Here is a 56,343-nt window from a genome sequence, read left to right as displayed (position 1 = left end):
TCGAGTTGAGGTTATTAGCAAAGGGGAAGTCAGAAGCGAGAACAGCACAATAAGCGCTCAACTCGTACTTCCCAATTCCCTTGTTATCCATCCAGTAGCGAAGACAAGAATTACGGATAAAACGAGCAGTCCGAATTGCTTCATCAAGCTTTTCGTATTGCTCGTTACTACCCTTAAGTTTTGCTTCAAATACAAGCATAGTTACGCTGCTATACCTAGCGTAATTATATCATAAATATGAGCAAAAATCACGAAAAAGCCGTGCTAGAAGCACAGGGCTTTAGACCCAATCTTTCAGTAAATCCTGATAGGCGATATCTGCGACAAGCTGCTAAGAGCGTCTACGCAATCTACAAAAACAGAGATTGAATAGTCAGATCCTTCTGGGTAATGGTGAAGTTACGCTGTTCTAATGTGGCAATAAATGAAACGATCGCTTCACACGCCACAGCTACGGTTAACATTACTAAGTTTCGTGCCAGGGGATAATCACAGACATCATCATTAACCTCGGAAGGAACGCGATAAAGGTCATTCCAAATCACTTCTGCATAATCAGCCGATAGCCCAGCATGAAGACAAGGAATGCTTAATTTTTCAGCATGATCTTTCACTGCTTGACGTGCCACGCTATTGTCAAAGACATCGATAATTAGCTGGCTGTCTTTGAGTAGTTGAGTTGTATTTGCTGGTGTCAACTCCTTTGTTTTGGCATCAACTTTAGTACCAATTGCTCGATATAAATTGTTTGCCAAGATTTTTGCCTTAAACGCTCCAACATCAGAACGGTAGTAAGGCTGAGTTGAAAGGTTACGCTCCTCAATGCGATCACGATCTATCACTGTAAGTTTATCAAAACCAGACCGAGCTAAGTTTTCCGCAATGTTAGCTCCTAATGCTCCAGCGCCACAAATTGTTATAGGATAATTTTTTAGCTTTGCCATCACAGCATTGCTGCGGTAAAGCTGTTCGTGAAAAAAGATACTCATAATAATTCGTAATTCGCAATTAATACTCTTGGTGTTCGATTACACCTACTAAGGATTGCAAATCAAAATCGCGATCGCGTCCACTCAGACAAATCCCAGAACTGACAACAGTCAAATCAGTTTTAGCGATCGCACTACTATGGCGAACACCATCAGCAGTTGTCCAATCGACTGTCCAGTAATCATTGCGATCGTGGAATTGATTTAATTCACCGCCACCCATCTGCAATGCCTTTTTCAATCGCTTTTCATCCTGTTGGGGTTGAGTAAATCCCTCAATGCGCTGTGTTGCTAATTCATACACTGTGCGGATTTCTGGAGTAATGCCTTTAAACTGTAGTTCTTCAGCAGGAATGAGTTGCTTAACAGCAGATTGCAGAGTTTCAGAAATCGCCGGATCGGTACGGCGATCTACTTCCTCGAACCAGCAAGACTGTCCATTCCAACGGGCAATAATTTGCTCAAAGGTAACGCCCTCGGTAACTAAGTGGACTGCGATCGGCTTAACTACCTTTAAACGTTGACGCATATCTACTTCATTTACAGGATATGCTAACCAAGTTTGTTTCCGCAGTTGGTGTGCTAACCGCAGTCGTATTTGGGAAAAGTGTTGCAGGTATTCTGCAATTTGGGGTAAGTCTGCTTCTTCTACAATCGTTGCTGTCTTCTCATCCACAGCCTGAAAGATGCCCCAACCTTCAAATTTACTAGGCTTTGGCGTGAATGTGTAGATCATCCCGGCTACCCGTGTGCGAACTCGTCCACCTTTGACACAGGGCGCGAGAAATTGGGTGGTATATAACTGTGCTTCTGCGATCGCAATTTGGTTGATTAGCTTAAATATGTTAGTCATAACTAATACCAATTTTCAAAAAGAAGGCTACCAATGCAACCCTATAAAATCTGACTTTCTTAATTACGAATTACGAATTAATAAAATTCTGCGTGCAAGTTGGTGGAGCATTGCGTGTTCTCAGTTACTAGAGGGACTCCGCTGGTGAGTTGTTACCCACTCTTTCAAGGATGGCTACTTTTAAGCCTACCTCCCAGGTTCTTTGTACTCCCCGTTCACACACGCCCACTGTTTCGTGATAAAAATGGATACCCATTACCTGAAATACACCAAATGTTCAAAAATCTTTAACTAAGCTTTAGAACTTACACATTGTACAAATTTGCCATCATTGTGAATAACAATCTTTCGTCATTTTTTGATGGTGTTACTGTATCAGGATGCGTTAGAAGTAACTATGACGCACCCTGATCTACTCTACTTATCCTCTCTTACAGGCAACGGCATATCCAAAATCTCCATCAGCAAATCCAGACGAGAGGGACGCGTCAAGAGTGGGACGATGTTCGGCAAACTGTAGTAGTCACCCGCGAAAGTGAACGTATCTACAGGTGCTTGCTGCTGCTTCAATTGACTCTCCACCCAGTTGTAATGAGTACCTACACGGACAATCACCACATTGGGCATTATCGCCAACTCCCGGCAGTAGTTCTTGTAAACTTCACCGAAGTAAGGAGCCGCATTTTCGCCCTCGTCCGTCACCAAAATTATCTGGTCAACTACCTGCTTCTTCTTCCGCATTGCTTCCAATGCACAACCGATACTAGTACCACCGCCTGCTTTGATGTGCTGGAAGGCACGCTCCCAGTCGCTCAACTCCTTGCCCTTTGCTGTAACAGCGTAAGGAATGGTGTCGAAGGCATAGACAAACAGTTCTGCCTTAGTGATACCAGAGATTAGGGCAGCGAGTTGCAAACCCGTCGCGATCGCATTTTCCATTGAACCAGACTTGTCTACCAATAAAGCAGTTGGACGAGCGATCGCACCACGCCGTTTCACCTGTTCGTTTGTCACCTTTTCCAGTTGGGCAACGGTGTCTGCGTCAAAATCTTCTGCATCTGTGGCAATCTGTGCTTTGAATGCTGAGACACGCCCACTCTTAGAAGCTGCTTCCAGCTTGGAATCAATCAGCTTTTTCACTTGTGGGTGATCCATTGCACCTCTAGTCTGGAGAGACTTGAGGTTGTTGATCGCTTCTTGTGGAGACATGCTGTTGATTAACGCCACCAAGACAACTGGTGTAAGTTGCTTGATTGCACCAACTGCGATCGTATAGGGAATTTTGAACTCCACAATCAGCCGTGCCTGTTCTGCGGCATTTTCAGCCTTAGCAAGCTGCTTCAGCACATTTGCTAAGGAACCCTCTGGAGGAGTATCGCGGAATAGAATCGCATTTGCCCGCTCATTTGGCTTGATGTGCAGCGAAGCATATAAGTGCTTCATTGCCTTACGACCTCGCAAAGCGGCGCGATCGAACAGAGCCGGATTGCTCTCTCGTGTCTTCAAGTAACGCCGTACCGCAGTGCGAGCGGAACGAGGCAGTTTATTCTGCTGCTGCTTCATGAAGTCCACTACACGAGCTACCTGATAGGGTGGAAACTCTTGCAGCATCATAAATCCAGCATCTCGGTGTTCAGTCAAATTGCTAGTTAACAAATGAGCAATAAACACCTCCTTGTGGTCGCGGACATCACCATGACGCTGATACCAAACTGCTAGGTGTCCGTAGAAGATGGGATCGAGTTCAACAATTAACTGATGAATTTCTGCGACTTGCTCAAGCTTGCGATGAGGAGTTGTGAGCAAACTGTTGAGCATTTCCAAACGCAGGTCACGTTCTGCGGTATTCATTATGAACCTCCTCTAGTTGTGATGGATGAGGAGGCAGATGTTGCACGCGAGGTGATATCACCGCGCAAGTTGTAGAAGCATTGTGTATAACTTGTGCAGAGTTATGTAAGCTTCTGCGATCGGGGCGCGGCAACAACTGCCAATTAGAAATTTGATGTAAAGTATCGAAATCGTTGGTACTACTCCCTAAAAGTAGTAGCTGCGTAAGCTGCCATCATATCTGCCGCTATTGCGACAGCAGTTTTTGAAAGCAGCGACCAGAACCACAAAGACAAAGGTCATTGTTACCCAGCTTTTCTTCTAGTTCCTTGTCGCCATGAACAAGGCGATCGCCACGTTTAACAGCTTTTTCAGATGGGTAGCCACGACGACGTTTGCTCGATGGTTCAAAAGCAGAATTCGTCAATTTCTTTAAAATAAATCTTCAGGCTCGATGTTGAAATAATTAATCTTCTTCATCGTTCTCACCTCCATATTCAAATGAAATAAGATCACCTCGTGCAAGTCGAAAAAGCTGTTGATTCACACACGGGATTTGAACCCGTAATCGCTTGAGCTTCAGTCAAGTGCCTGTACCATTCGGCTAGTATGTAAGCTTATCCAGTTAGGGCACGAAGTGAACATTTTAGATTTTAGAAAGTTGATTTAAAATAAATCGAATTTCTTTCTTTTTACACTGTTGTTTCCTAACAGCGTAAATTATTCGACCTCTATACACTGCGGCAGAACGATGAATTATACCTTTGACAACATCCGTCACATAATGAGTTGGTGGCGGTGGAAAATCTTCAAAGGTAATTAAATACCAAATCTCGTTTAGCTTCTGATATTGATGATAATTATCAATGATGACAATATCAGTTTGTTCCTGCTTTTGCTTCTGCTTTCGAGGTATTTTCTCGGCTGCACAAAGAATTCCAGTTTCAGGATGGATATAGAAGCGATCGCGATGGTTTGCATCTAGCTGAATTCGATGTCCTTGATAAGGCTTGCTATAGAAACCACCATCAATTATTTCCACATGCCGTTCAACGTAGTCCCACACATGATCGATAACATGCTGTCCTGCCATTGTGCTGGGATCTAGTCGTTGACAAAGTTGGCTGTAAACGTCATTCCAAGGCTGTCCAACTTGCGATGCCTGCGGCGGGCTACGCCTACGCAAAAACCGACGCAATGGGCCGAGATGATCTGAAAGATACTTAGATTTATTTATTGGTTTAATCAGGTAGGGATTCAACAATCCATCCTGAATTGCATCCTGGGTGATTTTGTATAATTGCTTCTTAAAGCCAGTCACCTTTTTGAGGCTAATTCTCCTCCCACCGCGAGGACGCTCAATCACAATCTCGCTCAAACGATGTTCGCTCATATCTCACGTTGTTTAAATGCAGTTGTACTAATTGAGTTGTTATTAAACATGAGTTAGCTAACATCATTGAACTCACCTCTGTATTGAGTAAAGGTTATAGATAAATACGATTTAAATAATTGAAATCCCGCACAAGTTAGTAAAGCAGTTTTCACAATTGCCTATCCCAATTTGGCTCCGCTCCCATAAAAGGGAGCGACAGGAATCGTTCGCATAGCGTTCCCGCAGGGTACCTGCGATCCGTTGCCGAATAGTGTGTGTAGGCTTCACAAGTTAGGGAGCGGAATAAAACTATACATTTAGTAGAAATGAAGTAAAGGTTTAGGTTTATGTTTTACACTTTCTTACCTTCTCCTTGGAAAGTGCTAAGTTATAAGTTCAGGGTAAATAATTAAAAGTGATGAGTCAAAGAAACTAATTTATTCAAAACTCCTAACTCCTAACTCCCAACTCCTATCTAACCATAGACAGCTTCAGGGCGGATGATCAAATCACCACTAGGACGGCGATCAATTACATAGGCCGAGAGGCGATCGCTATTCACATCTAAATGCCGAGCAACGCGCTCCTTCACCGCTACATCATTCATCCCTGCTGCAATTCCCAATTGTGTTTTTGGGACATCAACAGAACGTCCTTCAAATCGAATATGAACCATTGCAATCACCTCTTGTTTTAATTACGAATTACGAATTACGAATTCGTATTAGTGGATCTGATCGGGATTGAACCGATACCCTCCCTGTGAGAGTTACACTCACACCTCATGCAAGTCGAAAAAGCTGTGGTAACACCGCAGGAATTGAACCTACACTTATCGTTTTAGAGACGATCGCTCTACCATTGAGCAAGTATGTAAGCTTTTTCTGTCAGGGCACAAGTGATATCCGGGATCTCTACCATTAGAGCTACAGACCCAAGCCTCTACACAACTTCAACCGCAGTCAAGTCTAGTGGAGCCGTCGGGAATCGTAGGCTTTGCCTTCCCGTAGGGTACCCGAATCCTGCAACCGTCCGTTTGTTGGTTTCGGAGCAGTCGAACCCCAATCGCGGCCCCAAACAGTTGCATCTATGCAATTGTCAAGCTTCTGAGAGCTTTTAGTTTTGCCTTTGAGGAGGCTTTTCTTTTCATAATACAAATGTAATACAAGCTCTACATAATGTCAAGGGGATACTACAAATTTTGTAGTCCAATGCGTGTTATTTAGATTCTCTCTTCTAAAAGGCTTACTCCCCTTCCTTTGTAGGGAAGGGGCTGGGGGTTAGAGGTTGTTTGAAAAGTAGTTGGCTGTAATTTTAGGCACTTATTGATCCCCCCTAACCTCCCTTAAAAAGGGGGGAACCGGAATCAAAGTCCCCCTTAAAAAGGGGGATTTAGGAGGATCTAGAACGTTTTGTTACCATGAAGAGGACTTTTCAAACATCCTCTTAGGTCTTTTTTAATAGTCTCTCAACTGAAAATCGCTGTATTGCGAAATTAACTACGGTTATCTATCTGAGCGCGTTGCAAACTTCCAGAGAAGTCAACATAAACACTTTTCCATTCTGTGAAAACATCCAAAGCAGTAGTTCCAGCTTCGCGGTGTCCGTTACCTGTTTGTTTTACACCACCAAATGGCAAGTGTACCTCTGCGCCGATAGTGGGGCCGTTAATATAGGTGATACCTGCTTCGATGTCGCGCATGGCAGTAAAAGCCCGGTTGATATCGCGGGTGTAAACTGAAGAAGAAAGACCGTAATTGCTATCGTTGAGAATTGCGATCGCTTCCTCAAAGGATCTAACCTCAATCAATGCCACTACTGGCCCAAATATCTCTTCACGGGCAACTCGCATATCAGAAGTTACATCATCCAAAATAGTTGGTTGAAAGAAGTAACCGTTTTTCAGTGAGCCTTCACTGGCAATTTCTCCACCAATTAAAACCTTTGCTCCTTCTTCACGGGCGATATCCAAATACTGGCTTACTTGTTGGAGTTGTTTTTCATTGACAATCGGCCCAATATCTGTATTAGGTTCAGTGCCAGCACCCAAGCGTAATTTGCTGGTACGCTCATAAAGCATGGCAGTAAATTTTTCTTTAATATCACGATGCAAAATCAGGCGACTAGTAGCCGTACACCGTTGACCGGTTGTCCCAAATGCTCCCCACACTGCACCATCTAAGGCAAGTTCTAAATCGGCATCTTCCATCACCACTTGAGCATTTTTACCACCCATTTCCAGACAGACACGTTTATGAGTGCGTCCGCAAGTAGCGCCGACAAAAGCGCCTGTTTCTGAAGAACCAGTAAAGGATACCAAATCTATATTGGGATGCTCAACTAAAGCTTTCCCCGCCTCCTCTCCCACACCATGCACCAAGTTGATTACTCCTGGTGGTAAACCTGCTTGTTGGAAAATTTCAATCAATTTAGTCGCACAGGCGGAGGTATCTTCGGCAGGTTTGAGAATAACTGTATTGCCACACACCAAGGCTGGCATAGCTTTCCAGCAAGGAATTGCCACTGGGAAATTCCAGGGAGTGATTAAGGCACAAACTCCTATGGGCATTCGCATAGTCATGGCGAATTTATTGGACATTTCCGACGGTGTGGTTTGCCCGAATAGTCGCCGTCCTTCGCCAGCAGTGTAAAAGGCGCAATCAATACCTTCTTGCACATCTCCTCTGGCTTCTGTCAGGGGTTTACCCATTTCCCGACTGATTAACTGGGCAAGTTCTTCTTTATGCTGGAGTAATATTTCCCCGACGCGAAAGATGTATTCTGCCCTAGCTGGGGCCGGGACTGTGCGCCAACTGTGGTAGGCTTTGCGGGCGGCGGCTACTGCTGTATCTACATCATTAACCTGGGAACGGGGGAATGTGGCTACGACTTCGGTTTTGTCAGCAGGGTTGCGGCTTTCTAAAGTTGCTTCCCCTATAGCACTCAACCATTGACCGTCTATATAATTGCGGCAAGATAGCGGAGTTGTCATCTTGAAAATCTCCGGCTGATGATCCACTGGAACTTGTGTATTAAGTTTGCTTGCTTTCTAGGTTATCCTCAACTTTAAGAAATTGGCGTGAGAACCAAATATCGATATAAAAATTAAGGCACTAAAGCCAATACACCCACAGGAGAACCAGAACCACCACGCAATCTCAGAACTGCGATCGCTAGAGTAGTACCTTTAGGTGGCAACTGATCCAAATTGGTGAGATTTTCTAAAACAATACGCGGTTTTTCCAATACTAGGCGATTAGTAGCAAAACTATTATCCTGTCCGGGGTCTACACCGTGAGTATCAATTCCTACCCCAGCAATTTGCCGTTCATTCAGTAAAAACTGAGTTGCATCGCTGCCAAAACCTGGAAAGTGGGCAATTCCTTGAGAATCCTGATTTAGGAACGCACTTTTATCAAACCACTTTTTTTGCCAACCAGTATTCAGTATAACTACGCAGCCAGGAGAAATCTCACCGTATTGGTCTTCCCAAGCCACAACATCAGCGATCGTCAGCGCATAATCAGAATTAACAGCTGTGGCTTGGCGAATATCTATGACTACCGCAGGTACAACCAGAGATTGGGCGGGGTATTGGTCAATTCCCATACTATAGCTATGAAAGCTGTTAGGGGCGTTAATATGGGTAGCGCTATGTTCCCCCAAGGAGAAACGCCGCAGGTAATAGCCATCATTATTTAGTTCAGCCACAGTTTCAAATTCTACTGGAGGGTCGCCAGACCATTGGGGAATATCTATGTCAATTACATGACTTAGGTGGATAACGCGTGTGTAGGTGATACTATTTTGACTTTGGGGTTGTATCATCCCAGCCTTCTACTTGATTATTTGTACTCAAAGATTTTTTCAAAGGTGCCGCAGCTACAACCGTGGTAGACATCGCCTAGGTTGGGCTACGCCTACGCAAGGATAGTAATACCATTACAACGTTTTTCAATCAATTGAACTGCAACATTCCTACTCCTAATTCCCTATGATAGAAGAAATAATCCCCCCAATTCCCTTAAATTTCAGGTTGTTGGGGGGAATTCAAATGTTGCAGCAAAAAGTGAATTAATCTTTAGTTAACAACCAATAGGTTAACCTTTGATTAAGCTTAGATTAAGGTTATGTGATGTCTACGTTGAAGGTTGCTCGTGTAGTGGAATCATAATCACAAACTCGGCACCTTCTCCTGGTACTGAAATACATTGGATTTGCCCGCCGTGTTTTTTGACAACAATTTGGTAGCTAATTGATAAACCCATGCCCGTGCCTTTACCAACGGGTTTCGTAGTAAAGAAGGGGTCAAATAGGCGTTTGCGTACTTCCTCAGTCATACCTGGGCCATTGTCGGCAATGCTAATGATTACACGGTCTTCTTGGATAAGGGTGCGAATGCGGATCTGGGGAGAAGTCATTTGTTTAGAGTTGTTTACTAATGGCATAGGCGCTTCACCTTCCCGCAAGGTATGACTAATGACAAATGACTCTTCAATTGCATCGATCGCATTTGTCAAAAGATTCATAAACACCTGATTCATCTGTCCAGCGTGACATACTACTGGTGGTAGGTTGCCGTAGTCTCGGATTACTTGGATTTCGGAATGTCCTGATTTGGCTTTCAGGCGATTTTGCAACAGCAGCAAGGTGCTATCAATACCTTCATGAATATCTACTGCCTTTGTGCCGTCTTCATCAAGGCGAGAGAAATTGCGTAAAGATAAAACAATCTGCCGAATGCGTTCGGCTCCCATGTTCATAGAATCCAGGATTTTGGGCAAATCTTGCTTGAGAAAGTCTAAATCAATGGCGTAGATTTGTTGGTGAATCTCTGGTGTTGGTGGACAGTAGCTTTGTTGATAAAGGTCTACCAAGTGCAGCAAATCCTTGGTATATTCACGGGCATGGCTAATATTGCCGTAAATAAAATTGACGGGATTATTGATTTCGTGGGCAATACCTGCAACTAATTGTCCCAAACTGGACATTTTTTCAGTTTGAATCAGTTGTGCTTGGGTTTGTTGAAGTTCTAGCAATGCTGCTTCTAGCTGTTGGGCTTTGTCTTGGGCAGTTTGGGCGGCGATACGACTTTGGGTGTAAAGTTTGGCTTGGTCAATGGCGATCGCTAGTTGAACTGTAACTGCTTGTAGTAATTCTACTTCGTTGTCCAACCAAGGACGGAAGCCACTACAAGAACCACAGCTAAATGTGCCTATTTCGCCAGATTGGGTGTGTACGGGTAGCGACATAAAGGCAGTGAAACCGAAATTCTGCAAAAACAACTGTCCTATGGAATCGCCCACAGTCTCTACATCATTAATGCGGATGATTTCTCTATTTAAGGTTTTGGCTGCGATTAGTTCGATTTCTGCATTAATTGCTTCTTGGTGGTTAAGGAGACAGGGTAAAAAGGAACTTTTCGCCTCATATACTTTATCCCAGTAGGGAACCTCAGCGTCTTGCCGATACCAAAAGAAGGCGCAGCGATCGATTTGAAATAAGTTACGGATCTCCTGCACTGCGGTTTCCACAATGTAATTGAGATCCAAAGAAGCTCGAATCTGGTTAGAAAGACGATTGAGTAGGGCTTCCCGTTGGGCGCTTTCTCTGAGTGCAACTTCTGTTTGTTTGCGCTTGATACCAATGGCAATTTCCTGGGCGGCAAATTCCAGTGCTGTGAAAGTTGATTCTGTCACTGTTTGGCGGGTAAACATGGCTATCACCCCTACAGTTTCATCTTCAACAATCAGAGGATAGCCAGCGAAGGCGACCATACCCTCTTGCTGTGCCCACTCTTTGTTACCCACGCGGGGATCTGTCTGCACAGAGTTAGTTAGGTGGGGTTTGCCCTCTTCGGCAATTAAACCAATTTTGAATTGACCAACTGGCACACGTTTATGGGGCCCATTAATGTGGGTGTACATCCCAGAACTGACTTGCAACTCCAATACGTTGTCTTTTTTGTTCAGCGTCCAGATGCGAGCAAAGGCTGCATCAAGATGTTCAACTAAAGCGTCAGTGCAGCGGCGCATCATGTTTTCTAAGCTGTCACTCTGGGTAAGGGCCGCGTCTATATCGGCACGAAAATGTGCTAAACGCGCTCGTTCTGCTAAAGCTTCCTCTGCTTGTTTGCGGTCAGTAGTGTCATAGCAAATACCAACGAAGTTTAAAACATTACCATTGCCGTCTCTAATAGCAGATGAGTTGCTTGTATGCCATCGCCAACTACCATTTTTGTGTTTGACTCGATATTCAATTGCGTCTTGTTTATCGTTTGTCGTCAAAATTCTTTGAAAATAATCTGCACAGATATGCACATCATCGGGATGTACAAAGGGAATAAAGGATTTGCCTTCAACCTCCGCAATCTCATGCCCAAAAATTTCAGTCCAGTTAGGAGAAACGTAGGAAAATATCCCCTCAAGTGTCAGCGCAAAAATAATGTTATTGGCGTTTTCGACAATGCTGCGAAACTTGGTATCGCTTTCTATGAATGCTGCTTGTCCTTTGTGGCTGGTGTCACTGACAAGAACTATGATTTGCTGTTCTGGTAATGGTAATAACCTAGCTTCAAAATTATTCTTTCCTTCTGGGAGCGGTAAGGTATATTCAAAACTGACTTCATATTGAGTTTCAAGTACTTGAGTTATTGCTTGCTGGAAGCGATCGCTTATAGCAGTCGGTAGGCATTCTCGCAAACTCTTGCCCTGACAATCTCCTGGTAGAATATACAGGTTATCTATCTTTCCTGGCTTGTAATCCAGAATATTCCCATCAATATTAATACGTAAGTATAAATCAGGAAGCAGTTGCAAAATGGCTGCAAATTCTGATGTTTTGTGGTGTAACTGTGCTTCAACTGCTTGGCGTTTTGTAGTTTCAGCTTGTAGTTGCTTTAGTGCTTTTGCTAATTCTGCCGCCTGTTTTTGTTCTGTAATTTCATGCAGACAACAAGAGGAATTTGTCGATGTCAAGCAGCTTTCTCTCAGGGGAGGTCGAACTTCTGTTATGTCCACACAATAACCGATGTAACCAACAAAGTTACCATCTGCCGAGAATCTTGGCGCTGCTGTATCTAAAATCCAGCGATATTTTCCATCAGCCCGACGCAGACGATATTGCCTCTGGAATGATTCATGTGCCACGAATGCTCTCAGGTATATATCTTCACATCGCTGCCTATCTTCTGGATGGACGCTGCAAGTCCAGATATTGCCTATCTCTTCTCCTAGCGCAGATGCAGACGCGCCTGTTGTTAAATATGTTCCAGTAAATTCCAGCCAATTTGAATTTAAGTAACAGTAAAGTGCATTGCATCCAGCCATCCAAATCATCAGAGGAGCAGTATCCGCCTGCTGACAAAATACTTTTTCATCCTGTTGTATTTCTTCCTCTTCGACCATGATTTGGTTAATGTAGCTCTGCACCTTTTTAGAAAACACTTTTGCCTGCCTGCTCTGCCTAATTTATTAAGGGAATAGTCTGAAAATAAAATTTGTTAATAAATGTATATAATTTCATGTCAACTTGCTATTGATCTTAATACTTTATTTATTTTTATATGTATAAAACTTCCTGTTTTACTGTAAATAAATTGAAAAAATGCTGAAGTTATGATTAAGATTAACTTCAGCATTTTTGGTGGAATTTAAACTCTCCATATCTCTGGGAAGTTTTTTGACTTTGTTTCTTCTTAAATTCGCTTATAAATGCATCTTAGCTATGTAATTGCATTGCTCAAAAACCTGATTTAGCTTTACGGAAATTATATGATTTCCTGTAAAGCACTTACATCTTTATAATAAATTCACAATAATCAAGAATTTCATATCAAATCAATATTGATTTTTTATCAAGAAGAATTCAGCATGAATTAGAGTCCTGGCAACTATAAGTCGCACGCCAGTTGCTTCTCCTGTTCGGAGACGCTACGCGTAGCTTGCTTCCCCGAAGGATTACAAGTCGGGCATTGGCTATACAGACAAAACCCACCTCTGTGGGTTCGAAATTTTTAATTTTTCATGTTTTCCGCGTAGGCAGACTTTGCTTGTATAGTAGCGAATTATATTCACCTAATACTTTTCGGACATCCTCTTAAAATAATGGGTACAAAATGGTTTAATACCAACATTTGTACTAAGCAGTCTCCAGACCATTTGTGGTATAAAACTCTACTATATTGATTCTTACTCCTGTTAGCAGTAGCGGGGCGTTTAGCCCATTCTGACTTCTGAATTCTTCTTCAATTTTCCCCGCCAAACCAGATTTTTCAAAATTGTCTTAACCGTTCAAAACGCCTCATACCAAAATCGCAAATTAAATGAGAGAAATGCTAAATGTAATATCAACACGTTGCAACAATGGCTGGCGATCGCGTTTTATATGTTATAAAGCTCACAGAAATTAATGTTAGGCGGAAACTACTTTATGGAACCAGATAAACTGGGCCGTTTTAAGGAGTACGGCGAATTCATCCTCCGAAAGATAGATTCTGTGCCCCAGCACCCTTCAAAACAAGAAGATTGGGTTCCAGCTAGTCTTGACGACTGTCTCTTGCGTCTGCGGTCAGCTGCCCAGAAAACTGTAGACCTTGCAACTTCACCCGTGAAAATTGGGGTGATGGGGGAATTCAGTAGTGGGAAAACTTTACTTTTAGGCAGTCTAATTGGATATGCAGATGCTTTGCCAGTCAGTGAGAATCCCACTACAGGTAATGTTACCGCCATACATATCATACCGCAAGACGAATTTGCAACTACACAGTTAAGTAATTTTACTGTAGATTATCTTTCTCATGAAGGAGTCCATGAGTGTCTACGCTTCATGCTAGGCGAAGCCAATAAACGGACAGCAGCAGCTGGACTTCCTCCGATACCAGTATCGAAACTCAACTCTGGCAAAGATATTATTGGCTGGTGTGAAGAAGCATGGAATAGCAGTAACAATTTAGAGCTACGTTATTTACTCCGGGAGTTGGTATTATTCCTGCGGGCTTATCAAGCCTATGGAGAAGTTATGTGTGGTGGGCGCTACCAGATTGATGCTACCACCGCCCGCGAAGGGCTACAGCTGGTCGAACAGCCAATGGCAATCCAAACTATGAAATTTGAGGATTTACCACCAGCGCACATCCGATTACCGAGTCCACCCCAGAGGCTACCAACAAAGTTATTGCAAAACAGTTTCCCACTCATCCGCCGCGTAGATATCGATGTGAAAATATCACGGGAAATTTGGGATTTTGCAGGTGCAGCTAAATTTATTCTCATCGACTTCCCGGGATTAGGGGCTGCTAATTCGGGGGCTAGGGATACCTTTTTGTCACTGCGAGAATTGGCAGAAGTACAGACAATTTTGGTACTGCTAAATGGTAAATCTCCAGGGAGCGATCGCGCCAATAAAATCTTTACGATGATGCAGCAGCAGCGACCGGGACAAGACCTGAAAGATTTAATTCTCGTAGGTGTGGGTCGCTTTGATCAACTACCCCTAGACAGCGAGGGTGGCGAAAGAGAACTTGACCAACTAATTGAAGATAGACATTTACAAGAGGAAACCGTTTTCCAAAAACTCAAAGTTCTGCAAACTACCATTGACGGTGCAGAAGCATTTACAACCCAAAAAGACCGCATCGTTTTACTGTCGCCACTGTTGGGACTAGCTGAATTGGCAAAACGTTCTAGTACAGTCAAAGCAGGCTCAACAGAGTTTTTGGCTAACTTAGACTATCCTGATTACCTAGATCGGTCTAAACGGCTACAAGATAAATGGGGGCGCTTAAGTGAACGGCTACTAGATGCTGATACCCGTAGTTCTTTGGGCAAACAGGTAGGTTACTTTAGTCAAGATGGGGGCCTTAGTAAGCTGCGGGAATTGATTCAAAACCACGTAGCTACTCATGGTCTGAAGCAACTGTATGAAGATACTCGCAGAGCGGCTGATGTGGTGAGTCAGCAACAAGATCACTTGAAAGACATCATAGATGAAATTCACGAGCAAGGCATCCCCACAGGAGACAGTCCCGCCTTTATCGAATTGCGCTTTGTGGTCGAAAGCTTGGATAAAATCTATCGGAATTTTCAAAAAGATTTAGGGACAGAACCACTCAAAGATCGGCGCGGTGTTGTCGTCAGCGATGTAGTTAAAGACGAACTCACTTTTAGAATCCTCAATTGGAACCAGTGGACTTTACTCTTCAACAAAGCCAACAATGGAGCGATCGCTCTAGCGGAATCTAAAGGTGCAGCTGGGAAATTATTTGATCGGGGAAATCGCGTAAATACTTCCCTTCCGACTAAAAGCGATGATTTTTATCCAGTATTTGAGAAAACCGTTAAAGAAGTAGAAGATTTTGCCCGCGATCGCATCCATCAAGCAGTGGTAGATTTGTTGAATCAATTGTCAAATTATGTAGCTCCAGAACGTGAACAATTGCAGGCATTTTTCCATCCAGAAATGGAGCAAGAAATCGAAGAAAAATTTGGTTTTGAAGATGCCGATCTCTTTTACAAATTATTACTAGGATGCGATCCTAACGAATGGAAGGAAGCAATCATCTCGGAAATCAGTAGTAAAGACAAAACCGTTGCACCCGAAATCATCTTTCCCTTAGCGCGTCAAGACGAGAAACACAATGTTGGTCAAATCTTTGACTGGGCACCAGAAAAAAGCCAAGGTTTACCTAGATCGAGCAACCACCAACTTTTAGTACTGCGGCTACGAGATGAAATCACCGCTAGCGCTAGCCTTCATCTCGTGCAGTATGTTAGCGAAGTTAATCAGCAAATTAATTCGGAAATAGAAGGCATTTTGGATCAAATTATTCCTAGTTTGCAAAACCTCTCAAAAAAAGAAACTTTGCTGAGATATTTGGCAGCTGGTGACTTGCCATCTGAGACAGAAATTCCTACTTGGTTGCAGATTATTTCAGAACTGGCTGCTGTTTCTTACTTAGATGATTTGAGATAAGCTAACTCAGAATATGACTGATTGCGATCGGCTACGGTTATGAGGATGTATTTGTGAGACGTGATGCGATTTTTTATACAATTTTCAAGCGTGTCCCAGGATTGTTTTTCGAGTTAGTAGAACAACCACCAGCCGAAGCTAGTAGCTATCGCTTTGAATCAGTTGAAGTTAAAGAACCAACATTTCGGATTGATGGGGTATTTTTACCGTCACCTGATGCAGCATCTCAGATGATCTTTTTTGCTGAGGTACAATTCCAAAGAGATGAGTTACTGTACCATCGGTTTTTCTCAGAATCCATGCTGTATATGTATCGTAACCCATCGCTTTACGATGACTGGTACGGGGTAATTATTTTACAGTCTCGCAGCTTGGAACCGGAAAACACCACTATTCACAGATCGTTACTGAACAGTTCCCAAGTACAACGGATTTATTTAGATGAGTTAGGTAGCCCTGATGAGCAAAAAGTAGGTATCAGTTTGATGCAGTTAACTATTGCTTCAGACAATCAAATGGTGCAAGAAGCTAAACGTTTAATAGAGCGGGTGCAACAAGAACAGATAACTGTTTTAGCTAAGAAGGAGATAATAGATGTAATCACAACTATCGCTGTTTATAAATTTGCCAACTTAAGTCGTGAAGAGGTAGAGGCAATGTTAGGAGTTAAGTTAGAAGAAACTAGAGTTTATCAAGAAGCTAAACAAGAGGGACTAGAACAAGGATTAGAACTAGGACGAGAACAAGGACGAGAACTAGCAAAACTTGAACTTGTACCTCGGTTCTTAGCTCGTGGTATGTCGATGGAAGAGGTTGCCCAATTACTTAATTTAACCATCGAACAAGTAAGACTTACAACTGAGCAAGAATCTTCAACATCAACTTAATAACTGCTGCAATTCTCATAGCGATCGCCTAGTTTGGGCTACGCCTATGCCCTTTCATATAAAAGCGTAGCCCAACGTAGATATCGCGCCAAATAAAAAAGCCAGTGCTAAAGAGAATCAATGGTACAAGACCAAAAATTCTCTAAATTTGTAATTTTATGATCAAACATTACAGTTTTTAGCCAGCTATAAAACAAACAACAGAAAGTGATACTATAATGAACCCTTTTCAACTCAACAAATATAGCGATCAAGAACCAAGCGAGAAACAACAAAAAAGATTTCCGGGATGGTTTGCTTTAGATTTTGGTACATCGAATTCCACAGTTACACTCTTCGATCCAATTGAAGTACCGATCGCAGAAATTCTACCAAAAGAACAAGAGATGCGGTTGCGCGATCGCTTATCACAATGGCTGAGTTCTCCCGCCTCAGTAGCTTTACCAGATGTCAGCGCTGATGATTGGGAAAAGTTTATCGGAGAAATTAGCAAAAACCTGGAGATAGAACCCAGTCGATTGAGCGAAGTCTTTGAAAGTGACAATAAAGAGCGATTTTTGGAAGCAATTCGCCAAATTGAACTTTCTTTAGGAAACAGCGAGAGGTTCCGCCGTGCTGTCAGCAAAAAACTTTACCAAATTTATCATGAGGTGTTCCGCGTCCCTACCCTAGAGTCGCAAAATCTGATCCCAGTTGTACTGGATATCGATCGCCGCGATACGGAAATTCCCAGCGAGTCGGAAATTTCGCACTTAGGAGACTTAAAACTGCGAATGGGTAGGGAAGCTAGAGATAACCGAAAAAAAGCGATCGCTCAAGGTACAAGCGGTTCTTTAAAGGAAATTATCAGCAGATTTCACCATTCACCCAAACGCTATTTTGGTCAGGATCGGTTGTTTCCAGTTATTTTGGATGGTGAAGAAGAATTAATTACCGCTAACCAACTGATCCAATCTGCTTGGGCGCATTTAATCGAGTTAACTGAAGATTACCGCCAACGCGCCCAACGCCGATTTTCAGAAGGAGATTTTTTAACAGCAGTTGTCACCTACCCCACTGTCGCCCCACCAGTTGTTCGCAAGGAAGTTAAGGAATTAGTTGAGCAGTTGGGGATCGATGATGTGCAAACTGCTTATGATGAAGCCGTTTCTGTGGCGATATTCTTTTTATGGCGAGAATTTGGTGGTAATCTCAACATTGGGATTGAGTCATTCAAAACTCGTTGTCGCCAAGCAGGAAACAAATGGTCACAAAATGTTCTCGTCTTGGATATTGGCGGGGGAACCACAGACTTAGCTTTAATTGAACTGACTTTAGAAGATAAAACTCCTAGTTTTGCCGATTATGAAGACCGAGGTTTAGGAGGACGTTACTATAAACTTACCCCCAAACTATTAGGTTCATCTGGTCATTTACAGTTAGGCGGCGAGTTAATTACACTGCGAATTTTTAGATTATTAAAAGTTGCGATCGCAGACTTTTTATTGACAGCAGTAACAACAGGTGATATTGAAAGTGAAAGGCTAGAAGATTTAATTAGCTCTGAGTTAAACGAACGCTTTCTAGAACAAGGAAAATTCAAAAGTGGCAGTATTTTAAAATGTCTAGATAAAGAGAATCCAGAAGGCGATATTGCTTACAAAGATGCCCTAGATACTGCCGAGAAAGTATTACCTACCCGTTGGCAACAAGCACCCCAACGCCTGCAATCATTTTATATTCTTTGGGATTATGCGGAAGCTGCTAAACTTAAACTTGGGCAAAAAGCACCAGTAGATAATTCTCTATTAACCTTCACACTTACTGAACAACAAATTTCTGAACTGCTCACCCAAAGCGCCGTTAAATTGGAAGTCAAAGATCCAAATAGCATCTGCGTCACCCTAGATAACCAGCAATTTGAACGAGCCGCCGTTTCAGGAATTAAAGAAGCGATCGGTATTGCTAAAGGTTTGATGGAAAGTCGCTTGCGTCCCGATGATATCACCAAAGATTCTTGGAATTCCCAAAAAGTTGATTGGTTAATTCTATCTGGAAAAACTTGTAATTTAGACATAGTACAGCGGCAAATCTATCAAGAATTTAGTAAATCTCCATATTTTGTCTGGAATCCAGAACGAATTACCTTTGTGTTGGAATTTACCAAATTAGCCACCTCCGCCGGTGCTTGCTATGCCGAGAAGCTGCGAAGATTAAGGTTCGATCCAGAAGAGTCTAAAAGCTTGCTGCGTAAGGGAGCCAACCAGCTAGAAATTGATGTCAAAAATCTGTTTTATTATTTACCCTGCAACTTCAAACGCAAAACTCAAAGTAATGATTTACTCACCATATTCAAAGCCGGACAAGAACTTTATCAACTCGCACCTTGGGAAACTGTCGCCAAGGTTCGGACTGCATGGCAAGGAATTCAATTAACTAATATTATTTACCGTCAAGACTACGAGGATGGAGATTTACGACTATGGGGTAGCTTTGACGGTAAAAACCTCATGAATAAATTGGGAATGCAAGAAGCAGAGTTTCTGAAAAAAATTAAAGTCCAGTTTGAGATTGACCAAACCCTTGAATTTAGTGTGTTGCTTTGTCAGGGAAATCCCCATTATTTAATTGATATTTCTGGCATTGATTTGGAATCGGTAGTTTCAGAAACTTCAGCACTATTTGCTGATGGTAAATTGAACTGGAATATTGCTGTGGAACGTTTCAATAAAGACTTAAATGATGGTGATATTGCCGTCAATGTTATTGAGTCTGCAACTGTTGATCAACCAGATGCCTATCATCTTGTATTTGAAGTAGGAAATGATGGTAGTAAATTGTTCCAAAAATTCCATTATCTGCGCGATGGTGTGACGGAACCAGGAATTGGGTTAATTAGTAATCCTTTACCTCCATTTCCGCAAACTGGCCAGCATACTTTCTATGTTTATCAAACAGATGCAGAAACTAATAGCAAAAAATGGATACGAATTGGCGCACTCAGAAAACCAGATGTGACAACAGATTACCCTTGCCAATATCGGGTAACTCTCGATGATCAAGGCATTCTGCGGATGCACGCTGGTGAAGTACCTTACTGGACATCAAACAGTCAGGAATGCTTAAAGGAAGAAGGATGCGTTTATCTTGCTGAATTAGAATTGCAGCCGAATGAGGTTGATAAAGAACGCGATCCATTTTGCGGTATACATTAACTCTTGCATTAAAACTTTGCGTTCCTCTGCGTTGAAAAAAATTAAGATTTTTAAACGCATAGGCGCAACTCTTGGAGACGCTACGCGAACGCCTTCCCGTAGGGTAAGGGTGCAGAGGTTTGCCAAATTTAATTCGCTACGAATCATATACAGGTAATATTTGGAGGTGAGATTCATGCAGCACTTGCGTCAATTATTAGAGATAGAAAACTCAGAGTTAGCCCAATTACTGCGGTTTAGTTTGTATGGACTAGAGGCTACTTTAAATCAGGCTCGCACAAAATTTCCACTAGATCCAGGATCTAAAATATGCGATGAGGTGCTGCAAGAACTTCATAACCTGTTGCAACCTGCACCCCCACAGCAAAATATTGGTTGGGAAGATGCGCCAGATGATTTAAAACTAAGTCACCTGCGGGAAGCTTTCGATTCTGACTCAGAACTTAATTATTATCTGGGTAATTCCCAACTGCAAAGCACAACGGACTCAGATTTATGGAATGAGATTCAACGCAAACTGCTGCGAGTCCCAGAGGATTTAGCTGCAACTTGGCGATCGCGCACCTTGGATTTAGCTCAAGAAGTTGGTGCGATCGCAGATAATTCTAACCTCTATCAACTTCCCTTTATCCGTGATGAAATTATCTACCCCGGTCTTAGTGGTACTGTTCAAACTCAGGGATTGAGCTTATATCAACAAGCACTGTCAAATCCTCAAAATACACAAGATAATGTATCCGATTTACCAGCGGCATTCCTATTTTTATATATGAATTTTATCGAAATAGACCCAGATTTACATCATGCTTTAAAGAGTGTTTTTAGCTTCGATGTCATTTCTTTACGCTCCAAACCAGAACAGCGCGATCAATATATTGATGCTTTAAGCGATCGCTTCCAACGCACCCAAAAAGCTGAGAAAAACACTGATCCCCTATCAATTCTGCGTACCTGGATTGACATTGACGAAGCAATACATTCTTTAGTATTCGTACCGCCGGCTGAACGTTATTCTTGGTGGGGAAAGCTACAACACGAATCACGACGCATCTTGAAGAAAGTCACTGATGAGGCAATTAATGCAGGTAATGAAGTGCGAATTCGCCAATTATCGGGACTTTATGCAGATATCTGTGCTTTATCCAAGGATGACTTACAACTAGACTGTGGTGGTATTCCTGGCGAAGTCTTAACTTGTCTTCGAGTATATGCACGAATTAATCAGGAAGAATCTCCAGGTCGTGTAATATTTCGCTCATCACGCTAGTTGCTGGCGAGTTTTTTAATTCTTGAGATGATGAGGCAAGGCAGACGATTTTGCAAATCTCCGCTTTGCCTCATCATCTAATGAAGGTAAAAACGTTTAAATTTATAAAATGCCCCAGAAGTGTAAAATCCCTTGACCAGAAAACACTTCAAGTGCAACAGCAGATATAAAACCAATCATTGCAAAACGACCGTTCCAGTTTTCGCTCTGAGGAGTGAAGCCCCAGCGCAAAGCATTAGGATCTTCTGAAACCGAAGGCGTAGTCTTCTTAACGTCTGCCATAAATAATACTCCGAGCTTTTATGTTGTAACAGTTATCACTGCCTGTAAAGTAATGTAACAGGTTTTTACGAAAATGCAACATAAACTCAATATAAAATTCAGTAGTATATATTACGGGTGCGTAATTTTAGCGCCGACAGCAAATTATCTATGACTTACTACCGGGCAAAAATAGAGGTAATGGTTTCTCAACAAGAGCTTGATAAAATTTAGATATGCAAATTAGATATGTTTCAATTTATCATCAGCCCTACTTTGAGTAGGATATTTAAATGTCACTACATCAAAGTTCTGGTCGGTGGCGCTTAGGGCTAGCGTTATCGCTATTGACGGTCTTATTGTGGGGAATTTTACCTATTGCTCTGGCGGTAACTCTGCAAGTGCTTGATGTATATACCGTCATTTGGTTTCGCTTTTTGGTATCATTTTTACTCCTTGCCGTGTATTTAGGAATACGCGGCAAGTTACCAAAGTTAGAACAACTGCATTCTGCTTCTTGGAAATTACTAGCGATCGCTACACTCTTTTTAGGGATTAATTACTTTCTGTTCATGCAAGGTTTAGCACTAACATCACCTGCTAACGCTGAAGTTCTCATTCAATTATCTACCCTTTTATTAGGTTTCGGAGGGTTAGTGATTTTTAAAGAACGTTATCGGCTGTATCAATGGATTGGTGTCAGTGTAATGACTTGTGGTTATCTATTATTCTTTCGAGAACAACTAACAAATTTAATTACAGCGCATGGTACATACATACTAGGCAGTGTTTTGATTGTGCTAGGAGCAATGGCATGGGCTATTTATGCTTTGGCACAAAAGCAGTTATTACAGTCTTTATCTTCCTCCAGTATTATGCTGATTATTTATGGGGGTTGTGCTTTATTCTTCACTCCTCTAGCTAAAATAAAATCACTTTTTATACTTGATGGGTTCCATTTAGGAATGTTGGTTTTTTGTGCTTTTAATACTTTAATCGCTTACGGTGCCTTTGCCGAATCATTAGAACATTGGGAAGCATCACGAGTCAGTGCAGTAATAGCTTTAGCTCCCATTGTGACATTAATATCAGTCGCAGTTGTATCAGTTATTGCACCTACTTTGATACCATCAGAACACTTCAGTTTTATAGCAATATTAGGAGCGGGTTTAGTAGTCACAGGATCAGTAGCTATCGCACTGGGAAAAGCTGATTAACAGGAAGGATTTTCAGAATTTTTACTGGGTTTTTCATCTAGTGAATTCGTGACATATTCAAAGCTACAACATAAATACTGAGGCAGATGATTTTTTATTTGTTATGATTTGATAGTGAAGGCAAGCTACGGAAGCCAGTTTCTTATATGATGGATAGTTTACCCATCTGTGTGGCTCTGTAGTATCTGATTTTTGACTTTATAGCCAAGAAAAAAATTCTTGAAGAAGAATTGATAAATCAGAATCCAGGAGTCAGATAAAGCTTTCTACATTCGCAAGTCATACACAATTCATACTGAATTCTAACGACTGACTCCTAAATTCTGTTTTGAAAAAATTGAGGCTAAAAACTTTAAGTAAACCAAGCAGGGTGCCCGAATAACTACCAAAGCCAACACCTGATAAAACCAGACCACCGAAACAGTTGAGCGATGAATAGTTTGTTTGGTAATTGGGCCAGTACCCTGAGAAATAATTTCTTATTGCTGGTTCTTTCAACACTGCTGCCAACATTTGGAATTAGTAATTCTGTCTTGGCAGCAGAGCGGATTTATGCATCTTATTCAGCTTTAGAGCTTTCCATTTCAGTCACCACTTTAGAAAACTACGCCAGAACAGGTGTAATTAACGAAGATTTGGCAGCGTATCAGCAATATCTGCCTCTACAACAGCTTCAAGAATTGCGGCGGATTTTACTCAATCGTGTGAAAGTTAATCCAGCAATAGTTTCGCAACTTCTCTACACACCGCAAGGAGAATTTTTGCTGCATCGGTTGGCGCAAGTCATTAAAACCAGTCAGCCAGAACCAGGATTTGGTACTTTACGTTCGGCGTTAATTTTAGCCTCTGCTGAATCGGGAGGCTTGACACTTTTGAATGTGTTGCGTAAATATCCCACAAGCAGCATTCGCCTTGATGTTGCAGAGACTTTGGATATAGCTACGGAATTAGAGAAACTTGTTAACCAAACCCATCGGGCGATCGCAGCAGTTTCCCAAGAGTCTAAAATAGAAGCTGCTACCATCAAACAACCAAATTTCTCGCAATTGCCAGATTTACAAGTTCCGGGAAAGTTGAAGTCGCAAAAATATACCCTAAAGTTTTTCGACTCAACGCGCAATCGGCTTTTATTAACTGATGTTTATATTCCAAATGTCAAGAATGCTGCACCCGTAATTGTAATTTCTCATGGCTTGGGTTTAGACAGCAGCAATTTTCAATATTTAGCTACTCATCTAGCTTCTTACGGATTCGCCATCGTCGTTCCCAATCATCCTGGTAGTGATGCTAAACAATTACGTTCTCTGTTGAATGGACGCGCCAATGAAATAGCAGAACCAAGTGAATTTAAAGACCGTCCCTTGGATGTCACATATATCCTGAATCAATTGGAAAAAGGTAATCAATCTGATTCACGATTTAAAGGTCGGTTAAATCTGCAACAAGTCGGAGTATTTGGTCAATCTTTGGGAGGCTACACAGCCTTAGCCCTAGCAGGCGCTAAAATCAACTTTGAGCAGCTAAAACAAGACTGTCAACCAGCAGCACTGCAAAATACCTGGAACATGTCTTTACTGCTTCAGTGTCGCGCTTTAGAATTGAGCATCAGTAAGTCTGGCAAGGATTATAACCTGCGGGATGAGAGAGTGAAAGCTGCGATCGCAGTTAATCCTATTACTAGTTCTATTTTCGGCAAAGCTGGCTTAAGTCAAATAAAAACTCCAGTGATGATTGTCAGCAGTAGCGATGATACAGTTGCACCAGCTTTATCCGAACAAATTCTACCTTTCTCCTGGTTTGCAAATTCACAAAAGTATCTCGTCATGCTTGTAGGTGGCACCCACTTTTCCACCATTGGTAATGGGAACCCCGCAAATCAACAAGTAGCATTATCTGCCGATATGATTGGCGATGCTTCTCAAGCGCGTCGTTACATGAATGTTTTAAGTTTACCTTTCTTCCAAACCTATGTTGCAGGAAGACTGCAATACACCCCCTACCTTAACGCCGCCTACACCCAAAGCATTTCTAGTAAGTCTCTTGGTTTGAGTCTCGTCAAGTCATTGAATACAACTGAATTAACACAATTGCTGGATGTAAAAGGAGCTAAACCTGCAAAAAAGTTCCCAACACCATAGTCAGCTTCGGATTTTGGATGCTGGATATTGGTGTTGCATTGCTGAATGTGATGATTTTTATTTGACTTGTACAGACTTAATTAATTATGCCTGTGCAGTTTATTTGCACTTTCATGCAAACATAAAAGCTATACGACCTAGAAAAAACTATTTTCATCTGCTGAATCAGCAGATGAAAATCTCACGCATTCGCCGTAAGGCTTTCCCGCTTTTTTAAACGCAAAGCTAGAAAGAAAAGTTCATCGGTCTTGTTCATTAGCAATTCCCAGTTCCTTTTTGCTGTGCTTCAACTCTTTCCAAAGTCCTTTAATCTGCTTGTAAGCTTCTTCAGGAGCAAGCTTTCCTGATGTTTCTAAAATCGAGATGAAGCTAACTTTTTGAGCAAATTCTTGGAGATTGGCGTTAAATACTAGACACTCTGGCCGAATTTGACCGTAGTAACGACTGCGTGCATAAAAAAATCTGTTTTTATCTGGCTGATTGGGTTGTACCATTAGCTACGCTCCTATCTATAATTTTTATTTATAATAGTCAACTAATTCAAAAACTGGTGTGACTGTCGTTACAACATATTTCCCTTTAGGCTTCTAATCTGAACTGTAGCAAGAGATTCGAGAAACACTCTTGTGTTTCCCATTGAAGTAGCCTTTCTACATCCCCAACCTATTGAGTAAAGACTATCGCTTGTATCGACAGTAGAAGCAAGAGAGGCTGCTGAGGTTGCTTTTTCTTTCATACACAAGCTGCTATTGACAGCTTAGTAAGATTATAGTTACTTTTTATAAACTCGAAAAGCTTTCTTAAGATAGATTTAAAACCATTTTTAGTAAGTATGGCAAAACTATACCTTTTACACAAAAGCATTCGTCTACCCGTGACCGATAATACTTGCTAGAGCTTCGAGTTATTTGTGCTGTAATTTCAGTATAGAGAGAGCAGAGCTACTATAAAGCCCCTAAAGGGCTGAGGTTACCTTACGAGTAGGGAAATAATCTTCATTTATCGCCTTTTGAAAGGTAGGCATTTTCTCTAAACAGGAATAGTCGCCAAATAATGAAAAACTTCTTTTACTGGAACATCTAAGTAGTTTTGCTACTTCTATTATCAACTGTGTAGGATTTGATGGCTTTTTCATATAAGTTTGAAACCCAGATGCAAGAGCTTTTGTGTGAACTTTATCTTCAGCACTGCCACTAAAAGCGATCGCTGGAATTTCTCTAATTTGTGCTGACTTAAGTGCTCGAACTTTCTGTATTAACGAATACCCAGATTCACCTGGCATATCAATATCGCTAATTAGAAGATCCAGTTTACATCCCTTAATTATCTCAAATGCTTCCAAAGCTGATGATGCCGTCATCACCTGAATTCCATACTTTTTAAGAACACGGCTAATCAAGACAAGAATATCTTGATTATCATCTACGATTAGAATTGTCATTCCTTTAAAAATATCTACATTTTTTATATCTTTCAAAGGATGCAAATCTTCAAAAGCTATCTGGCTTCTATCTTCAAGAGAATGTGCATCCTCAAAATGGTCTGACACCATATATTCGCCTCCTGAGTTGGCTAATCAATTAGGGAGGAAATCCTACAGGTAGCTAGCTGTCAACTAGCTGCCTAGTAAGCATTTTACAATGTTATTAACTTGATTTAATCAAGTTCTCTAATCGCTACTCCTATTTCGTTAGATATATAAAATTGGCTTGTTTTCTGAATATTAGTGTTTATTTTTACACAAAACGATATTCTTATGATTTAAGTTAAGTATTTTTGTAGTACGCCGCCACATAAGCCACAAGAGACGAAAGTTTGCTTCTTCTATCTCACTACCAGCCTCAACTATGTAATGAAGACAGCATTGGTTCTCAAATGTCCTCATGTTGCCAAGAGAGTGACATGAGGATATTAGTACTGAGTTTTATTTTGTAAAAAACGTCACAACACAATTGATGTGCGATCGCATTCATACTTATCAACATATACTTTAAAGAAATGTGACATTTAATTGCGCTATTGTAAAAATCAGCTTTACATAAGTTGATTTATGAGCCAGCCTGAAAATACTACTACCCAAGCTACCGCTCTGACTAACCACGATCACAAACCTATTCATATACCTGGCTCTATTCAACCTCATGGCGTTCTACTGGCACTCAGTACTCAGCTAGAGATAGTGCAAGTTAGCAACAATACCCAAGCTTATTTGGGTCAAGAGCCAGAAGATTTGCTCGGTAAACCGTTGAGCTATTTGCTAGCAGCTCAACAAATAGAAACTGTAAAGCAGTGCTCGGTAAAAGAAATTGGCAGAACTAATGCATTTAAAGTATCAATAAATACTTTGCATAGAGAACGATACTTTGACGCGATTGCTCATCGTACAGAAGAGGCTGTGATTCTGGAGTTAGAGCCGACAGATTCAAAATCTGAGGTGAGTTTCTTAGGCTTTCATGCTTTGGCGAGTGAAGCGATCGCAAAAATGCAAAGAACATCAAACCTGATAGAATTTTTGCATGTAGTGACACAAGAAGTCCAAAAAATCATCGGTTTTGATCGGGTAATGGTCTATCAATTTGACCAGTCGGGAGCGGGTTCTGTTGTTTCAGAAGTCAAACGGGAAGATTTATCACCTTATTTAGGACTCCACTATCCCGCTACAGATATTCCAGCGCAGGCTAGGGAGTTATACACACGCTGCTTTCTGCGATTTCTCCCCGATTTGACAGCCGAACCCGTCAAGCTAGTTCCAACGGAAAATCCGACAACACATCAGCATCTTGATTTAAGCTACTGTCTGCTACGAAGTTTTGATTGGTGTTGTGCTGAATATCATCAAAATATGGGAGTAAAGGCTCTTTTGGTGATTTCGCTCATTCAAGAGCAGAAGCTTTGGGGATTGATATCTTGCCATCATTTAACACCAAAGTATATTTCTTACGAAATCCGAAAGATGTGCGAATTTTTGGGACAGATTGTGTCTTCTGAATTAGCGCATAAAATTAGTTATTCAGAATGGGACTATAAGGTAAAGCTCAAATCGCTACAGTCTGATTTCCTTGAGTCCATTTCCCAAGCAGATAATTTTATCGATGCTTTAATTAAACCTGAAATCCGCTTGCTGGATCTTGTCAGTGCTTCAGGAGCAGCGGTTTGTCTGGATAATGAAATTACCCTTGTGGGAGCAACACCGAATATTCATGAAGTTCGGACGTTAATTGAATGGGCGGATACCCAAGTTAGTGACAATCTGTTTTTCACCGATTCTCTGCCGAAGCTTTACCCAGAGGCGCTCATCTTTAAAGATACCGCCAGTGGCTTGCTGCTACTGCGGATTTCTAAAGTCCGGCGTTATTATATTCTTTGGTTCCGCCCTGAAGTTATCCAAACAGTAAACTGGGCAGGTAATCCTAACGAATCCATTCAAGCTCAGACAGATGGTAGCTTTACCCTATCTCCACGAAAATCCTTTGAACAATGGCAAGAAACGGTTAGATTAACTTCTCTACCTTGGGAAACTTGTGAACTTGAGAGTGCGATCGCTCTGAGTAATGCGATCGTTGGTATTGTACTATCTAAGGCGGATGAGCTAGCTAAAATCAACCTGGAGTTAGAGCGCAGCAACCGGGAATTAGCCTCCTTTGCCTACGCCGCTTCCCATGACCTCAAAGAGCCTTTGCGAGGAATTTATAACTTCTCGACGGTGCTGCTAGAAGACTATGCCCAAGTATTAGATGATGAGGGAATTGAGTGCTTGCAAACAGTAGTTTCCTTGTCTGTACGCATGGAAACTCTCATTAATGCTCTGCTGCGACTTTCACAGTTAGGACAAGCACAACTGCGAGAGCAAGAAACTGACCTCAACGAATTGGTTACCCAAGTGATTGAAGTCTTTCGTGCTAGTCGCCAAGACTCTGGGCTTGTGAATATTCGCATTCCCCGGCCTTTACCAACAGTTCAGTGTGACCGAGTTCTCGTTAATGAAGTCTTTAGTAATCTTCTGGGCAATGCCTTTAAATACAACGATAAGCCAGAGCAATGGGTTGAGATTGGCTACCTTCCTCAAGAAGAGGAGCAGGGGGCAGGGAGCAAGGGAGAATTTTCCCCTCTGCCCCCCGCACCCCGCCCCTCTGCCTCTTTTCCATGCCCAATCCCCAATCCCCAATCCCCAATCTTTTATATCCGAGATAACGGTATTGGAATTCCCCAGCATCACCTAGAAACCATCTTTCGACTATTTAAGCGACTCCACTCCCAGGAAAAGTACGGTGGAGGAGCAGGTGCAGGACTAGCTATTGTTAAGAAGATTGTTGAGCTTCATAACGGTCAAATTTGGGTTGAATCTACCGTCGGTGTTGGCTCAATTTTTTATTTTACGCTGGAATAGTTTAATATAATAACCAAATATGTATTTTTGTTAAGTTCTTTTAAGACCACGAATGACAAAAAAACTTCATGAACCTCTGCTCGTTGTTGAGGACAGCAATGAAGATTTTCGGATGCTACAACGTCTGATGCGGCGCATGTCCGTCCAGAACCCCATACATCGTTGTACTAATGGGGATGAGGTTTTAGACTTCCTCTATCAACAAGGAAGCGAAGCCTTACGCAACTCTCAAGTAGCACTAAGACCCTCTGTTATCTTGCTCGATCTGAATTTGCCAGGTATTGATGGCCGTGACATTTTAGATCGGCTCAAGCAAGACAAGAGTTTCAAGGAAATCCCCATCGTTGTTTTTACCACATCATCTAACCCCAAGGATATTGAATTGTGCTACCGAAAGGGCGCAAATGGATATCTGGTAAAGCCGATGGATGCTCAGGAACTAAAAAAGACGATTCAAGCATTTGTAGACTATTGGCTTGAGGCCAATATGCCGCCAGTCTTGGATTAATTTGTTTATTCTCTGTTGATGAGACAGTAGGGAAAAAAGGATAACAAAAGAGACGGCTCAGAGGGCACAGCGACATTTTCCTCTTTGAGTCACTGTGTCTGCTTGTCTCTTTTAGATGCATTTTCCCCATTTTCCTGTTATGCCGACTATTTAGTATGGCTTTAGAATTACTAAAGAATTTAGATTTTATTTACACTTATTTTATATTATTTTTAGAATTATGCAATAAAAACGCAATCTGGATAAAAGGGATCTACATGGCTCCCCGATCCTCATACTTATTATGTTGGACACATGGACGCTACTCATCATCGATGATTGTGCAGCAGATCGGAAAATCTATCGCCGATATCTTTTGAAAGATCCGCACCAGTCATACCAGATTTTTGAGGTAGACTGTGCAGAAGAAGCACTTGCTTTGTGCCAAAAAATGCGCTGCGATGTGATTCTGCTGGATTTTTGCCTACCTGATATGAGTGGGTTAGAACTCTTCGATCAGATGCAGCAGGAGATATTTGAGACTTCTGTCCCTGTGATTATGTTGACAGGGCGTGGTGATGAAGAGATAGCTGTGCAAGCAATGAAACGGGGTGCGTTGGATTATTTAGTCAAGCAAAATCTGACACAGGATGTACTGCAACTAGCAGTTCGCAACGCCATCAAGCAATCGTGCTTGCAAGCCCAACTCAGCAAAACTCAAGAGCGCCAACGCCTGATTGCCACGACTGCTCTAAGAATTCGCCAGTCTCTTAACCTAGAGCAAATTTTGAATACAGCTGTAGCTGAGGTACAGCAACTTCTGAAGTGCGATCGCGTGATAGTATATCAGTTCGCCCCAGATACTGACGGTAAAATAGTTGCCTCCTCAGTTGAGTCATACCGCACTGTAGCATTGTGCGATCGCGTCGGGACACGGGAAGAAGCGGGGGAGCAGGGAGCAGGGAGCAGGGAGCAGAGGAAGGAAAGAGGTAAATTAATGACTCATTCTCCCCCTTATATCTATGAGCTTGGCTTGTGTAATTGTGTCAGCCTGAAAGAGCAATTTAATACTAAGGCAAATTTAGTAGTTCCCATTAATCTGAGCAACAATGGGAACCCAACCCCCAAGCTTTGGGGCTTGTTGATTGCTCACCAGAATTCCGGGGAACGACAGTGGCAAACTGATGATGCCCAAATGCTCAATGAAGTTTCGGTGCAACTAGCGATCGCCATCCAACAAGCTGAATTGCTAGCCCAAACTCAAGCAGCACTTGCTAAAGAAAAGCAACTCAATACATTTAAATCTCAAATCATTGCAACGGTTTCCCATGAGTATCGAACGCCGCTAACTTCAATTCTTGCTGCTGCATCAACTTTGGTAAAACATAGCCAGCAACTGGATGAATCTAAACAACAAAGGTTTTTGGGAATAATTGAACAGAAAGCAAGGTATATGTCCAAACTCGTGGATAACATGCTTCTGGTTAACCAATTTGAACTGGAAAAACCAAAATTTAAGCCAATCCTACTCGATTTACTGCAATTTTTTTCTGAACTCATAGAACAAGAGCGAGAAACAGCAGGCGATCGCCACAAATTGATTTTTCAAATTAGTGGGAATAATCAAGGCTTTTGGGGCGATCGCGGGCTTTTGCAGCAAATTTTTATTAACTTAATATCCAATGCAATTAAGTATTCTCCAGATGGAGGTACTGTAGAATTCCACCTCATCGGTAAAGAATCACAAGTAATCTTTTCTATCAAAGATCAGGGAATTGGTATCCCAATGGCAGATCAAGAAAATTTGTTTCAATCGTTCAGTCGTGGAAGTAACGTTGACACAATTCCCGGTACAGGCTTAGGGCTTGCGATCGCTAAAGCTTGTGTCGAGTTACATGGTGGTGATATTACCTTGTCTAGTGAAGTGGGACAAGGAACTAAAGTTACAGTCAGTTTACCGAAGTTATCCCCAATAGGTCAACTATCCCCATCATTAACTTGATCGGTAGCAGTTGGTTATCAGTTAATCACTATGTTTAAAAACTTGTCATTACCCACATTTTTGTAATAGTCAAAGTATCGCGCTTACCAAGATTCCGCACAGATAAGGTACAGAAAAAATAATTAACCACAGATGAACATATATCCTCCTAGGGGAACGCATCTGTGCGCCCCTAATTAAAAATAGGGAATTTTAACAATATATAAACCTTGTTTCATATGAGTTTATTTTAGGATACTCATTTGATACTATTCGCTCTAGATAAATAATTTTCCTGTGTTCCTAACTCCTAAATACTTAGTTTATATTTTTTTGTCGATGTTACTAACTAACAAACTTTAAAGGAATAAATATGCAAACTCAAACGAGCAAATCAGATAAAACTGTGATAATCACAGGAGGGAATAAAGGATTAGGCTATTATTGTGCGAAAGCGATCGCAACATTAGACCCAAACTCCCATGTGATTATTGCTAGCCGCAACCAAAAGCAAGCAGCTTTGTCGGCAAAACGATTGATAGCCCAGACAGGTAACAAGTCTATCGAAGCATTGTTGTTGGATCTTGCATCGTTAACCTCTATCCGCACCTTTGTCAAAGACTTTGCAGTAGGTAAGCGCCCTCCCTTGCGTGCGATCGTGTGTAATGCAGGTACACAAGTTGTAACAGGCACAACTTACACCCAGGATGGTTTTGAAACTACCTTTGGAGTCAACCACCTTGGACATTTTTTACTGGTCAATCTCTTACTTCAGCACTTAGTTTCTCCAGCCCGAATTCTATTTGTCACCAGCGGGACACATTTCCCCAATGATAAGCCAAATCAAACTCTTAGTATGCCTTCTCCTGACTATCGCAATGCTTGGTTGCTTGCATTTCCTGATTTAGCTTCCACTCAAGAAGAGGAAGATGCTTATACAATTGGCAGGCAACGCTATACTACCTCAAAACTTTGTAATATTTTATGCGCCTATGAATTATCGCATCGCCTCCAGTCTCAGGGATACAGTAACCAGCAGCACCCGATTACGGTGAATACCTTCGATCCTGGACTCATGCCAGGTACAGGAATAATCCGTGACTATGACTTAATCAAGCGTTTCGCATGGACTTTTCTTTTGCCAGGATTCCGTCTCTTTGCGCCATACGTAAATACCACTAACAAATCTGGGAAAGACCTTGCCAAACTGATTCTTGACCATGAATTGGCAGGAGTAACAGGCAAATATTTTGTTGGTCTGCGGCAAGTTTCATCTTCTGATGAATCCTATGATCGAAAGAAAGCTGTAGAACTATGGGACACCAGTGCTGAACTAGTCAACCTTACTCCTGATGAAACCATTTTGCAATCGCCGGAATCTATATTGGATTAACCAGGCTGTTTGTTTCCCCATTAAGGCAATATAAAAGAATGCCTATTGTCAAACTTATAAAATTCCACTGTGCAAGGTTTTCTCAACTTAAACAAACCATTTGACTGGACTTCCCACGACTGCGTAGCGCGGGTGCGAAAATTGTTGCGCCTCAAACGTGTAGGACATGCGGGAACCTTAGATCCAGCAGCTACTGGGGTGTTACCAATCGCGCTTGGTAAAGCCACAAGATTATTGCAGTATCTGCCAGGAAACAAAGCTTACAAAGCCACTATTCGGCTGGGTGTGCGTACTACAACAGATGATTTGCAAGGTGAAGTCATCACTTCTCAACCTTGTGCTGGATTGAGTTTGGCACAGGTGAAAACTGCGTTACCACAATTTGAAGGCAAGATTGAGCAAATACCACCTAGTTACAGTGCAATTCAAGTGGATGGTAAACGTCTCTACGACTTAGCACGCCAAGGTAAAATGGTGGAAGTTCCAGTGCGAACAGTGGAAGTTTTTCAGATAGATATTTTGGACTGGAGAGAAGGAGAATTTCCCGAATTAGATGTGGCGATCGCTTGTGGTTCTGGTACATATATTAGAGCGATCGCTCGTGATTTAGGTGCAATTTTAGAAACTGGTGGCACTCTTGCCGCTTTGATTCGCACTCAAAGCAGTGGTTTCGATTTAACAGATAGTCTCACGTTGAGCGACTTAGAAACTAAACTACAAGCCGATACATTTCAACCGATTTCCCCAGATGCAGCTTTACAACATTTGTCATCTGTTACTTTACCAGCAGGATCTGCTCAAAAATGGTGTCAAGGTCAGCGGATTTCTCTAACTTTCGATGTTCCTGAAATAGTTCGAGTTTATGATGAAGAGACTCGCTTTTTAGGTATTGGGCAATTACAAGATGAAGTGTTAATTCCCCAAATGGTTTTTGAACCGATTTCTTAAAAGTGTAATAAGTTAAAGGGTTTAATTTGAATACATTTGACCACAATGTGTAAAATTGCCATCAACAGTAAATTAAATGGTAGCTCTACCCAATAACTGTTCTATTGGCTTTACTGACAAAAAAGGCTTTCTAAAGCTAAAGTTTGTTTTCACAGTCTCTGATATTGATGCTATAGCTCAGTCAATTCATAACACTCAAAGAATTGGTGAGTTGCTTCTTATCTATGATGAAAATCTAGAATTTGTAGATGAAAATTGGCTTTTAGATATTAATTCCCCTTTTTTGGATATCAAACTTCCTCATATCTGAATACTGTATGTAGCAATTTGAACTGTAATCGAACACTGCAATGCTTGGCAGCTAGCCGTATAACACGATTAGAAAAATAATATAACGAACTACTATGACAGAAAGGCCAAATCGAATTGAGGCAATTTTACAGCGGACAGCAGAAAGTGCTGAAGCGATCGCTAGACAGGAGAACAACAAGTAATGAGCGATCGCTATACTACACCTGCTGCACGTCTCAATGTTTACATCCAAGGTCAAGGATTCCCCATTCTTGGCCTACACGGTCATCCTGGTACTGGTCGTAGTCTTTCTGTCTTTACCAATCATTTATCAAAACGTTATAAAACTTTTGCCCCTGATTTACGTGGGTACGGCAAAAGTCGCTGGAATGGCAATTTTGATATGAATGACCATTTGACTGATTTAGAAGCGCTGTTAGACCGCCTTGAGATTGAAAAGTGCCTTGTATTGGGATGGTCACTTGGGGGCATTCTGGCAATGGAACTGGCATTACGTTTGCCAGAGCGCATTACAGGGCTGATTTTGGTGGCGACAGCCGCAAAACCCCGTGGCAGTCATCCTCCTATCACTTGGCAGGATAATTTATATACTGGCGTTGCTGCTCTAATAAACTATATAAAACCGAGTTGGCAATGGAATATTGAAACTTTTGGCAAGCGATCGCTTTTCCGCTACCTAATCCAACAACATACATCAACTACTTATAACTACATTGCCACTGAAGCGGTACCAGCTTATTTGCAGACCTCTCCTGCTGCTACTCGCGCCCTTTATAGTGCAATTCAATCGGGATACAACCGACTTCTAGATTTGCCACAAATACAATGTCCTAGTTTAGTACTTGCTGGTGACCAAGACCGCCACATCACATCTGATTCCAGCTTACAAACTGCTCAACACCTCAACAATTCTAAGTGGCAGTGCTATGCCAACACCGCCCATCTTTTTCCGTGGGAAGTCCCCCAGCAGGTGCTGAATGACATTGACCATTGGCTGGAAGAACATCCGCAGGTAATTGGTAGTCAATAGTCCAATATTTAAAAAATTTTGACTATTGACGAACAAGAAATGGAGAGTGAAGATGTGGTGACGCGGTGAGTGAAAAAGACGCAATAACGCGGTAAAAGAATTCTCTGTATCTCCGTGTCTTTGCGTCCCCGCATCAGAGCGTCCTGTTCATTCTCTGGCCTAACTTAACTTAAATTTGACCGCCAAAGGCAGGCTGTACTTTGCGGTCAAATCTTTCCCCCAAGTCTTCGGCGATTGTTAAGGTATTAGGTTTACAGCGCTTGACATTCACAGAAATTCCCTGCGCTCCTTCGATCTCCAAATCTTCTATATATCCAATGCTTGACAATCTTGCATCAGAAGAACTTAGAAATGGCCCGAAATAGTACGTGCAACGGGGATTTTGCGTCACAATCTCTACCCACCAAGCCAAGCCGATGGAGTCGAATGTGTTAATTAACACTTCCTTAAGGTTATGCCAAATGGTTTTCATGGTTTTCGCCAATTTATAAACGTCTACAGGGTGTTAAACGATATGTTGCTTTATTATCTTTTACATTTCTTTATACTCTGTTACTGTTATTTTTTCAAAGAGATTTTTTGTAATTTATCTAGGTGCAGCGTATTTAGCGATCGCTGGCGATAAATTTCATAAAGTGTCATACCCGCTGCTACAGAAGCATTGAGGCTGGGAGTCTTACCTTGAAGAGGAATCGATACTAAGAAATCACAGGAGCGTTGAGTTAACATACTCAGACCTTCACCTTCTGAGCCGATTACCAAAACGATTGGCCCAGTGAAATTTACTGTATGCACAGGTTCGCTTCCACTTGCAGCAGTGCCATAAATCCAAAAGCCAGCTTCTTTTAATTCTTCTAAGGCGCGGCTGAGGTTGACAACTCTAGCTACAGCAAAATTTTCTAAAGCGCCTGCTGCCACTTTCATCACAGTGGAAGTGATCCCAGATGCCCTTCTTTGAGGAATCACCAATCCTTGAGCGCCTATTGCTTCGGCGGTGCGAATAATTGCTCCCAAGTTGTGGGGATCAGTAATTCCATCAGCCACTACAATTACCGGATCGGTTACAGCTTTTGCTTGCTCAATGAGATCGGGCAATTCGATGTAGGCGTAGGGAGCAATTTGTGCAGCCACACCTTGATGATTGGCCCCGTTGGTGAGATAGTCTAAACGCTTGGGTTCAACCTCATCAATAACTGTGCCATTCTCCTTCGCTTGCAGCAGAAAATGGTGAAAGCTGGGATCGTAGCGCAGACGGGTAGTAATCCAAAGACGGTTGAGATTGCGCTGATTTTGCAACGCACTCAATACTGGATGACGACCGTAGATGAGATCGTTATCTTCTTCTATCGGTTGTGTAGATACAGACGGCTGGGAGAAGTTGCTATTTCGTTGGCGGGAGTTGCCAGAAATGGGGTTGCTATCTATTTTCCTGGGATTGCGAGTAGGGTTGCTATCTATTTTCCTAGGATTGCGAGTGGGATTAGCAACAGAGACGGGATTGCTATCTATTTTTCTAGGATTGCGAGTGGGATTAGTAATAATACGCTTACCCTGAATTTTTACGGGTTGCCCACGATTGGGTTCGTTAGAAGTTTTGACTTTTCTTGGTTTATTCTGCATTTGAGTTATAGATATAGCGAATGGTTGATAATCCCGATTACCTCAATTTCTTGAACTTAATCTACTGCTGTGGCTACTGTGAAATTGAGTTCTCACTCTTTTTCTACATGAAGCATTTGCAACAGTTCGTTTAGACGCTGGTAATCGGTGAGATATAAGTAGCCAATTAAGGTTTCTAGACTAGTTGCCTGTTGATAAATTTCGGGATTAAGTCGCTTAGGGCGTCCTGTAGCGGCGTTTCTACCCCGTCGGACAATTTCTAATTCGGTGTCCTTTAGATAAGGAATCAGCGATCGCAAATGTAGCGCTTGTGTTTCCGCTCTTACCTGCTCCACTACCAGACGATGGTAAATTCCTGACCGCTGCAATGGCAGCAGATAGAACATCCTAACATACAACTCATAAATTGCATCCCCCAAATATGCTAAAGCAGTAGGAGAAATTTTTTGCACTTGTGAGAGGGAAATCTGTTGGAATGGGGCTGTGGTTGCCAAGAGTGCTTGAGTCCAAGATAAACTCTGTTTGGGAGTTACATCTTGTCCATCTAATAGCTCTTCCTCCTGTGACTTCACAAATAAATCATTCCTTGACGGGCTACATTTGGCAGGCATTCTTTGCAAAGACTGATTTTTCTGAAGTAAGCCATAATACTATACTTAGCATAATCAATACTATCAGAAACACTTACTAATTCTATCTTTTTGATTGAAACTTGGCATTTTAGATCACCCTGATGTCAACGCCCATAAACCAAATTTCGCCTACTTGTGGTCTGTAGCTAAGATAGGGTAAAATTCTGACATCAAACTCACCCTGTTACTTGATCGCATTTTCATGCTTACTTAGCAAGCGACAATTTTTAACTATACAGTATCAAGTCAAGTTTACATATAGACAAATCTGCTAGCTTTGTATTTCGTACAACTTTTTCAGACTTGATTGTTTATCCGATAATAACTCAACAATTACATACCCAATAACTGGGTGTCTATATCTTTAGTTATTGCTTAACTTTAAACATAATAGCTCAACTGGCTTCGTGCCTCTCCCACAAGGAGAGAGGTTTTCTGCCAGAAGTTTTAAAAATTAAGCTATCCGATGTTGAATCTGGATAGCCAAATTGATCTCTCAGGTCGAGCAATCAAGACTACTTGACGTTTTCTAGAGCTTCTTCAACTGATTTTTGCAGGGAGAGAAACTTCTCTAGGCGAACAAGCTTGACCGTTTGAGTTACGCGGGCATTCGTGACAATTTGCAAAGTGCCCTCAGCAGTTTGAGCCTGCTTGGCTAGCTGTACCAGAGCACCCAAGCCAGAGCTATCAACAAAGTCGATTTGTGAGAGATCCAAAATAATGTGCTTAGGGCCCTCGTCAATCTTGCTGCCAAGCACCTTGCGAAATGTCGGTTCAGAAAAGGCATCTAACAAACCTGTGAGGCGGAATAGCTGACAGTTATCCCGGACTTCACGAGTGCCCCTCAGGCTAACGGTTAGATTCAGTGGCTCAGCAATAATTCCCTCCTCATGAGTTAAAGTGAACGCTCAAGTATAGATGGTTTTTGAGCAAGTTGTCTACAATCTGCTGGGATAGGGTATTGGGGATTGGGCATTGGAAAAACCCCTTCCTGTTTCCATATTCCCTATTCCCTGTTTCCTATTTTTAACTCACCTCAGCTACCACGGCTTGACGTGCTGTTCGCATGGCTTGAACAAATTGCTCAAACAAGTAATCAGCATCGTGAGGGCCAGGACTGGCTTCTGGGTGATACTGTACGGAGAACACAGGTAGAGATTTGTGACGTACCCCAGCAACGGTGCGATCGTTTAGGTTCAGGTGGCTGATTTCCACAACTGCCGTAGGTAAAGAATCTGGGTCAATAGCAAAACTATGGTTTTGGCTGGTAATTTCTACCCGTTGTTGTAAGCCGGCAGGCTGATTTAAACCACGGTGACCAAATTTGAGTTTATAGGTTTCTGCCCCTAGTGCATGACCTAAAATTTGATGCCCCATACAAATACCAAAGATGGGTTTTTCACTTAACAGAAGCGCTTTGGCAGTTGCAATCCCTTCGGTGACAGCAGCAGGGTCGCCAGGCCCATTAGAAAGAAACACACCATCTGGATTGTAGTTGAGGATTTCCTCTGGTGGCGTATCAGCAGGTACAACAATCACCCGACAACCATAACTTGTTAAGCGACGCAAAATATTGCGTTTTACACCAAAGTCAAGGGCAACAACGGTAAAGGGTTCTCCAAGATTTTCCGCAGCTTCAGAGTTGAATTCCCAAGCTGGAATTGTGGGATCTGTCCATTCATAAGCCTTTGCGGTGGTGACTTCCCGAACCAGATTCAATCCCGCCATGTTGGGAGCCGCCTGTACCTGCTCTAGCAATTCCGCCTCATCGAGAATGGCTGTGGAAATGCCACCGTTCATGGCTCCAAACATCCGAATTTTGCGAGTGAGGGCACGGGTATCGATGCCGTAAATCCCTGGTACTTGGTTTTGTTTAAGGTAGTCTGGTAAGGATTGTGTCGATCGCCAATTACTCGGTCGCTGACAAATATTCCGAGCGATCGCACCTCTAACCTGGGGCCCGTCTGATTCCTCATCTTCAGGATTGACACCAGTATTGCCTAATTCAGGATAGGTAAAAATGACAATTTGACCGCAGTAACTTGGGTCTGTTAATACTTCTTGGTAGCCGGTCATGCCAGTATTGAACACCACTTCTCCGATCGCGGTTCCCGTAGCACCGAAAGACCAACCGCGATAAGTGGTTCCATCTGCCAGGACAAGTAAAGCAGGTATTGCGTCAGACAGGGACATAGGCGATAGATTATGGATTGGGCATGGGGCATTGGGCATGGAGTATTGGGCATGGGGCATTAATCAATTGTCCCCCCTGCTTTTTATCCTTCATTCCCCAATACTGCGATTGTTAATTATCCCATGAGTTGAGCAATTGGGAGTTTTTAGGATAGTTAATTAAAATTAAAAGGGAATTAAAGTAGCGGGAGTGGATTTGGCAAAGCTTGGGCAGTTAAAATTAATTATGCTTCAGTCTTTTTTATCCCGTGCAACCCTAATTTTTGTATCAAGCGCTCTAGCGGTTTTGTGTGTTGCCTGTAGTGAAGACAAACGGAACACTGCGACTGGTAGCAATGAGCAACCCGTGCCAATTGGGGAGCTGGCATCAGTACAGCCTGTCGTCAAACCAGTAACACCAGCAACACCAGCAGTTACCCCAGAGGCACAACCCCTAGAGCCGTCTGAAAGTGAACCAAGCCTTTTTGAGATGGGGCTGGATAGAGCTGTTGGCGCTTGGACTATCAGCCAATCTGCTCAATCCCCAAGTGATTGGACTTTGGTGGCGAATCAGTACCAGGATGCGATCGCGCTGATGCAAAGAGTCCGGCGACAAAGCCCAGAATTTGCGATCGCTCAAACCAAAATCACCGAATATCGTCGCCAAATTAAATACGCCCAACAGCAAGCTAATCCTCGCCCTGTGCGCGTTGCCGAACCGAAGAGGATAGTAGTGGTTGTTCCCCAAACAGAAATCACACCAAAGTCTACCTTGCCTCCACAAGAAATCAAACCGTTACCAACAGAGCAAGGTTTGCCTTCATCAGCAGTGGTGATTCCAGATCAGGAAGTGTTTACAGCCCCGATTAAGAGGCGACTTGGTGGAACGCCAATTGTCGAAGTTACCTTTAATGGCCAGCGACAATTTGAGATGATTGTGGATACGGGAGCCAGTGGCACTGTAATCACCCAAGAGATGGCAAATACCTTAGGAATAGTGCCAGTGGGAAAAGCTAAGGCAAATACCGCTAGTTCAAGAGCTGTAGAATTTCCTGTGGGTTATGTTAATTCGATGGCACTTGGTGGGGTAATAGTGAATAAAGTACCAGTAGCGATCGCAGGTGCGGAACTAGAAACTGGACTTCTAGGACATGACTTTTTTGGCAACTACGATGTCACCATCAAACGTAATGTAGTAGAGTTTCGCCCGCAATTGCGATCGCAAATCAATTCCCCAGAAACTCAACTAACTGCTCCAACTTCGTCCAAGCTGCCCCACTTTGTAGGATATCCTTAGCGATTTTAATCCCTTGGGCATGATCGAGGAATGCGATCTTACCCGCTACTTGCAGCGCCAACGACGCATTCAACGCTACTGCATCCTGTTGTGCCTGATTTCCCTTACCTTGGAGTACAGCCTTGAGAATCTGCGCATTCTCTTGGACATCGCCACCCCGAAGCATACCGATGGGAGCAGGCGTTAAATCCAAATCTAGGGGATTAATGGTAGTTAACTGCACTCCTCCATCTGATAACACCGCCAAGTCGGTTAAATCCCCTAACCCAGCCTCATCAAGTTTTTCTCGCCCGTGCAACACAATCGCCTTTTCTTTGCCCAAATTCTGTAAAGCTTGGGCAACAGTTGCCAAAAGTTTGGGAGTAAATAAGCCCACTACCTGCCCAGTTGGACGCAAGGGATTTACTAACGGCCCAAGCAAATTAAACACCGTTCGCACCCTAAGAGTCCGTCGCAATTGGGCAACAGCCTTGAGTGCTGGATGCCAACCAGGGGCAAACAAGAAAGTGATCCCAACTTCTTGTAGTGCTGCTTGCACCTTTTCACTAGAGGCACTCAAGTTTACACCCAAGGCTTCCAAGACATCTGCACTTCCCGTGAGACTTGACGCTGAACGATTGCCGTGTTTGGCGACAGGTACACCATAGGCTGCCGCAACAAAAGCAACCGCTGTAGAAATATTAAAGGTTGATGATCCATCTCCACCAGTGCCACAGGTATCTATTACAGTGCTGTTAGCGGTAGCGAGGCGTTGAGCCAGTGCTGAGTTGTCAGTGCTGAGTGGGGAACATTGAGATTGTAATACTTCAGCCATGCCGGTCAACTCGTCGGCAGAAACGCCTTTAAAGTTCAGCGCTGTTAAAATAGCCCCTGATAACTCTGGGGGAACCGCTTCACTGAGCCAACCTTGCATCAATTCAGCAGCTTGAGTACGGGACAAGGATTGGCCATCTATTAATTGTTGCAGCAGGACATACCAGCTAGCAGAGGATTCTTGAGCAGGGATTGGGGAAGTTGTCATAGCTAAGGTTTGTATGTTGTAGCTATATTGAGAGCTATGGGGTTATCCTACCGGAAAATTGGAAGCGATCAAAGTTAGGTTTAAATCTCAAGGCTTAATTGCAAAGCTGGATTAACAAGGTTCTGATTTTCTGCTTTTTTATCCAAATAAAGTTTAACTTCGTAATTAGTAATGAATAACTCTTTTCCTTTAGCTGCACCACTCTGCTTATAGTTATTCATGCCATACTGCAATTCCCATGCTGAGATATTAGCCCACTGAAAATTTTCTCTAATTTGGGGTGAGTCATCGTAGGTAATTAGCCAGCGATGATGACATTGTTGCAAAAGTTCAGCAAATCTATGATGCTCAAAAGAGGTGTGCAAGTCACCATCTTTACCATATAGCTTTGATTTTGTAGCACTAAAATATGGTGGATCTAAAAATAAAAATACATCTTCTCCTTTTGATTTTAATAGGTGGCTGTAATCCAAATTAGTAATTTGCACATTTTTGTCCAAAATATATTCTAACTTTTCTAGTCGTTCTATTGAAGAATCAGTAAAGCGTTTATGGAAAGCTTGTTGAGAAAAACCACCGGATTCTACAGTTCCTGAAAAAGTAATTCTATTGAGTACGAAAAAGCGAACTGCTCTTTCTAAATCAGATAAATTATTGACATCTACACTAGTTAGTTCTGTGAAAAGTAATTTACCATCTGTATGTTTGACTTTAATATGTCGAATTTCTTTAACTAACTGACCTATATCAGATTGAGCAAATTTCCAGAATAAGAAGAGTTCGCGGTTTAAATCATTAATCCAAATCTTGATATGAGGAAAATTTTGCTTTAAATAAATAAAAACAGAACCACCACCCACAAAAGGTTCTCGAACTTCTGAAAAGCTCTCTGGTAAGTATTCGACTATCTGATTAATTGCTTTTGACTTACCACCAGGATATCGTAGAGGACTTTTGATCATAACAGAAAATTATAACTTTAAAAATTACTGGATATTTCTAGTTTAAGTTTCTGATTATTTTAAGCTTCTAAAGCTAATTTTTTGATAATTTTTTTTTTAATTCGTATTAAAATTTTTAATATTAACTTCTAAAAAATATTCTAAGAAACCATTTATAAAGTAAATATTTAGACAGCTAGCCGACGGAGCATAATTCGAGTCATAACAGCATATATAGCAGGCTCACTCATTTCAGGAAGATGCTCATAATCCTTGCTAAGACGACGATACTGATTAAACCATCCGAAGGTGCGCTCTACTACCCAACGTTTAGGTAAAACCTCAAACCCAGACTCCATACGATGCATCACTTCGACAGAGATTTGAATCAAATTTTTTGGTAGCCCTATGGCATTTTTGTTCACATAAAATTCGTAATTTGCGTAATTACTTTACATGAATATTACATTTCAAACTTCCTTGTAAACGTATAATTTGTTTCGGTGTTATTTTATTACAAAAAGCTATGGGAATTATACCCATAATAAGCTTAGTAATCTTTATTACTAGCTTATCAATTTACTTGCTACTGACCTCAAAAGGTCGATTTTTGCTCAAATCTTTGGCGACAAAAATAAAGCGCCAAGAGTGGAGATTCAGATATGGCAAGCTTAACTATTTGAGATCAAGAATTTCAAGGGCTATAACAATTGCTGCGATTATTATGACAGCAGTAATAGCTGGAAATACTGTATCAGCCCAGGTTACGCCGCCGCCTCTAACTTCGCTCAAGAGCATATCAGTTCCTGAGCCTGACAATCTTGGAGACTTCGTAAAAGACAAAGTAGCTGCCATCAAGTTAGGAAAAACTCTTTTTTGGGATATGCAGATTGGGAGCGACGGAGTGACCGCCTGTGCTAGTTGTCACTTCCATGCTGGAGCCGACAATAGATCCAAAAATCAGATTGCTCCTGGACTTTTGCGGATTAACCCTGATGGTACAGAGAACCCGGATACAGTTTTTGATGTAGGCGGCGCACCCAACTACCAACTCAAACCAGAAGATTTTCCCTTCCACAAGGTGTCGAACCCAAATGATCCTACGACCGTTATATCTGACCGTAACGATGTCAGTTCATCTCAGGGGGTCTTCAACACTAAGTTTATTGATGTCAAACCTGGTAGTGCGGAAGACCAAGTAAAAAACGAGCCAGATCCGGTATTTAACGTGGGAGGCATTAATGTACGCCGCGTCGAGCCGCGTAATACCCCAACCGTGATTAATACAGCATTCAACTTTCGCAACTTCTGGGATGGAAGGGCGCAGGATATCTTTAATGGGGTGAATCCTTTCGGTTTAAGAGACCCTAACGCTGCTGTCGTCAAAGCAGAAAATCCAAATCAACTAGAATTTGTGAAAATCAGCCTGAAGAACTCGTCTTTGGCTTCTCAGGCGGTCGGCCCACCACTCAGTTCCTTTGAGTCCTCTGCTGATGGTCGCACCTTTGAAGAAATTGGTGATAAGTTCGGGCGAATTGACAAAAAATCTCTTAGCGCTGCTAAGGGTAAAAAGCTCCCCCGCAAACTTGCGAAAAAGTTATTACCTCTTAGACCGCTAGGTAAACAGGTTGTGCATCCACAAGACAGTGTTTTAGGTGCAGATAGTAGATCGCCCAAACCCGGACTCAAAGATAGAACCTATGAGCAGATGATTAAAGATGCCTTCAAATCGGAGTGGTGGAAGTCGAATCGACTCATCCAAGTTGATGCTGAAGGTAGACGGACTTTTGTCAAAAAGCCCGATCGCTCTTTGCAGACTAATGAGTACACATTGATGGAGTACAACTTCTCACTATTCTTTGGGCTTGCAGTTCAGTTGTACGAATCTACACTCATTTCCGATAATACACCCTACGATCGCTTCTTGGAAGGAAACACCACCGCCCTAACCGAGCAGCAGCAACGAGGGAAACAACTATTCGAGGGTAAGGCTCGGTGTATCGGTTGTCACGGTGGATTAGAACTCACCAACGCCTCGGTTACCAATATACAGAACCAACGACTGGCAACCATAAACATCCCCAATCAAAGAATTGTCTTTGACAGTGGCTTCTTCAATATCGGTGTTAGACCCACCCTAGAAGATACTGGTGTTGGTGGTCAAGACCCATTCGGTAACCCGCTTTCAGAGTCACGAGTCGCTGCTTTGGGTAAATTCCCACAACTTCTCGATTCAAACCCGAATATTACAGTTAGTTCAAATGACAGAATAGTTGCGGATGGAAGCTTTAAGACTCCCGGATTACGCAACATAGAACTCACCGCCCCTTATTTTCACAATGGTGGCTATTTGACTCTGCTGCAAGTGGTGGACTTCTATAATCGTGGTGGAGATTTCCGCCAACAAAGCGCCCTCGCCCCGTTGGGATTAACCGAAACTGAAAAAGATGACTTGGTAGCCTTTATGAAAGGACTTACCGATGAGCGAGTTCTTTATGACAAAGCGCCCTTTGATCATCCGCAACTTTTCATTCCCAATGGACATCCAGGTAATTCTACATCCGTTACCAATGATAGTACTGGCAAGGCCACAGATAGCCTACTGGAAATTCCTGCTGTTGGTAAGAATGGTGGTAGTGGTACCCCAAATTTCTTAAGTTAAGTAGCAAGGTAACTCAGGCGTGGGGTAAGGGAGATGAAGAAAAACTTTTAACTCCCCACTTCCCACTCCTGATTGCTAACGAGTGGGTAGGCGTAGCCCGCCGGAGGCATCGCTGGAGTTCGGTTCTATATTGCTAACTCTGGCTTGGTTTAGGTAATTGTAGACTCTGCGAGAAACTTCACGGACAAAATCTCCAGCTCTGCGATCGTGGTTTGGTCTTTGCACCAAAACACCTGCTAAATAGCTTTTACCGTTAGGCATTTCAATAATACCCGCATCACCAATGATAAATCTCAATGTACCAGTTTTGTGGGCGATCCTAGCTCCTTTACCAATACCAGCTGGTAGCAAACTATTAGTTTTGACACGGCGCATAATGCCTAAAACTTGATTGCGGCTATTTGAGGAAAGCAAACGATTGTTAGAAACTAACGCCGCCAATCTGACCAAATCTTTGGAACTGGTTGTATTTTTGCCAGGAATGTCTGGAAGTAAATTCTGAATTGCTGTATTTTGCAATCCCCAATTACGAAAACGTTGGTTAACTTTTGCTGCACCACCTAAACGATCAAGAACCATATTTGTTGCGGTATTATCGCTAATCGTCATCATCAAGGTAGCAGTTTGGAGGACGCTAAATTTAGTTCCGACGGGTTTGTATTTCATAGTTCCGGCTTCACCAACCCTTAAATCGCGCCGCATCACTAATTTATCTGTTAGTTTAATTCTACCAGCGTCTATTTCTTGAAAAAGAGCTACTAACAAGGGAAATTTTATTGTACTGGCAGCAGCAAATCTTTTTTCACCATTAATATCTATATAGTTACCTGTATCTAAATCTAAGAAAAATATTCCTGGATTCAATGTTTTATAAGTTGCTAACAATGCGCGAATTTGAGAACTGATACCCTTCATTTCTTGGCCAAGATTTACAACTCCCGCAAATGTTGAGGCATCTGTAGAATTTATGGCAACATCTTCTCTGTTTTCCCCAGGAATGTTATTGCTTTGGCGGTCAAATGAGTTGAATTTTACAATCCAATGGGAACGAGAATCTCCCTTGATAGATAGATTGCGGGAAGCAATATGATAACCTGGAGCTAATTCTACGACAAAACGAGTTGTTTTACTGTCTGGTTTTCCGATACGAATTTCTTTAATCGCATTACCAAAACTTTTTTTGACACTATCTGAATTAAAACTAGTTCCAGGTAAGTCAATTATTAATCGATTAGGATTATCTAATAAAAAGGCTTTTGGTTGGATTCCAGAAGTTGTAGTTAGGTGTAATTGGTTTTGCTTAGAGTCAAAGTACCAAGACTGTAATCGTGAGGCTTTAGCTTGTCCTGCAACTAGAAGCAAACTGCTTAAACCGATCGCAAGTAAATGTGATTTCATGTTGTGATTGTAGGTATGCAACTATGTAGGTAGCAACTAATCAACTTGAGCTTAGATTGTTTTCTGATAATCATACTGAAATTCAGGACAGAAAACACAAATTCCCTTAAGTTATTTTTTTGATGATAAGTAATGTAGAGATCATCCAAATTTGTAGCTTGTAGTTGGCGCTATCTTCGCTCAAACGCCAACTACAAACTTTAATTGATTCATCTCTACTTACTTATCTAGGATTAGATAATCATGATTTATCAAAAAAACGCTGACAGCCTTGTTTATGATATGAATTGACAACAGAAATTGCTAATCTAGCGGAACGACGATCTAATGATTAATTATGTTTCCAACTTATATTTTGCTGATTGGGGAGCGTCGGGGATGTGAGTTGAGTAAAAACTGGAGGCACAACAGTTTAATCCCTTCCCCATTACCCCTTATCCCCAGAGGAGGCCCAACCTTCCCCACTCCCCTTAAAAGAAATCAGCCATCCAAGGAGAGCTACCTGCAAATATTTGCGTAGCTGCTATGATAGCCGTTTCTGTGCCATCAAGTTTTCCCGCTATTTGCAAATGGTAGGGGGTAAACAAACTTGTATACAATGGTGCCAATTCCCGGATATTTAGCTGTAATTCGCCCTTTCCACCTCTTGTGACTTCACCACGTCCGTTGGCAACAGAAAGGATGAATTTATCATTATTTCCAGTTAGCAAATTATCTTGAATTTCTAGGTGCAATTCAGTTTCGATTCCCAATGGATAACCCCGCGCCTCCAGCGCCTTGACTACATCTATCACCCGTAGCATCCAACGACTCTCACGCCATATCTTGGCAGTTTGCTCTGGTAGTAGCAATGTCAGGGAATCAATCGCAGAACTCTTCCATCGCACCTTGTGAATTTGAGAGCGATGATTTGCTAGAAAAGACCAGAAAGTTTGTGTAGCAGCAACTGTGCCCAGTACCCAATCTTTCACCCAGAGGATTTCACCATCCTCTGTTCGCTCTTGAGTAAAGATGATGTAGCCTTGGGGCTGGTCTTTAGTACCAATAAAATAGGCATAGACTGTTTCTTTCTCATCTGGTTGGATTATTCGCTGCCAGATTGCTGGATGTCTGTCTAAATATCCATGCGTTTGTTTCGCCTGCTGCTGATATAGCTGATGAAAGACTTCATGATTAATGCTCACTACTGGTTCTAAAGGTAGGGGTTGCTCCCGCACCTGGATATTCCTAGTAGCAACTTCCCAAATACACCAGCTACCCCCCTGCTCATAACCTACTTTTCGGTACAAAGTTTGAACCGCCGGATAAAGAGCGGAAATCGCCACACCCCTAGCATAAAGTTCTTTGAGGGTGTGCTGCATGAGAGCGATCGCAGCTCCCGAACCACGATACTCTGGAGCAATGCCCACTGCGGCGATTCCTGTCATTGGTACACGTTGACCACCCCACCACTGGCCCATATCCAGAGTTGCCAATCCACCAGCTAATTGCTCTAATCCCCGAATAATGCGGAAATTTTTTATACCAATCAGGTTGATGTAAGCTTCCTCGCCACTAAGCCCGCTGATAAAACACTGCTCAAGGATATACATCAGCTGCTGAATATCCTGCGGATGGCTGAGAGTGCTGTATTCAAATTGAGCCGTCATCTCTTTTACCATTAGTATTACAAAATCAGAATCATACTACAAAGAATGTTTCTTTAGTGCTTCATCAACTCAGTACACAAGGAAAAGATTAATGCGGTTTGTATTTGCAGATATGGGATATTTAGTAGGTTTGCTTAATCCTCATGTTGATTTATATAACAAAGCTGTACAAATTTCACAAGCTTTATACACCTGAAGTTTCGACTTCTTGAACTTCAACGTTGACCTTCTGAACTCGAAACTTGGCTTTAAAAGCTAGCTGACATTCAAATTTCGATTATAGAATAACTCGGTAAGCGTAAATTTATACTATTTAACTTTAAGGTTGATACAAATATGTTGGTAGGGTAGCACCGCTGTGCTACCCTACGGTAAATCTATATATATCAAGATTTTCATTAAATGGTATTACACCTAATAGTGTCAATTCTAACTAAATAAAATACGGATGAATACTGTAATCAATTTATTGCTTTTTTTGCTGCCAATTCTGAGTAGCCTTTTGATTGCCCAAACTTTCAGCCCTCTATCTTCTTATCAGCCTCTCCAAACTATAGATGGGGCAGCTTTATATAAAAAACAATTAACAAATGGTAACGAAGCATATTTACAAGTTATTGAGCTGGGCAAAATGCAGATAGACCAAATTACCGGAGAGGTAGATAATATGGGTCTAAATGAGGGTAAATATTATAAAGGAGAAGGTGGACATTACAGCCCTTTTTTCAAAAATAAGTTGTTTTCTGAAGTTGCAGACGAATATAAAAAACTTTACGCAAACAACGTTTTCTCAATAATTAATTGTTCTTTTTTTGAGCAATACCAATCTAGTACTCAATTATCCTTTCCAATTAAACTCAATGGTGTAGTCATCAGTGGCGGCAATAGTCCTTATGGCCCAATCAAGGAACCAAAAGATAAATTTTATAGTAATATTCGCCTCAAGACCTTAGTCTGGGATAGCAAGCAGGCATACATTACAGATTACAACCAGGTTAGCGGTGCGCCTCTTAACCAAAAAGCAGTGAAGAATGCAATCGTCACTTACCGATACAGCGATCATCCGGCGAAAGTATTAGCCCAAAACCAAGTGAATAAGTATCAAATAATCGGTACTTTGAACAAAGATGGTGTTAAAGGTGACGAGCTTTTGTTGATTATGACGGTGAACCAAACAACTCTGGATGAAGCAGCCGATTTATTACGTAAATTAGGAGTCAAAGGAGATATTATTACTGTTGACGGCGGCAGATCAACTTATTTATTCAATTCCCAAAACGGAAACATTATTGTTCCCCAACTATCTAATCTGCAAGAAAATCCTACTTTTCGATACCTACCTCATTATCTGGGATTCCGTAAGAAAAGCAAAAATCAGGTTGCACCAAAAATCTTGATCAGTCAGCCAGCGAAGAAAGTACTTCCAAAGAAGGATCAGCCTTATTTAATATTGTGGCAGGATAATTTTGACGGCGATGTCTCGATTAAGTTGTACGATGGGAACAAACTTATCCAAAACATTTCTACCCGTACTGCTAGCGATGGAGTTTATGAGTGGAGACCACGTATTTCCGTAACAGAAGGCTATTTTATTCGTATTTCTAGCTGGAAAGACCGGAAGATTTTCGGGCAGTTGCAATTGTAGCAGAATGGGAAAATGAAATGGATAACTAGCTAACGCAAACCTCTCAACAAGGTTGACGGTGTGGCAGTGATCGGAATTGTTATCGTTTCTCACAGTAAACAACTAGCTCTGGGTGTGCGGGAACTCGCCGCGCAAATGGTTCAGGGCCAAGTCCCTATCGCGGTTGCAGCAGGTATTGAAGATCAGGAAAATCCATTGGGTACAGATCCCATCCAGGTTTATGAAGCGATCGCTTCTGTTTTCTCTGATGATGGTGTCTTAGTGTTAATGGATTTGGGTAGTGCTTTGCTGAGTGCAGAAATGGCAATCGAGTTTTTACCAGAAGCACAGCAGCAAAAAGTGTATTTGTGTGAAGCACCTCTAGTAGAAGGCGCGATCGCTGCTGTGGTAGCTGCTGCTCTTGGTAGAGATATTCACCAAGTTATGGCGGAAGCACGCGGCGCACTCCAAGCAAAAGCAACTCAACTGGGTGTAGTTAGTCGGCCGTTGTCACTTGCCAGTCACAACACCCCAACAATAACCAATGTAGAATCACCAACCCAAGAAATCCGGCTGATTGTGAGCAATCGCTTAGGATTACACGCTCGTCCCGCAGCGCAGTTTGTCGCAACCGCAGCCAAGTTTCAATCTCAAATTTTAGTACGAAATTTAACGAGAAATACTGATCTAGTTAGGGGTGACAGTATTAACCAAGTCACAACTTTAGGGGTGCGTCAAGGACACGAACTCGTAATTACTGCCACTGGTTCTGATGCAGATGAGGCGCTGACGGCATTACAGGCATTATTTGCAAATAACTTTGGTGAAGATAATGTTGCTTTGAATTCTCCGCCAGCATTTCACCATGAAGTTACACCAGCAACTCACGGCGAACTTTCGGGAATTGCAGCTTCTGCTGGAGTAGCGATCGCACCTGTTGTTCATTATCAACCCACCCACATCTCGATTACGGAATACCACGTAGATGAACCTGATGCCCAGTGGCAACGATTACAAGCAGCAATCCACACAGCCAGACAAGAAATTCAAGCAGTATTCTCACAAGCATCTCTGCAAATTGGTGACGCTGAAGCCGCCATCTTCGATGCCCAATTACTATTTTTAGAAGATCCAGTTTTGCTAGAAGCGGCTAAAAAACGCATTTTAGAAAACCATATAAATGCTGAAGCCGCTTGGCAAGCCGTAGTCGATGAAGTAGCGGCTTCCTACCGTACACTTGAGGATTCTTACCTGCAAGAGCGAGTTGACGATGTTGTGGATGTCGGGCAAAGGGTACTGCGATTACTAGCTGGGAATGCTGCGCCTAACCTGCATCTTGAGGAACCGGCGATTTTAGTAGCGACAGATTTAACTCCCTCAGATACCGCTAGATTAGATCCGACAAAGGTGTTGGGTATTTGTACAACTTCAGGTAGTGCCACTTCTCACAGCGCAATTATCGCCCGGACATTGGGTATTCCCGCAGTTTTGGGAGTAGATGCCCAGGTGTTGCACTTGGCAGATGGTACACTTATGGCACTTGATGGTGAAAGTGGCAGAGCCTGGGTAGAACCAGAATCACATATCCTGGATTTACTAGCAGCAAAGCAGTCAGCTTGGCAAACTGCTCAACAGGAAGCACGAGCTACAGCACACCAGCCAGCAATTACTCGTGATGGTCGGCAAATTGGCGTTTTTGCCAATATTGGGAGTATAAGTGATGTACAAGTTGCGGTGGCTAGCGGTGCAGAAGGAGTGGGGCTACTCCGCACAGAGTTTCTCTATCTAGATAGGACAAGCGCCCCCACTGAAGAAGAACAACTAGAAGTGTATCAGGCGATCGCCCAAGTTTTAGATAATCGTCCGTTGATTATTCGTACTCTAGATGTCGGTGGTGATAAGCCACTTCCTTATCTGAGAGTAGGGTTTCCAGAAGCTAACCCTTTCTTAGGCTGGCGGGGAATTCGTTTCTGTTTAGATCATCTAGATTTGTTCAAAACTCAGTTACGGGCAATTTTGAGAGCTAGTGTCGGACACCAAATTAAGATCATGTTGCCGATGATTGCCAGTGTAACTGAGGTACGTGCAGCTAAGGTAATTTTGGGTGAAGTGCAAGCTGAATTAAATCAAGCTGGTATTTCCTTTGATGCAGCTATGAAAGTAGGAATTATGGTAGAGGTTCCGGCAGCAGTAGCGATCGCAGATCAGTTAGCAGCTGAAGTAGACTTCTTTAGTATAGGGACTAATGATCTGAGTCAGTATGTCATGGCTAGCGATCGCACTAATCCCCGCGTGGCAAATTTGGTTGATGCACTACACCCAGCAGTATTGCGAATGGTGCAGCAAGCTATTCAAGCTGCCCATGCGGCGGGTATTTCGGTAGGATTATGTGGAGAATTGGCAGCAGATACTTTAGCAACACCAATTTTATTAGGTTTAGGACTGGATGAATTGAGCGTGAATCCTCAAGCCATAGCTGGAGTGAAACAAGCGATCACTCGGTTAAGTATAGTTGAGAGTGAAGCGATCGCGGCATCAGCATTACAGCAAGATTCCGCAGAGTATGTCAGAGAAATAATCTTAACTTCAATTATTCCCCCTGCATAATATTAATTGGTAATTGATATCCATAATTGAATTAGTTGTAGATTTAGAACACAACTAATTCAAGATCACCAATAATTACGAATTACGAATTACGAATTAGTTAAAATCTTATTCCCAGTTGCCCGTTAAAGCCACGAATAGAATTGTAACCAGCACCAACAAAAACATTATCAGTAGCACCTACCTGAACGCCACCTGAAACTGCAACACCTTTATCCTCTGAATAAAGTCCAACTCCTACATAAGGTGAAATGACAGGCAAACTGATAAATCTTAAAACATCTACTCCCGTAGAACCATCAGGGCCAGTTCCTACCTCAACCCCGAAATCCAAAGCCCTAGCTCCCACAGCATAAGTTATATCACCATCTTTTCCACCGACTGAAACCCAAGGTTGCGGTATAAGTTGAGCCGATGCTTTACTTGGGGCAAAAAAAGCTAACAAACCTATAGTTGTAAGTAATGTTTGAGTAATAATCGCTACTTTCATGTTGCTCTCCTCCACTAACTGCTGCATCTTAATTGTTTTCTCACACTACCCTTGGTTCAGCACTACTGTTAACTAGGGTTTGTCCATGATGCCTAATCGTGACGGATTGAAGCTCATTTGAGTGCCCGATGAGTGCAAGTATTATTTCATTTATGTAATATTAGTTACCAAGGGACGGATTAAACAAAGAAAAAAGAAGAAGTCAAATCTAAGCCCCGCACTGACTGCGAGCGATTTTCAGATTGTCGCCTTAGTAAGAGGGAAGGGGGAAGCGATCGCCCAACAAGCAAATGTAGTCGCCCAACAAGCAAATGCGATCGCCCAACAAGCAAATGCTGTCGCCAAACAAGCAAATGTAGCCGCCCAACAAGCAAATGCTGTCGCCAAACAAGCAAATGCGATCGCCGAACAAGCAAATGCGATCGCCAAACAAGCAAATGCGATCGCCAAACAAGCAAATGTGATCGCCAAACAAGCAAATGCGATCGCCAAACAAGCAAATAGCGAATGTGATTGTTGCCCTTATTTAATTATTAAAAATTGATGATTTATAATCTAAGCTGAAACTCTAATTGATCCTCGCGGCAGCAACGCTACTCAAAAGTGGACACATCTCGCAGCAAACTAGGAATTTCCCCTTGAGATAAAGGAAACTCCAGCAAAGTTTCTCTAAGTCCCAAATACCCAGATTCAGCAAACGACAAAAGCATTCGTGAAAGCGCTAGCCAAACCTCCGATTCGTATTCCCAATCACGATAACGCGAAGCTTTACCAGCAATTGAACGTAGCGCCCAGAAATAAGAGTTTCGCACCACCGAACCACCCTTCTTAAACTCTGGTAAATCTTCATGATGAATAAAAAGCACTTTATTTTCAATTTTGGCTCTCATAGCAATTTTGAATTTTAGATTTCGGATTAAAAGTAAATTTTAAATAGGGTGCCTTACAATCCGTTTCAGTTAAGGTTTTTGATTAATTATTTATTGTAGAGACGGCGATTCATCGCGTCTCTTGCCTTAACCGTAGGGTTCGTTACGACTTTAACCTAACGCACCATGTTGTATCATCGCGGTACCTCGTCTTTACCAAAAAGCTCCTCTTTATCTCTGTATTCTCTGCCCCTCTGTGGTTCAATAAATAACTTTTAAACCGCAGAGGCACAGAGAACGCAGAGATTTTACCACCTAAAAACTGGCATTTAAACCCACACGAAAAGTGAATCCAGGGCTATAGATGCGATTAACTCGCTCATATTGCTCACCCAGTAGATTTTCTAAGTAAACTGTCAATCCTACATTGCTAGTTACAGGTACACGACCGCTCAAATCTAAATTTACGAAAGATGGGGCAAAATCTGTAATCGTGTCACCAGGGTTTGTAAAGAAGGCTCTGCGAGTGCCACTGTTGTAGGTAACATACAAATTAGCCTGCCAACCTGAATTTTGATAACCCACGCCAGTTTGCAGTACAGAGTAGGGAATTAAACCTAACTGTAAACCTCTCTCTGAGCCTGTTTTTATTTCAGCATCTGTATAAGTGTAGTTGAGGAAAGTTGACCAGCCATCTGCAATTCTTAATTGCAATGCAACCTCTAAACCATTGGTATCTACTAGTCCAATGTTTTCCCATCTTCCGGCGATGACTCCCAAGCGATCGCCTATACTACTACCAAAGTAAGTAAACTGTCCAATCAGATTTTGAGAAAAATTGACATCTACTCCCGCACTCCAAGTAGAACCAGTTTCCGGTCTTAAATCAGGATTAGGTTCCCAACCATGAACTGTATCATAAACATACAACTGATCTAACCCAGGATTGCGTTGTGCCCCTGCCCAACTTCCCCGCACTGCTATTATTGGTGTGACGGCATAACGTAACCCAACACTAGGATTGAGATAATTTCCAAACTGGCTGTCAAAGCTTTGCCTTAGTCCTAAATCTATCAGGAAATCATCGCTAATATTCCAAGTATTCACAGCAAATAAAGCTGTATTGAACAAACTCCTATCTTCAGTTTCATTATTGGCAATCCTAGTAGGATTTGTACTTAAAACATCACCAGTTAAATCGGTGTTTTTTAAATCTAATCCCCAGCGCAATTTATTATTGGAAGTAACTTTCCACTCATGATCTACCCTGGCTGTAAGTTGTTGGGTATCTAAAGTTCCTGTACGGTAAAATTCTCCTGTAGGGCCATAGGTGCTGAAATAATTTTGGTTATAACCAATAGAGGTTGTAAGATTGGAACTTTCCCCATTACCTAGTCGAGTTTTCCAGGATAAGCCAACATTTAAACCATCATGGTCTAATCTATCTCTTTGCAGAGGGAAACCGAAATAAATTAAGCCGCGACGACTGCTGAGTGCAGTAACATCTAAATTCAAAGAATTTTTTTTATCTAAATCTAGCCCAATGCTACCAAAGTAAGTACTTGTAGCTGTATCTGCATTTGATAAAAATCCCTGTTCATCACGATTAGCTGCACCTACAGGGACGCGGTAACGGTTATCTATAAAGAATCTTTCAAAGCTGAAGTTGTACTTTACATTATCAGATGAACCACCATAGGTTACTTGTTGATTATTTAAACTTAATGAGCCAAATTCTGCACTAGCGCTCAATTTAGGTTTGCCATAACCTTCCTTGGTGATGATATTCACAACTCCCCCAAAGGCTGAAGAACCATATAATGCGGAAGCTGTACCGCTAT

General features: G+C 42.1%; 43 protein-coding genes, 1 tRNA gene and 2 pseudogenes (1 of these 46 cut by a window edge). 19 read left to right on the top strand and 27 right to left on the bottom strand.

Features of this window, described 5'->3' with window-relative positions; translation table 11 throughout:
• The 8 genes and pseudogenes from H6G92_RS12160 to H6G92_RS12125 all read right to left on the bottom strand — a co-directional run.
• Nucleotides 1–199, bottom strand: a pseudogene (locus tag H6G92_RS12160) (RNA-guided endonuclease TnpB family protein); the annotation flags it as partial.
• 151 nt (nt 200–350) lie between these two features.
• Nucleotides 351–989: a HesA/MoeB/ThiF family protein gene (locus tag H6G92_RS12155; protein WP_190893936.1), complete on the bottom strand. Its 639-nt coding sequence runs from the start codon at nt 987–989 to the stop codon at nt 351–353.
• 19 nt (nt 990–1,008) lie between these two features.
• On the bottom strand, nt 1,009–1,842 hold the full coding sequence (locus tag H6G92_RS12150; protein WP_190893935.1) for a hypothetical protein: 834 nt from the start codon (nt 1,840–1,842) through the stop codon (nt 1,009–1,011).
• A gap of 417 nt (nt 1,843–2,259) precedes the next feature.
• Nucleotides 2,260–3,693, bottom strand: coding sequence for a vWA domain-containing protein (locus H6G92_RS12145; protein ID WP_190893934.1), 1,434 nt, complete (start codon nt 3,691–3,693; stop codon nt 2,260–2,262).
• Between the two features lie 226 nt (nt 3,694–3,919).
• Nucleotides 3,920–4,099, bottom strand: coding sequence for a hypothetical protein (locus H6G92_RS12140; protein ID WP_199344787.1), 180 nt, complete (start codon nt 4,097–4,099; stop codon nt 3,920–3,922).
• A 117-nt stretch (nt 4,100–4,216) separates the two neighbouring features.
• Nucleotides 4,217–4,286 (bottom strand) — tRNA-Phe (locus H6G92_RS12135).
• Between the two features lie 32 nt (nt 4,287–4,318).
• Nucleotides 4,319–5,065: a hypothetical protein gene (locus H6G92_RS12130; protein ID WP_190893933.1), complete on the bottom strand. Its 747-nt coding sequence runs from the start codon at nt 5,063–5,065 to the stop codon at nt 4,319–4,321.
• A 457-nt stretch (nt 5,066–5,522) separates the two neighbouring features.
• Complete coding sequence (locus tag H6G92_RS12125; protein WP_015132106.1) at nt 5,523–5,723, bottom strand: hypothetical protein; 201 nt, start codon at nt 5,721–5,723, stop codon at nt 5,523–5,525.
• Between the two features lie 86 nt (nt 5,724–5,809).
• On the opposite strand from H6G92_RS12125, the gene H6G92_RS12120 reads away from it, so the two are divergent.
• Complete coding sequence (locus tag H6G92_RS12120) at nt 5,810–5,971, top strand: hypothetical protein (RefSeq protein WP_190893932.1); 162 nt, start codon at nt 5,810–5,812, stop codon at nt 5,969–5,971.
• A gap of 571 nt (nt 5,972–6,542) precedes the next feature.
• Here H6G92_RS12120 and H6G92_RS12115 read toward each other — a convergent pair.
• From H6G92_RS12115 to H6G92_RS12105, 3 genes are all read right to left on the bottom strand, one after another.
• Nucleotides 6,543–8,039, bottom strand: coding sequence for an aldehyde dehydrogenase family protein (locus H6G92_RS12115; RefSeq protein WP_190893931.1), 1,497 nt, complete (start codon nt 8,037–8,039; stop codon nt 6,543–6,545).
• A 113-nt stretch (nt 8,040–8,152) separates the two neighbouring features.
• Entirely contained in the window at nt 8,153–8,875 is a 723-nt protein-coding gene (locus H6G92_RS12110) for a cyclase family protein (protein WP_190893930.1), read from the bottom strand.
• A gap of 311 nt (nt 8,876–9,186) precedes the next feature.
• Nucleotides 9,187–12,453 (bottom strand): PAS domain S-box protein, encoded by a 3,267-nt coding sequence (locus tag H6G92_RS12105; RefSeq protein WP_190893947.1) that lies wholly within the window; start codon nt 12,451–12,453, stop codon nt 9,187–9,189.
• 1,024 nt (nt 12,454–13,477) lie between these two features.
• Between H6G92_RS12105 and H6G92_RS12100 the strand changes: the two genes are divergently transcribed.
• From H6G92_RS12100 to H6G92_RS12085, 4 genes are all read left to right on the top strand, one after another.
• Nucleotides 13,478–16,018 carry a proteasome protein gene (locus H6G92_RS12100; RefSeq protein ID WP_190893929.1) on the top strand — a complete coding sequence of 847 codons (2,541 nt, stop codon included), beginning with the start codon at nt 13,478–13,480 and terminating at the stop codon, nt 16,016–16,018.
• A 53-nt stretch (nt 16,019–16,071) separates the two neighbouring features.
• Nucleotides 16,072–16,905 carry an Rpn family recombination-promoting nuclease/putative transposase gene (locus tag H6G92_RS12095; RefSeq protein ID WP_190893928.1) on the top strand — a complete coding sequence of 278 codons (834 nt, stop codon included), beginning with the start codon at nt 16,072–16,074 and terminating at the stop codon, nt 16,903–16,905.
• Nucleotides 16,906–17,123: 218 nt separating this feature from the next.
• Nucleotides 17,124–20,099, top strand: coding sequence for a molecular chaperone (locus tag H6G92_RS12090; RefSeq protein WP_242059100.1), 2,976 nt, complete (start codon nt 17,124–17,126; stop codon nt 20,097–20,099).
• 175 nt (nt 20,100–20,274) lie between these two features.
• Nucleotides 20,275–21,366 carry a hypothetical protein gene (locus tag H6G92_RS12085; RefSeq protein WP_190893927.1) on the top strand — a complete coding sequence of 364 codons (1,092 nt, stop codon included), beginning with the start codon at nt 20,275–20,277 and terminating at the stop codon, nt 21,364–21,366.
• A 102-nt stretch (nt 21,367–21,468) separates the two neighbouring features.
• On the opposite strand, the gene H6G92_RS12080 is transcribed toward H6G92_RS12085, so the two are convergent.
• The gene (locus H6G92_RS12080) at nt 21,469–21,648 is read right to left on the bottom strand and encodes a high light inducible protein (RefSeq protein ID WP_190893926.1); all 180 of its coding nucleotides are present in this window, start codon (nt 21,646–21,648) and stop codon (nt 21,469–21,471) included.
• A gap of 272 nt (nt 21,649–21,920) precedes the next feature.
• On the opposite strand from H6G92_RS12080, the gene H6G92_RS12075 reads away from it, so the two are divergent.
• A complete protein-coding gene (locus H6G92_RS12075; protein WP_190893925.1) occupies nt 21,921–22,844 on the top strand; it encodes a DMT family transporter in 924 nt (307 codons plus the stop codon).
• A gap of 431 nt (nt 22,845–23,275) precedes the next feature.
• Nucleotides 23,276–24,982 carry an alpha/beta hydrolase gene (locus H6G92_RS12070; RefSeq protein ID WP_190893924.1) on the top strand — a complete coding sequence of 569 codons (1,707 nt, stop codon included), beginning with the start codon at nt 23,276–23,278 and terminating at the stop codon, nt 24,980–24,982.
• A 239-nt stretch (nt 24,983–25,221) separates the two neighbouring features.
• On the opposite strand, the gene H6G92_RS12065 is transcribed toward H6G92_RS12070, so the two are convergent.
• Nucleotides 25,222–25,476 carry a DUF7219 family protein gene (locus H6G92_RS12065; RefSeq protein ID WP_190893923.1) on the bottom strand — a complete coding sequence of 85 codons (255 nt, stop codon included), beginning with the start codon at nt 25,474–25,476 and terminating at the stop codon, nt 25,222–25,224.
• A 461-nt stretch (nt 25,477–25,937) separates the two neighbouring features.
• Complete coding sequence (locus H6G92_RS12060) at nt 25,938–26,534, bottom strand: response regulator (protein ID WP_190893922.1); 597 nt, start codon at nt 26,532–26,534, stop codon at nt 25,938–25,940.
• A 498-nt stretch (nt 26,535–27,032) separates the two neighbouring features.
• On the opposite strand from H6G92_RS12060, the gene H6G92_RS12055 reads away from it, so the two are divergent.
• The 7 genes from H6G92_RS12055 (at nt 27,033) to H6G92_RS12025 (ending at nt 35,520) form a co-directional block, all read left to right on the top strand.
• Nucleotides 27,033–29,369, top strand: a complete 2,337-nt coding sequence (locus H6G92_RS12055) for an ATP-binding protein (protein ID WP_190893921.1) — start codon at nt 27,033–27,035, stop codon at nt 29,367–29,369.
• Nucleotides 29,370–29,421: 52 nt separating this feature from the next.
• Nucleotides 29,422–29,877, top strand: coding sequence for a response regulator (locus H6G92_RS12050; protein WP_190893920.1), 456 nt, complete (start codon nt 29,422–29,424; stop codon nt 29,875–29,877).
• Between the two features lie 283 nt (nt 29,878–30,160).
• Nucleotides 30,161–31,858 (top strand): ATP-binding protein, encoded by a 1,698-nt coding sequence (locus tag H6G92_RS12045; protein ID WP_190893919.1) that lies wholly within the window; start codon nt 30,161–30,163, stop codon nt 31,856–31,858.
• A 352-nt stretch (nt 31,859–32,210) separates the two neighbouring features.
• Nucleotides 32,211–33,230 (top strand): SDR family NAD(P)-dependent oxidoreductase, encoded by a 1,020-nt coding sequence (locus tag H6G92_RS12040; protein WP_190893918.1) that lies wholly within the window; start codon nt 32,211–32,213, stop codon nt 33,228–33,230.
• A 69-nt stretch (nt 33,231–33,299) separates the two neighbouring features.
• Nucleotides 33,300–34,178 (top strand): tRNA pseudouridine(55) synthase TruB, encoded by an 879-nt coding sequence (gene truB / locus H6G92_RS12035; RefSeq protein WP_190893917.1) that lies wholly within the window; start codon nt 33,300–33,302, stop codon nt 34,176–34,178.
• Nucleotides 34,179–34,254: 76 nt separating this feature from the next.
• Nucleotides 34,255–34,488, top strand: a complete 234-nt coding sequence (locus H6G92_RS12030) for a hypothetical protein (RefSeq protein WP_190893948.1) — start codon at nt 34,255–34,257, stop codon at nt 34,486–34,488.
• Between the two features lie 183 nt (nt 34,489–34,671).
• Nucleotides 34,672–35,520 carry an alpha/beta fold hydrolase gene (locus H6G92_RS12025; protein ID WP_190893916.1) on the top strand — a complete coding sequence of 283 codons (849 nt, stop codon included), beginning with the start codon at nt 34,672–34,674 and terminating at the stop codon, nt 35,518–35,520.
• A 169-nt stretch (nt 35,521–35,689) separates the two neighbouring features.
• Here H6G92_RS12025 and H6G92_RS12020 read toward each other — a convergent pair whose 3' ends face one another.
• From H6G92_RS12020 to carA, 5 genes are all read right to left on the bottom strand, one after another.
• Nucleotides 35,690–35,992, bottom strand: coding sequence for a DUF1816 domain-containing protein (locus tag H6G92_RS12020; RefSeq protein WP_190893915.1), 303 nt, complete (start codon nt 35,990–35,992; stop codon nt 35,690–35,692).
• Between the two features lie 86 nt (nt 35,993–36,078).
• On the bottom strand, nt 36,079–37,140 hold the full coding sequence (rlmB, locus tag H6G92_RS12015; RefSeq protein ID WP_190893914.1) for a 23S rRNA (guanosine(2251)-2'-O)-methyltransferase RlmB: 1,062 nt from the start codon (nt 37,138–37,140) through the stop codon (nt 36,079–36,081).
• Nucleotides 37,141–37,232: 92 nt separating this feature from the next.
• Complete coding sequence (locus H6G92_RS12010) at nt 37,233–37,712, bottom strand: Mini-ribonuclease 3 (RefSeq protein WP_190893913.1); 480 nt, start codon at nt 37,710–37,712, stop codon at nt 37,233–37,235.
• A gap of 575 nt (nt 37,713–38,287) precedes the next feature.
• Nucleotides 38,288–38,653, bottom strand: coding sequence for an STAS domain-containing protein (locus H6G92_RS12005; RefSeq protein WP_190893946.1), 366 nt, complete (start codon nt 38,651–38,653; stop codon nt 38,288–38,290).
• A gap of 145 nt (nt 38,654–38,798) precedes the next feature.
• The gene (carA, locus tag H6G92_RS12000; protein ID WP_190893912.1) at nt 38,799–39,965 is read right to left on the bottom strand and encodes a glutamine-hydrolyzing carbamoyl-phosphate synthase small subunit; all 1,167 of its coding nucleotides are present in this window, start codon (nt 39,963–39,965) and stop codon (nt 38,799–38,801) included.
• Between the two features lie 226 nt (nt 39,966–40,191).
• Between carA and H6G92_RS11995 the strand changes: the two genes are divergently transcribed.
• A complete protein-coding gene (locus H6G92_RS11995; protein WP_190893911.1) occupies nt 40,192–41,241 on the top strand; it encodes a retropepsin-like aspartic protease family protein in 1,050 nt (349 codons plus the stop codon).
• On the opposite strand, the gene trpD is transcribed toward H6G92_RS11995, so the two are convergent.
• The 3 genes and pseudogenes from trpD to H6G92_RS11980 form a co-directional block, all read right to left on the bottom strand.
• Nucleotides 41,171–42,262 (bottom strand): anthranilate phosphoribosyltransferase, encoded by a 1,092-nt coding sequence (gene trpD, locus H6G92_RS11990; protein ID WP_190893910.1) that lies wholly within the window; start codon nt 42,260–42,262, stop codon nt 41,171–41,173. The two genes, H6G92_RS11995 and trpD, sit on opposite strands and share 71 nt — an antisense overlap.
• Nucleotides 42,263–42,342: 80 nt before the next feature.
• Nucleotides 42,343–43,224, bottom strand: a complete 882-nt coding sequence (locus H6G92_RS11985) for a DNA adenine methylase (RefSeq protein WP_190893909.1) — start codon at nt 43,222–43,224, stop codon at nt 42,343–42,345.
• Nucleotides 43,225–43,391: 167 nt separating this feature from the next.
• Nucleotides 43,392–43,586 (bottom strand): annotated as a pseudogene (locus H6G92_RS11980) (transposase); the annotation flags it as partial.
• Nucleotides 43,587–43,927: 341 nt separating this feature from the next.
• Here H6G92_RS11980 and H6G92_RS11975 point away from each other — a divergent pair.
• Nucleotides 43,928–45,865 carry a cytochrome-c peroxidase gene (locus tag H6G92_RS11975; RefSeq protein ID WP_313889958.1) on the top strand — a complete coding sequence of 646 codons (1,938 nt, stop codon included), beginning with the start codon at nt 43,928–43,930 and terminating at the stop codon, nt 45,863–45,865.
• Between the two features lie 75 nt (nt 45,866–45,940).
• On the opposite strand, the gene H6G92_RS11970 is transcribed toward H6G92_RS11975, so the two are convergent.
• Both H6G92_RS11970 and H6G92_RS11965 read right to left on the bottom strand, forming a co-directional pair.
• The gene (locus tag H6G92_RS11970; RefSeq protein WP_190893907.1) at nt 45,941–47,263 is read right to left on the bottom strand and encodes a serine hydrolase; all 1,323 of its coding nucleotides are present in this window, start codon (nt 47,261–47,263) and stop codon (nt 45,941–45,943) included.
• Nucleotides 47,264–47,733: 470 nt separating this feature from the next.
• On the bottom strand, nt 47,734–48,912 hold the full coding sequence (locus H6G92_RS11965) for a GNAT family N-acetyltransferase (protein WP_190893906.1): 1,179 nt from the start codon (nt 48,910–48,912) through the stop codon (nt 47,734–47,736).
• Nucleotides 48,913–49,360: 448 nt separating this feature from the next.
• Between H6G92_RS11965 and H6G92_RS11960 the strand changes: the two genes are divergently transcribed.
• Together H6G92_RS11960 and ptsP are read left to right on the top strand one after the other, a co-directional pair.
• The gene (locus H6G92_RS11960; protein WP_190893905.1) at nt 49,361–50,557 is read left to right on the top strand and encodes a hypothetical protein; all 1,197 of its coding nucleotides are present in this window, start codon (nt 49,361–49,363) and stop codon (nt 50,555–50,557) included.
• 66 nt (nt 50,558–50,623) lie between these two features.
• Nucleotides 50,624–53,143 carry a phosphoenolpyruvate--protein phosphotransferase gene (gene ptsP, locus H6G92_RS11955; protein WP_190893945.1) on the top strand — a complete coding sequence of 840 codons (2,520 nt, stop codon included), beginning with the start codon at nt 50,624–50,626 and terminating at the stop codon, nt 53,141–53,143.
• Nucleotides 53,144–53,243: 100 nt separating this feature from the next.
• Here ptsP and H6G92_RS11950 read toward each other — a convergent pair whose 3' ends face one another.
• The gene (locus H6G92_RS11950) at nt 53,244–53,633 is read right to left on the bottom strand and encodes a hypothetical protein (RefSeq protein WP_190893904.1); all 390 of its coding nucleotides are present in this window, start codon (nt 53,631–53,633) and stop codon (nt 53,244–53,246) included.
• A 121-nt stretch (nt 53,634–53,754) separates the two neighbouring features.
• Between H6G92_RS11950 and H6G92_RS11945 the strand changes: the two genes are divergently transcribed.
• Nucleotides 53,755–54,177 (top strand): hypothetical protein, encoded by a 423-nt coding sequence (locus H6G92_RS11945; RefSeq protein ID WP_190893903.1) that lies wholly within the window; start codon nt 53,755–53,757, stop codon nt 54,175–54,177.
• A gap of 49 nt (nt 54,178–54,226) precedes the next feature.
• Here the strand turns inward: H6G92_RS11945 and H6G92_RS11940 are convergent, their stop codons facing one another.
• Both H6G92_RS11940 and H6G92_RS11935 read right to left on the bottom strand, forming a co-directional pair.
• A complete protein-coding gene (locus H6G92_RS11940; protein WP_190893902.1) occupies nt 54,227–54,523 on the bottom strand; it encodes a hypothetical protein in 297 nt (98 codons plus the stop codon).
• Nucleotides 54,524–54,817: 294 nt separating this feature from the next.
• Nucleotides 54,818–56,343 carry the 3' portion of a TonB-dependent receptor plug domain-containing protein gene (locus H6G92_RS11935; protein WP_190893901.1) on the bottom strand. The gene runs 556 nt beyond the window's last position, so 1,526 of the gene's 2,082 nt are visible here — the last part of the coding sequence; its start codon lies off the right edge, out of view; its stop codon occupies nt 54,818–54,820.

The organism is Nostoc foliaceum FACHB-393, from assembly GCF_014698505.1.
In the GTDB taxonomy this organism is placed as follows: domain Bacteria; phylum Cyanobacteriota; class Cyanobacteriia; order Cyanobacteriales; family Nostocaceae; genus Nostoc; species Nostoc foliaceum_A.
Note: the sequence above shows the minus strand (reverse complement) of the source record. Positions and strands in the feature narration are given on the sequence as shown.

Bases quoted from the DNA above. Each gene is read 5' to 3' on its own strand.
- H6G92_RS12155 (WP_190893936.1), bottom strand. From the start codon at position 989: ATGAGTATCTTTTTTCACGAACAGCTTTACCGCAGCAATGCTGTGATG.
- H6G92_RS12150 (WP_190893935.1), bottom strand. From the start codon at position 1,842: ATGACTAACATATTTAAGCTAATCAACCAAATTGCGATCGCAGAAGCA.
- H6G92_RS12145 (WP_190893934.1), bottom strand. From the start codon at position 3,693: ATGAATACCGCAGAACGTGACCTGCGTTTGGAAATGCTCAACAGTTTG.
- H6G92_RS12130 (WP_190893933.1), bottom strand. From the start codon at position 5,065: ATGAGCGAACATCGTTTGAGCGAGATTGTGATTGAGCGTCCTCGCGGT.
- H6G92_RS12125 (WP_015132106.1), bottom strand. From the start codon at position 5,723: ATGGTTCATATTCGATTTGAAGGACGTTCTGTTGATGTCCCAAAAACA.
- H6G92_RS12115 (WP_190893931.1), bottom strand. From the start codon at position 8,039: ATGACAACTCCGCTATCTTGCCGCAATTATATAGACGGTCAATGGTTG.
- H6G92_RS12110 (WP_190893930.1), bottom strand. From the start codon at position 8,875: ATGATACAACCCCAAAGTCAAAATAGTATCACCTACACACGCGTTATC.
- H6G92_RS12105 (WP_190893947.1), bottom strand. From the start codon at position 12,453: ATGGTCGAAGAGGAAGAAATACAACAGGATGAAAAAGTATTTTGTCAG.
- H6G92_RS12100 (WP_190893929.1), top strand. From the start codon at position 13,478: ATGGAACCAGATAAACTGGGCCGTTTTAAGGAGTACGGCGAATTCATC.
- H6G92_RS12090 (WP_242059100.1), top strand. From the start codon at position 17,124: ATGAACCCTTTTCAACTCAACAAATATAGCGATCAAGAACCAAGCGAG.
- H6G92_RS12085 (WP_190893927.1), top strand. From the start codon at position 20,275: ATGCAGCACTTGCGTCAATTATTAGAGATAGAAAACTCAGAGTTAGCC.
- H6G92_RS12080 (WP_190893926.1), bottom strand. From the start codon at position 21,648: ATGGCAGACGTTAAGAAGACTACGCCTTCGGTTTCAGAAGATCCTAAT.
- H6G92_RS12075 (WP_190893925.1), top strand. From the start codon at position 21,921: ATGTCACTACATCAAAGTTCTGGTCGGTGGCGCTTAGGGCTAGCGTTA.
- H6G92_RS12070 (WP_190893924.1), top strand. From the start codon at position 23,276: ATGAATAGTTTGTTTGGTAATTGGGCCAGTACCCTGAGAAATAATTTC.
- H6G92_RS12065 (WP_190893923.1), bottom strand. From the start codon at position 25,476: ATGGTACAACCCAATCAGCCAGATAAAAACAGATTTTTTTATGCACGC.
- H6G92_RS12060 (WP_190893922.1), bottom strand. From the start codon at position 26,534: ATGGTGTCAGACCATTTTGAGGATGCACATTCTCTTGAAGATAGAAGC.
- H6G92_RS12055 (WP_190893921.1), top strand. From the start codon at position 27,033: ATGAGCCAGCCTGAAAATACTACTACCCAAGCTACCGCTCTGACTAAC.
- H6G92_RS12050 (WP_190893920.1), top strand. From the start codon at position 29,422: ATGACAAAAAAACTTCATGAACCTCTGCTCGTTGTTGAGGACAGCAAT.
- H6G92_RS12045 (WP_190893919.1), top strand. From the start codon at position 30,161: ATGTTGGACACATGGACGCTACTCATCATCGATGATTGTGCAGCAGAT.
- H6G92_RS12040 (WP_190893918.1), top strand. From the start codon at position 32,211: ATGCAAACTCAAACGAGCAAATCAGATAAAACTGTGATAATCACAGGA.
- H6G92_RS12030 (WP_190893948.1), top strand. From the start codon at position 34,255: ATGGTAGCTCTACCCAATAACTGTTCTATTGGCTTTACTGACAAAAAA.
- H6G92_RS12025 (WP_190893916.1), top strand. From the start codon at position 34,672: ATGAGCGATCGCTATACTACACCTGCTGCACGTCTCAATGTTTACATC.
- H6G92_RS12020 (WP_190893915.1), bottom strand. From the start codon at position 35,992: ATGAAAACCATTTGGCATAACCTTAAGGAAGTGTTAATTAACACATTC.
- rlmB (WP_190893914.1), bottom strand. From the start codon at position 37,140: ATGCAGAATAAACCAAGAAAAGTCAAAACTTCTAACGAACCCAATCGT.
- carA (WP_190893912.1), bottom strand. From the start codon at position 39,965: ATGTCCCTGTCTGACGCAATACCTGCTTTACTTGTCCTGGCAGATGGA.
- H6G92_RS11995 (WP_190893911.1), top strand. From the start codon at position 40,192: ATGCTTCAGTCTTTTTTATCCCGTGCAACCCTAATTTTTGTATCAAGC.
- trpD (WP_190893910.1), bottom strand. From the start codon at position 42,262: ATGACAACTTCCCCAATCCCTGCTCAAGAATCCTCTGCTAGCTGGTAT.
- H6G92_RS11985 (WP_190893909.1), bottom strand. From the start codon at position 43,224: ATGATCAAAAGTCCTCTACGATATCCTGGTGGTAAGTCAAAAGCAATT.
- H6G92_RS11975 (WP_313889958.1), top strand. From the start codon at position 43,928: ATGACAGCAGTAATAGCTGGAAATACTGTATCAGCCCAGGTTACGCCG.
- H6G92_RS11970 (WP_190893907.1), bottom strand. From the start codon at position 47,263: ATGAAATCACATTTACTTGCGATCGGTTTAAGCAGTTTGCTTCTAGTT.
- H6G92_RS11965 (WP_190893906.1), bottom strand. From the start codon at position 48,912: ATGACGGCTCAATTTGAATACAGCACTCTCAGCCATCCGCAGGATATT.
- H6G92_RS11960 (WP_190893905.1), top strand. From the start codon at position 49,361: ATGAATACTGTAATCAATTTATTGCTTTTTTTGCTGCCAATTCTGAGT.
- H6G92_RS11950 (WP_190893904.1), bottom strand. From the start codon at position 53,633: ATGAAAGTAGCGATTATTACTCAAACATTACTTACAACTATAGGTTTG.
- H6G92_RS11940 (WP_190893902.1), bottom strand. From the start codon at position 54,523: ATGAGAGCCAAAATTGAAAATAAAGTGCTTTTTATTCATCATGAAGAT.